The sequence below is a fragment of the Gordonia sp. ABSL11-1 genome, from assembly GCF_030315685.1.
Taxonomy (GTDB): domain Bacteria; phylum Actinomycetota; class Actinomycetes; order Mycobacteriales; family Mycobacteriaceae; genus Gordonia.
Genome location: NZ_JASXSI010000006.1, coordinates 170,786 through 228,456 on the forward strand (window position 1 = coordinate 170,786; position 57,671 = coordinate 228,456).

Sequence of the window (57,671 nt, forward strand, 5' to 3'; positions counted from 1 at the left end):
AGAAAGCGGATCTGTTCCTGCAGATCAAGCCCGGCACCGACCTCGCCCTGCTCAACGGCCTGCTGCATCTGCTCGTCTCCGGGGGTCACACCGACGACGACTTCATCGCCGCCCACACCGACGGCTTCGAGCAGATGCCGGAGTTCGCGGCGCAATACCCACCCGAGCTCGTCGCGGAGATCACCGGCATCCCGGTCGACGACATCCGACGCGCCGCCGATCTCATCGGGACGGCCGGCAACTGGATGAGCTGCTGGACCATGGGACTCAACCAGTCGACACACGGCACCTGGAACACCAACGCGCTGATCAATCTTCACCTGGCGACCGGCGCCATCTGCCGTACCGGCAGCGGACCGTTCTCGCTGACCGGGCAGCCCAATGCCATGGGCGGACGCGAGATGGGATACATGGGTCCCGGTCTCCCGGGACAGCGTGCGGTGGTCGCCGACGACGATCGCGCGTTCGTCGAGGAGAGGTGGGGTGTCGAACCGGGAACGCTGCGCACCGACGTCGGGGGCGGCACGATCGACATGTTCCGCCGAATGGCCGACGGCGAGATCCGCGCGTGCTGGATCATCTGCACCAATCCGGTTGCCTCGGTGGCCAATCGTTCGACCGTCATCGAGGGACTGGAACGGGCCGATCTGGTCATCACCCAGGACGCGTTCGCGGACACCGAGACCAACGCCTACGCCGACGTCGCCCTGCCCGCCGCGCTGTGGACCGAGTCGAGCGGCACGATGGTGAACTCCGAACGCAACGTGACCCTGTTCGAACCCGCAGTCGAAGCACCGGGTCAGGCGTTGCCGGACTGGGAGATCATCGCGAAGATCGCCTGCGCGATGGGTTACGCCGACGCCTTCACCTTCTCGAGCGCCGAGGAGATCTTCGACGAGATCCGCGAGTTCGCCAATCCACGAACGGGATACGACCTGCGCGGGATCAGCTACGAGGGTCTGCGTCGCACGCCGATGCAGTGGCCGTGCCCACCGGACATGCAGGCCACCGACGGCCGGCACCCCATCCGCTACCTCAACGACGGCGTGAGCCAGACCCTGTTCCGCCGAGAGGACGGCACCGTCCCCGACCTCGCCTTCGCGACGCCGACTCGACGGGCACAGTTCTTCGCCCGCCCACACGTCGAACCGGCGGAGATGCCGGACGACGACTACCCCATCCTCCTGAACACCGGACGACTCCCCCACCAATGGCACACGATGACCAAGACGGGCCGGGTTGCCAAGCTGAACAAACTCAACCCGGGACCGTTCGTCGAGATCCACCCGGCCGACGCCGAACGGCTCGGCATCGGCGAGGGAGACAGTGTCGAGGTGGCATCGCGACGCGGCCGCGCCGTCCTACCGGCGTCGGTGAGCGACCGTGTGCGCCCGGGCAATTGCTTCGTCCCGTTCCACTGGAACGACGTGTTCGGCGAGCATCTCACCATCAACGCCGTCACCTCCGACGCCGTCGACCCGCTGTCGCAGCAGCCCGAGTTCAAGGTGTGTGCCGTCACCCTGACGCGCGTCGCCGCCGCCACGGAAACTCCTGCGGCGGCCGAGAAGCCCACGACGACATCACCGTCCACGTCGTCGACGCCCGTCGGAGCCGAGATGGACGTCCTCGCTGGGATGCTCGGCGTCGGCGATGTCGCGGCACCGATTCCGACCGACGACGAGAAGCTCTATCTCGCGGGGCTGGTCGCCGGCCTCCGTGCCCATCCCCCGGCCGACTCCGCGCCGACCGTGCCCGCAGACGCACCGCTGTCGGCGCCGACCCGGCTGTGGGTGACGGGCCTCCTGCACGGGATGTACGCCCGTCTCCCGGTGGCCGCGGACGCCACCGGCGACGGCGGGTCGTCGGTGCCCGGGTCCGTGACCGTGCTGTGGGCGTCACAGATGGGCAACGCCGAGGATGTCGCGGCGCAGTGCGTCGAACGTGTCGCCGGAACCGGTCTGCGGGTCACCGCCGCGCCGATGGACGATTCGCATCCCGGCACACTCGGGGATCACGACGCGGTCCTGTTCGTCACCTCGACGACCGGTGACGGCGATCCCCCGGACAACGGCACCGCATTCTGGGACGCCCTCAACTCCGACGACGCCCCGGACCTGTCGGGCGTGCGTTTCGCCGTGCTGGCGTTGGGTGATTCGAGCTACGACGATTTCTGCGGCCACGGCCGCAAGCTCGACACGAGGATCGGTGAGCTCGGCGGCGAGCGCCTCCTCGACCGGGTCGACTGCGAACCGGAGTTCGAGGACGCGGCGGGCAGCTGGCTCGAGTCGGTCGTCGGTGCCCTCAGCAGTGTCGAGACACCGACGGATCCGGTCGGCGGCACCCGCTCACCGGTGTCCGTCGTCGAGCGATCCGCTCCCGCACCGTCGGCCAGTCCGACCTACTCGCGCAAGAAACCGTTCGTCACCTCGCTGGCACGGAATGTGCGACTGAACGGTTCAGGCTCGCAGAAGGACGTCCGCAACGTCGGTTTCCATCTGCCCGCGGAGTCGTTGAGCTACAAGACCGGAGATGCCCTGGGGGTGTGGCCGCGCAACAACCCGGCGCTCATCGACGAATGGTTGTCGGTGACCGGACTCCGGGGCGACGAGGTCGTCGACCTCCCCGACGCCGGCGAAATGACGCTGCGGCGAGCCCTCCGCGAGCGACTCGAGTTCTCCAAGGTGGGCACGGATCTGGTGCGTTTCGTCGCCGACCGCACCGGCGACGACGCGTTGCGGGGCATGACCGCGGCCGGCAACAAGGAGCAGTTCGCGAAGTGGTGTTGGGGACGGCAATCCGTTGATCTCCTGGCAGAGCACCCCGTCCGGGCATCGGCCGACGACTGGGTCGATGTGATGAAACCGCTTGCTCCGCGGTCGTATTCGATCTCGTCGAGCCCACTGTCGAGCCCCGACGAGATCCACCTCACGGTGTCCACGGTGCGCTACAACGTCCACGGGACCCCGCGAGGCGGTGTGTGCTCGACGTTCCTGGCCGATCACGCCGACGGTGAGGACATCGGCATCTTCGTCAACTCCACCAACCATTTCCGGCCACCCGCCGACCCCGACGCCCCCATGGTCATGATCGGTCCCGGAACCGGTATCGCCCCGTTCCGGGCGTTTCTGCACGAACGTCGGGAGCTCGGCCACACCGGCCCGAACTGGCTGTTCTTCGGTGAGCAGTACGCCGCAACCGATTTCTACTATCGCGACGAACTGACCTCGATGCTCGCCGACGGCCTGCTGACCCGTCTCGACGTCGCCTTCTCCCGCGACCAGGAGTCGAAGATCTATGTGCAGGACCGGATGCGCGAACACGGCGAGGAGCTGTACCGCTGGCTACACGACGGCGCACACATCTACGTATGCGGCGACGCGTCGCGCATGGCCAAGGACGTCGATTCGGCGCTGAAAGGTGTGGTCGCGCAGCACGGAAAGCTCGCACCCAGCAGCGCTGAGGGTTACGTCAAGGCGCTCGCCGCCGACAAGCGGTATGTGCGGGACGTCTACTGACAGAACGGCGAGGTGACGACCTGCATCTCGTGAACCGCCGTGAGTGCGACCTACCCGACAAGCAGCGCTGTCTCAGATGACACCTGAGGGAACTGTCAGCACGCATTTCCCGTCCGGTGTCTCGCTGCGGTGTCATCTGGGACACTGCTCACCTGAGACTTCTCCACAGCGAGAGAATAATCCACAGATGCGCGGTTCGATCGGCTCATCACGTCTCCGACGTCGGCATTCAGGGCACGCTTCAGGCCATGGAAGAACTGGACTACGCAGGGGTCCTCGCAGCAGGATTCGGTGTGGCATCGTGGAAGCAACTCCGGACAGCCGGTATGACCCGGACCGATCTGCGCCACGTCCTCGCCTCCGGAGCTCTCCGATGCATCCGTCGCGGCTGGTATGCCACCGCGCTCGCCAACACCGACGTCGTCGCAGCAGTCGCTGGTGGCGGAGTCCTCAGCTGTCTGTCGGCGCTGCGACTGCACAAGGTGTGGGTGCCGGGAGCCTCTACGCCGGTACACATACGAGCCCGGGCGTCGGCACATCGAGGTGTCCACCGCGCCTTCTGCGAACAGTACGGCCGGCCCGAATCCGAGATCACCTCCGTCGACGAACTCACCGTCGCGTTACGCCACGCACTCAGATGCCTCGACCCCGAGGGCATCGTCGTGGTGTGCGATTCCATCCTGAATCAAGGACTGCTCGAACTCTCCGACCTCGTCACCGTGTTCCGCCCGGCGCCGGCCCGTATCCGCGCTCTGCTGGACAAGTGCGACGGCACAGCGCAATCGGGGACCGAATCGATGACACGTTTCCGTCTTCGTGCTCGCGGTGTCGAACTCCGGTCCCAGGTCGACATCGCCGGCGTCGGCATCGTCGACTTCGTCATCGGTACCAGCCTGATCGTCGAGGTCGACGGCTACGAGACACACAGCAGCAAGGAGCAATTCGAGAAGGATCGGGAGCGGGATCGCAAGGCGGTCGAACTCGGATACATCGTCATCAGGCTGACCTACCATCAGGTTGTCCATGAGTGGGAATCCGCCGAATCCTCGATTCTCGACGTCATTCGACGTCGTGGACACCTCAAGCCCTTGGTGGACCGGAAAGAGCTTGTCTCAGATGACACCTGAGAGGACTGCCGGCGAGCCAGACGACGTGCCCACCCGCTGTGGTGTCATCTGGGACAACTCCTCAGAGCCACACCACGATCTGACCGTCACGGTCCTCCACCCGGTACACACCGACCGATCCGATCTCGCCGGATGCACACCCGCCGTCGGTGAAACGGAATGCGTATTGGTGCAGTGGGCACACGATCTGACCCAGATCGAACTGGCCGTCGGCAAGTGGTCCGCCCTTGTGCGGACAGACCGCGTCGGTCGCACGCAGCGTGCCGTCGGTCATCCGGAACACCGCGATCTGCCTTCCGTCGACCGCGTAGGCGCGTCCCTCGCCGGGCAGGAGATCTTCCATCGGGCCCACGACGACACCTGCGTCGACGCGGGTCATCGAACCGGTACCTTCGGCAGCGGGAGAAGTGGTAGCGACGACGTGAACTGCGCGGGCGACCTCGGCTCCTCGCGGTCGAGCCACGGGTCGGTGTAGTCGGCCACCGCCTCGTCGATCCGCTCCTGGAGCCCGGCGACAAGCCCGTCACGATCGTCCACGAGGATGGCACGCAGTTCCTCGATACCCACCCGCGGCACCCACGCGTAGGTACGCTCGAGCCACTTGGCCTGCTCGCGGTAGTACTGGATGAAGATGCCGCACAGGCGGATCACCTCGGCCGACGAGTCGACGGTGGCCAGCAGATCGCCCTTGCGGATATGTGCGCCGGCCGCACCTCCCACGTAGATCTCCCATCGACTCTCCGTGGATTCTCCCGTCGCCCCGTTCGCCCCGCTCGACCCGACCGCGACCACACCGAAGTCCTTGCACAGCGCCTCGGCGCAGTTGCGCGGACAGCCGGTGACGGCCAGCTTCAGCTTGGCGGGGGACTCCAGACCCTGATATCGCGTCTCGATGGCGATCCCCAGTGAGGTCGAATCCCCCAGACCGAAGCGACAGTAATCGGTTCCGACACAGGTCTTCACGGTTCGGAACGACTTGCCGTAGGCGTATCCCGACGGCATGTCGAGATCCTTCCAGACCTTCGGCAGATCCTCCTTTCGCACACCGAGCAGATCGATCCGCTGGCCGCCGGTCGCCTTGATCATCGGGATGTCGTACTTCTCGGCGACGTCGGCGATCCGACGAAGCTGTTGCGGCGAGGTCACACCGCCCTTCATCTGCGGCACCACCGAGAAGGTCCCGTCGCGCTGGATGTTAGCGTGGACGCGGTCGTTGACGAACAGCGCCCCCGGCTCCCGCTGCCAGTCCTGCCCCCAGATCACGCGCAGCAGCGACGACAGCGGCATCTTGGCCGAGGCGTCCTCACCGTCGGGCGCGAGCGCCGCGAACACGTCCGTGACGGACCGCAGGTCCTGCCGTCGGACGGCGTCGATCAGTTCCGGTTTGGTCAACGGGATCGCCGGAACGTACCACTCGGCAGACCGATCTTCGGTCAGCGCATCCCCGGCAGCGAACCCGACGATGTCGCCGACGAGCTGTTTGCAGGAACCACAACCCTTTCCGGCCCGGGTCGCGGCACACACCTCGCTGACGCTGGTGCACCCGCCCCGCACGCACGCGACGATGTCGCCCTTGGTCACCCCATTGCAGTTGCACACCTGTACGTCGTCGGCGAGCTCGGCTGCTCCCGTCTCCACCGACGGCGTACCCATGTCGAACAGCATCGAGATCCGCTCGTCGGGCAGCGGCACCTTCTCGTCGAATGCCTGAGTGAGGAAGTTGGCCTTGGAGATGTCACCCAGGAGCATCGCGCCGATCAGCTTGTTGTCTCGGACGACGACACTCTTGTAGACCCCGCTCCGGGGTTCGTAGAACTGGACGAACTCGTCGTCGTCCCGCTCGGGACCCTTGACTCCCATGGCGGCGACGTCGACGCCGGCCACCTTCAGCTTCGTCGTGAGACGTGAACCATGGTATTCCGCAGAGGGATTCGCGCCGGTCACCACATCCGCCAGGACGACGGCCTGTTCCCACAGCGGCGCCACGAGACCGTACACCTCGCTGCGATGCTGGGCGCACTCCCCTACGGCGAAGATGAAACCTTCATCTTCGCAACGCATCTGGTCGTCGACGACGATCCCGCGCTCGACGACGAGGCCGGCGCCACGTGCCAACTCGACGTTCGGCCGGATGCCCGCGGTCACGACGATCATGTCCGCGGACAACGACTCGCCGTCGGCGAACCCGACACCGGCCACCGCGCCGTCCTCGTCGCGCACCACCGCGGTCGTCCGCTTCCCGGTGTGCACACCGACCCCGAGCTCTTCTATCTTGTTGCGCAACACCTTCCCGCCGCGCTCGTCGAGTTGCTGGTTCATGAGGTGCCCCGGCGAGTGGACGACGTCGACGTCCACACCCTGGGTCTTCAACCCGTACGCGGCCTCCAGCCCGAGCAGCCCTCCGCCGATCACCACGGCGCGCAGCCCGTCCCGCGCGGTGGCCATCTGCAACATCCCGTTGGTGTCGGCGATGGTGCGGAATCCGAACACCCCGCGCGCGAGCCGACCGTCTGGTTCCCGCAACCCGTCCATGTTGGGGAAGAAGGTGTTCGAACCGGTCGCGATGATGAGGGTGTCGAAGTCGATCGTCCGACCGCTCGCGCAGGTCACCGTCTTGGCGAACCGGTCGATCGCCTCCGCGCTGTCGCCGGCGTAGAGGGTGACGCCGTTCTCCCGGTACCAGGCCATCGGATTCAGCATCAGGTCGTCGTCGTCGAGTGACGACTCACCCGAGAGCACGTGGCTCAGCATGATGCGGTTGTAGTTGCCGTAGGGTTCATCGCCGATCATCGTGACGTCGAACAGATCCGCGCCGCCACGGGCCAGAATCTCCTCGACGGTCCGCGCCCCGGCCATCCCGTTGCCGACGACGACGAGCTTGCGCCGCTCCATCAGAAGACGACCATCCCGAAGTCGATGACGACATCGCCGGTGACACCCTCGGGTGCGGCGAGCACCAGTTCGAGCGTCGAATCGGGGTCGACGTCCTCGACCACCCGCAGCGGCACGTTCACCGAGGCCTTCGCACCCATCGGGAAGATCCGCATCGGCCGGCCGTCGCGGGTCAGCGTGACGTAGATGAGGTCGTCGCAGCTGTTGCCGCCCCGAAAGTAGAGGGGCTGCGCGGTGAGACCGGGCGGGACCACGAAGGTCAACGACGGATCGATCGGTGCCGGCTTGGTGAGGCCGGTACCGGTGAACGCGAAGACGCCTTGCAGGAACCGCGGAGTGCTGGACATGACGCCACTATCCGTGGCGCTCGTGAAATACGACTTGCCTCGGTGTTACGGGCGCGTTGTCATGGCCTCACCGCGTCGACGACGACGCGAGAGCACGCTCCCGGGCCAGGAAGAAGAACGGGATGGCAGTGGCGATCCCGACGCCGAAGGTCAGCATCACCGAGGCAATCCACCACGGCACGATCCGCAGACGCCTCGCCTCGGTGAAGGCCCACACATGGAACCCGAGGACGACATAGGTCAGATCGACCAGTGCGAACCGACCCGGCGTGGTCGTCAGGATGTCCCCGACGAAGAAGTCCGCGGCCGACCGCCACCCGTTCTCGCGGACGTACGGCACGGCGAGGGCGTTCTGATGGACGAGTGCCGACACGAACACGACGAACAGTGCGCGGCGGCGCCACGGTGATTCGGCGGATGACATCGCCACGATCTGCCCTCCCGACGGTGATACAGCCATGTCAACCACCCTATTCGTTGTCCGGTCGCGGCGGGGTGACGCTCGTGTCTGTCCGACCGCTGTACACGGGACCGACACCACTCAGCGCCGACGACGACCCGCCGCTCCGACCATCTCCGACACCTCGGTGTACTTCACGCGGGGACGACCCTGCAGGACGCCGCGACGGCGCTCACTCGCGTCGATCGCACGGACACCGCGGTAGCCGATGACGTGGCGACTCCGCTTGCGCAGCAGGGTGGTGAACTCGCGGGCGGTTCGAGCGGTCCGGGTGAGGCGACCGTCGGCGGCGTCGCGGATGAAGTCCTCGACGGTGGCCTCGGCACAGATCTTGTTGGCGCCGATGCCGCCACTGGGACCGCGTTTCGCCCATCCGAGCACATACGCGCCCGGGACGATCTGTCCGCCCTCGTCGAGCATGCGGCCTTCGACGTTGGGGAACACACCGCGGTCATGGTCGAACGGGAGCCCGCCGATCGGGGTCGAGCGGTAACCGATCGAGCGCACCATCAGGTCGGCGCTGATCGTGTGACGGACCCCGCCGGTGCGCACCGCCACACCGTCGACGTGCTCGCCGCCGATGATCTCTTCGGGAGAACTGTGGAACAAGAACACGATTCGCCGGTTCGTGGGGTCCGCGGGTCCGCCGAGGTCCGGCAGTTCTCCGGACGGATCGTCGTGCACCACGACCTCGACCCCCGGAATCGTCGACAGCGCACGGTACTCAGCAGAGGTGTAGGCGGCGTTCGCTTGATCGCGCCGGCCGAGGAGCACCACCTCGTGGACGTTCTGCTGCTCGAGGATGCGTAGAGCGCGATCGGCGATGTCGGTGGCCGCCAGCATCTCCGGCGGGGAGACGAGGATTCGGGCGACGTCGAGGGCGACGTTTCCGGTACCCACGATGACCGCGCGACCGGTTCCGTCGTTCACGAGCGGCGGCGCCTCGACTCCCGGGACCGCGTTGTACCAGGCCACCAGCTCGGTCGCCGACGTCGACCCGGGGAGGTCCTCGCCCGGAATACCCAGCCGCCGTGACTCACTCGCGCCGACGGCGTAGAACACGGCGTCGAAGTGCTCGGCCAGTTCGGCAGGCGTGATCTGACCCGGTCCGGTACCGACCTCGACGTTGGTGGCCATGGTCACGCGCGGGTCCCGATACAGGAGATCGAACCCGCGCAGCACACCCTTGGTCCCCGGATGATCGGGCGCGACACCGGCCCGGACCAGACCACCAGGCGTCGGCAGCTTGTCGACGACCGTCACGTCGGCCTCGGTGCGATCGAGGATCATCCGTAGGGCGTATCCACCGGACGGACCCGTCCCGACGAGCGCGACGCGCAGTCCCGCGGGGAGTTTCGGGATCTCCGGATACTCGACCTGCTTCCACCCGGAGGTGATGTCGGTGTTGTGCTTGTAGAAGTCCGCGTTGATGTCGATGAACACCTTGTCGCGGGTACCGAGCTTGTCGGCGGGGTAGATCGCGTCCACCGGGCAGGCATCCGCGCACGCGCCGCAGTCGATGCAGGCCTCCGGATCGATGTGCAGGATGTCGGAGGAACCGAATCCCCGCTCTTCGGGGGTCGGGTGGATGCAGTTGACCGGACACACGGACACACATGCCGCGTCGCTGCAGCAGGATTGGGTGATGACGAACATCAGAGCATGTTCGCTTTCCGGTAGTAGTGCATAGCCGGGCGGGTCAGCAGACCGACCTCGTCGAGGAACTCCATGAGGTGCGCGCAGCTGCTACGGATCATCGACTGGAAATGCGAGTTCGTGTTCATCTCGGCGACAGCACGATCGGCGTCCAGACCGGCATCGGCGAAGGCCTTCTTCTGGACCAGGCTGGTGACGATGAAGTAGGCACCGAGCGCCACATACAGGGCACTGAACTGGCGACGTGCCCAGCCGACGCCCTCCATCGACTCACGCACCTCTTCGCGCGCGAACTTCATGTGCCGCGACTCCTCGAGCACGTGGATCTCGTTGACGGTCCGGATGAACGGGAGCACCCGGTCGTCGCGCATGCAGCCGCGCTGGAAGACGTCGAGCACCTCCTCGGCGACGAGGATGCCGGCATAGGCGACCTCGTTCTTCGCGGTGCGCTTGAAGAGCTTGCCCAGACGGCCCACCGCCTTGGTGGGCTTGTAGGACGTGCCGACCATCTTCTGCGACGCCTTCGCGAACATGATCGAATGACGGCACTCGTCGGCGACCTCGGTGAGCGCGAACTGGAACTCCGGGTCGTGATAGGCGCCCAGATACTGGTCGCGGATGACCATCTCCTGCAAGATCATCTCGAACCAGATGCCGATGTTCATGATCGACGCGAACTCGTGCCGTGTCACCGAGATGCGCTGCTCCTCGGTGAGTTCGCTCCAGTACGCCGTTCCGTACAGCGACGACCATTCCGGGCTGCACCCGTACTTGGTCGGGTCCATCGGCTCCGACCAGTCGATCTCGGTCAGCGCGTTGCGGGAGAGCCGTGCGGCCGAGGCGAGCAGACGTTCGGAGACCTCATTGGCCCCCTGATCGCGCATGCTGACGACGTTGTCGCCGTGAGCGACGGCGGCGCTCTCGCGGCCGGTTCCGTCCCCCGGTGTCCGTTCCATCGCTACGGTCATCGCAATCGACCTCCCGGGTCGTCGGTGAACAACTGTTCTTTCATGACAATGGGCACTGTTATGACAATGTGTGTTGTCAAGATAGCATCGCTGCGTGAGGCAGTAAACAGCCTCGGCATATACTGGCCGGTAACTTAACGGGGGAATGCCCCCGAGCTGGGCAAAGGCAGGAGAGCACATGTCATCGATCTTCATTTCCGGCGGCGCGGCGGGCATCGGGCTGGCGACCGCGGAGCGGTTCTCCCGCGAGGGATGGACGGTCGGCGTGTACGACGTGTCGGCAGACGCGCTGTCGAAGGTGAAGGCGGATCACCCTGAGTGGATCGTCGGCGAACTCGACGTCCGTGACGACAAGCAGTGGGCCGATGCGCTCGCCGACTTCACCTCGCAGACCGACGGTCACCTCGATGTGCTCGACAACAACGCCGGCATCCTCGTCGAGGGACCGTTGCACGAGATCTCGGCGGACGCCGTTCGGCGACAGATCGAGATCGACGCCCTCGGCGTGGCGCTGGGTGCGCAGGCCGCCTACCCCTACCTGAAGGCGACACCGGGTGCGCATCTGGTCAACATCGCGTCGGCGTCGGCGATCTACGGGCAACCCGGCATCGCCACCTACAGTGCGACGAAGTTCTTCGTCGGCGGTCTGACCGAGGCCTTGGAGCTCGAATGGGAGCACGACGACATCCGGGTCGTCGGCATCTGGCCGCTCTGGGCCAAGACCGCCCTCGCCGACAACGACGCCAAGTCGACGAAGACGCTCGGCGTGCGGATCACCCCGGACCAGGTCGCGGAGAAGGTCTGGGAGTCGGTTCACCCGACGCGCCAAGACAAACTCCTGCACCGGACCAGCTACTCGGTGGGCGCTCAGACCCTGGTGCTCGGCAACGCGGCGAAGTTCATCCCTAATTTCCTCAACCGGGCGGTCAACAAACTCATCGCCCAGTAAGCCGGGATGCCGGCCCGCGAGGGCCGGTGGCATTCGGGGTCCCGTCGGCGGTCACCGCACGCCGACCCGTTCCTCCACGATGTCGGCGGCGGCGGCGACCGACCGGTTCGGCGGCGTCATCCGCGTGGCGAGGTCGGCAGCCGACGACCGGACCGACATCGTCAGGATCGATCCGAGGCCGACACACGCGCTGTCCTCGGTCAGTGCCGACATCCGTATCGCCGCACCCACTCCCATGGCCCGCACCCGATGCGCCCACAGCGGCTGGTCGGCGGTCACGGCACAGATCATCGTCGGCAGACCCGCCCGCAGGGTTGCCGCAGTCGTACCCGCACCACCGTGGTGCACGGCGGCTGCGCAGTGCGGCAACACCGAGGCGTGGTCGACGGCGCCGACGACGAAGGTGCCGTCATCGGCGGGCTCCGTTCGGTGATCTCCCGCCACCAGGCAGCGCCGTCCGAGCCGACGAGCGGCGCGCGTGACACAGCGCAGTGCCGCATCGTGTGCCGGTGACGCCATGCTGCCGAACGTGATGAACACCGGTGGGTCGCCCGCGCTCAGCCACGCGGCCAGATCCGGACTGTCCGCGTCGATCTCGTCGAGTTGCCGACGGTTCTCCGGTGGCAGGTCGAGGAAACCGACGATCGGCCTGGTCGGTCCCCACTCGGCGGAGAGGCCGTCGAACAGCGTACCGTCGAATGCCTGGATCTGGCAGGTGCCGCGAGCAGCGAGGCGACCTGGCAGCGGGCCCCGTTGGGCGGGTAGACCGATGCGGCGTCGAAAGGCGTTCTCGTTCCATCCGGTTGCGGCCCAGGTGACGCGGTCGGCGATGCGCCACGTGCGGCGCTTCGCGGCAGGCGACCACCGTGCCGTCGCGCGGGGAAGTGCGCCGACGACGCCGTTCTCCGACATCGGACCGTGGCGCAGTACCACCATCTCCACACCGAGTCGGTCGGCGAGGGCAAGTCCACGGTCCTGACACAGCGGCGCCACCACCAGACAGTCGACGTCGGCGAGCGGTGCGTCCTCGGCGAGGAATGCACCGATGAGGTCGTCGTCGAATGCCGCGAACCCGGAGCGGATGGTCGAGATCGCGAAGCGCCACCGCGACAGCGGGTTACGCCGACTCGCAGCGATCGCCTCATCCGACGACCACGCGCCGCGCTCATCGAGTCCGATCGGCATGACGTGATCGACGCCCACCTCGTCGGCGAGGGTGGTCAAGTTGGGCGGCGCGAGGACAGTCACCCGCCGGCCACGGCGCTGCAGCTCCAAGGCCAGACAGACGCCCGGTTGAATGTCACCGCGGCTGCCGTACAGCACGATCGCGACGTGCATGCATTCGGGCGCCGTCGGTCCGTCGGGCGCGGGACCGGACGGCGAGGACGAGGACCACAAGGGGTCGGACACCGTCATCTCTCACCAGAATCCGTGGTCGAGGTCCCAGCCGGTCAGTTCGTCGTCGACCAGCTTGCGGAGTATCTCGTTGTCGCCGAAATGATCCGGATGGATACCGAAGAACGTCAGGGTGATCTTGTCGCCGTACTCCACCGCCCACGCGGCGAGCGCCGGTCCCTGTCGACGCCGACGGTCCGCCGGCATGCCCTGCATGATCGCGCGGATGGCGAACGACGACGCCGTGACACCGCCGATCTCCAACGATTCCCGCGGTGCGACGCCGAGATTCGAGACGGTGGTGTCCGGCCCCGGTATCGATGACATCATCTTCGCGACGAGTCTCCGTGGGAGCAGCCGCACGATCGGCGCCAGGTTGTCCGCTGTCTGGTCGGCACCCGACTCCGCGTAGTCGATGAAGGCACGCTTGCTGAGTGCCCGTATCCCGTCGAGACGTGTCGCCGGTTCGACCGGCTCGGACAACCGGATCCACACACCTCCGGACGCGTTGGCCGCCCCCTCATCCGGATCGCCTGTCCGCTTGTCGACCGCGATGCAGACCCGGAGGTCCCCCGGGATGGGCAGTCCCGATCGGTGCACGACCCCGGCAAGGAGTGCGGTGAACAGACTGTTCGCGGTACCGTTGTGCTCACGCGCCCGCGCGTGCCAGGCCTGTCGGTCGATGTCGACGATCGCGAGCGTGGTGTCGGGGCCGCCGCGAGGAGCGGCAATCGGGTTCGGTGGAGCCGACGCCTGGGCGGGAGGCCGCGACGCGGTGCCACGCCCCCGACCGGCATGTCGTGCCTGCCGCGCCTGGCGGACGAGTTTTCGCAGCGACGAACCGGCGGCGGACAGTTGACGCCCTCCGTCGACGACGTCCTCGCGGACCGCCCGAGCGCTGCCCACCGCGTGGGCCGCGGGCAACGACGTCTCGACCCCGGCGTGGGCCGCCGCCAACGCGCGGTACACACCCTGACCGTCGGCGATCATGTGCGACAACAACAACGAGACAACCCGTCGGCCGTCGGTGGTGGTGGCCGACTCCAGCCGCCAGCCGGCACCGTCGGCCGGTCGCAGATCCGCCGCACGCAGTCGCTCGTCGGCCCACGACCCGACCTCGTCGTCGCCGATCCGGCCGGACTCGATCGCCGACAGCGGCATGCTCGACCGCACCCAGCGATGCCTGGCGGCCGGAATCCGCGTTCGTCGGACAGCACGATGGAGTGACCCGATACTCAAGGCGCCACGCAGTGAGTCCACGGCCTGCTCGCCGGGGTCATCGTCGAAGACCCAGAGGAACTGGATCGGTGCACTCATCCCGAGCAGGTCCTCGGCCAGCAGGTAGGACTCGTCGGCACCGCTCACCCGCGGCGGTGCGAGCGGCGCTCGCCCGGTCGTCGTCGTCATCGTTCTCCTCACCAGATCTCGTGTGGAAGACCCCAACCGGACAGTTCCTCGCCGAGCAAGGTCGCCAGTGTGCGGTCGGAATCGAATCGGGTCTCGTCACAACCGAACACGGACATCGTGACGGTGTCGTCGGTCCGTACCAGCCAGGACTGCACGCCGTCGCCGAAGCGATAGGGCGCGGCGGGGTCGACACCCTGCGCGATCCCGCGGAAGGCGAATCGCGATGCGGGGACCCCACCGAGTTCCATGACCTGTGATGGGACGTCGCCCACGTTGGACACCATCGCATCGGGCATTCCGGATCCGGCGGTCGCGGCGCTCACCAGCCACGTCGACGGAAGGAGCCACACCATCGGCTGCAGGTGCGCGACGGCGGGCCGACGACCCGATGCGAGCCGGGAGTAGGCCGCCTTGCACGACGCGCGGATCCCGGCGAGGTCGCCCCCGGGTGATGGTCCGTCGGAGATCATGATCGACACGCCCGCAGTGGCATTCGATCGCGGATCCTCCGCTCCCCGGCGCCGGTCGACGGGTACACCGACCTTGATCGTCTCGCCAGGAGGCGCGTATCCGCTCGACCTCAGCAGACCGGTGACCACCGCGATGAAGAGGCTGTTGGACGTTCCGTCGCTCTCGGTCGCGACACGATCCCACGCCTGGACCGGGACGGCGGCCGTCGCGCGTCGCCACGTCGCCGCGGGCGACCGCTCCGACATCGACGTGCGCACGGGACGGTCGTCGGGGGCGTCTCCGGCGGTCGCCGGCCGAACCACTGTGTACAGGGCCTTCGCCACCCCGCGGCTGGCCGCCAGTACCTGTCTGCACCCGTCGGCCGCATCCGATGACCACCGGGTCTCGTTGCGTCCCTGTATCTCTCGTGGCTGCTCTGCGCCGACTCGGAGGTCCGGGGTCATGGCATCGGCGGCCGCCTGTACGAGGGTCCGCCCGTCGGTCACCAGGTGCAACGCACAAAGGGACACCACCGTGCGATTCGAGTCGCTCCGGCCCGCTCGGAGTCGCCAGCATCTCCCCTGCTCTGGGTCGAGCCGAACCGAGTGCATCTCGGCCGCCGCCCAGGTGTCCATCTCCTCGTCAGGGATCGACCGGTCGTCCCAGTCGAGGTCGGGAGAGTCCACGGCGCGCTCCCAGCGAGGTCGCGCACCGGGGATGCGGGGCACCACGACCCGCCGGTGCAACCGACCGCGGGAGAGTTCTCGGTTCATCGTCGTCAGCGCCTCGCGCGACACCGGTCCGTCGAGGACCCAGACGAGTTGCAGGACCACGGTCCATCCGAGTGCTCGGTGCAGGAACCAGTAGGTGGCGTCCTCGTCCGAGAGCCGCACGACCGCCCGGCCTGAACCTCTGCGGATCGGGTCGGCCTCGGCCCGCGACTGGGCATGACGCGTCGTCGCCATCGGTGTCGTGGTCATCGGTCCTCTCGAGTTCTGTTGCCCAGGAACATCTTTGTTGGATACACCGGCTTCTCCTTGCCGAGAATGTCTCGATCACCTCGCCTACACTGGGCGCCACACTCGACGAGGGGACGATGATGATATTGGTGATGGCTGTCAACGGCAGTCGTGGCGATGTCCAGCCGGCAGTGGCCCTCGGCGGCGAACTGGAGTCGCGCGGTCACGACGTCACGATGCTGGTTCCCCCGGACCTGGTCGATTTCAGCGCGACGACCGGTCTGACGACCGAGTCCTACGGAGGAAGTACGCGCGAGGTGCTCGATTCGGATCTCGTGCGTGAGCGGATGAGATCGCGTGATCCGCGCATCCGCCTGCGAGCGGTCACCGAACTCACCGTCCGCGGCGGTCGGCTGATGCAGCAGCAGCTGCTCGACACCACCGAGGGCGCCGACGCGATCATCGCCGGAAGCGCCGGCCAGGAACGGGCGCACAACGTAGCCCAGGTGCGAGGGCTGCCGCACATCCCCGTGCACCTGTGTCCCCTGCGTCGCAACGGATCCACGTCTCTGCTGACCCATGTGGGGCTCGATGTCCCGGCGCCGATCGCACGCGCCAGCTGGTCGGTGGCCGAGCGGATTCTGTGGTGGGCCGGCCGATCCGCGGAGAACGCGCTGCGTGACGATCTCGGCCTGGACGCGCTGCGCGAGCCGTTCGCGGCACAGATCGCCGCCACCGGAGTACCCGAGATACAGGCCTATGACCCGGCGCTGTTCCCTTCCCTGTCCCATGAATGGGGCGCGCACCGACCCCTGGTGGGCTTCTTCACCCTCTCTCCCGAGCATCGAGAGGGCGTCGGCGACCAGGCGACAGCCGACCTGCTCCCCTGGATCGACGCCGGAATCCCACCCGTCTATGTCGGTTTCGGCAGCATGATGCCCGCCGATCCGGATCACCTCGCCGAGGTGTTCCGCACCGTCGCAGCCGAACTCGGCATCCGCCTGCTCGTGTCGGGCGGCTGGAGCGACTTCATGTCCGGAATCACCGACGACCGGATCCGTGCGGTCGGTCATGTCGACCACGACACGATTCTTCCGCTCTGCGCCGCGGCCGTCCACCATGGTGGTGCCGGCACGGTGGCAGCGGGATTGCGTGCCGGGATACCGACGGTGGTCACCTGGGTGGGCGCGGATCAACCTATTTGGGGCGCAGCGATCGCGAAGGCGGGTGTGGGTGCGAGTCTTCCGATGTCGCGCCTCGACCGGACGCGTCTCCTCGACGCGCTCCGCTCCGCGTTGGCGGGCGAGACGGCCGAGCACGCCCGCGCGCTCGGCAACGACCTCGTCGAACCGAAGCGAGCAGTCGCGACCGCCGCCGACGTGATCGAACGGGCGGCATCCAGACATCGCTAGCAGCGAGATCACGGGAGGACGCGATCTGCCAGGCGCGTCCGCGCACGGCGCAGCGACCATCGTCCCGTATCAGCGTCATAAAGGCGGATCGCGGTGAGTCGGAGCGCGTGGAGAACCGTCAATGCGGGCACATAGATGAGCGCGGACCCGGCCGTCAGGGCGAGGCGACGATGCAGCGCGAACGTCCGCGGCAGGAAGCTCATGTAGGTCACGAACGACGGCAGTGCCGACTCCATACGGCGCGCCGAGACGCCGACCGTGAGCGAGGCGAGAAACGCGTTGCGACCGCCGTCCTCGCCGATGCACAGACCCAGGTCGACGTCCTCGAAGATGTCGCGACGCATGCTGACGCGAGAGCGTATGCGCTCCCACGCATCTCGGCGCACGATCATGTTCGATCCGTAGAGCACGGGGATCTCGGTGACCGCGCGGTGCGCCCGGTGCCGCCCGAGAGGATGGATCTTGATCTTCCACCGGTCGAACCGTCCCGCGAGCGGCACACCATAGGCTTCGCCTCGTCCACACAGTGCCGACCAGTGAGCGTCCACGTCGGCGCCGAAGAAGTCCACGATGGTCTGTGCCCAGTCCGGGCCGACTCGCGTGTCGGCGTCGATCCGGGCGATCAATTCACCCGTGGCCGCGTCCATCCCCGCGTTGCGTGCGAAGACCAGTCCCTGCTGCGGCTCGTGCACGACCCGCACCTCCGGATGGTCTGCCGACACCGCGCTCACGACCGCCATCGAGTCGTCGGTGGAGTTGTTGTCGACGACGATGATCTCGGCGAGGTGCTCGATCTGACCGACGAGTCGGGCCAGACAGTCGCCGATGGTGTCCTCCTCGTCGTACACCGGCACGACGACCGACAGTTTCGGGAGACCGTTGACGGGGATGTCGCCGACCTCGACCCGGGTTGCATTCGGTGGTTCCACGTCAGGTCCTTCGCAGGTAGGTTCGCAGGGTCAGTGGGACGAAGATCGCCAGGACCGCGACGGCCCCGATCACCGTGTAGACGATCTGGTGCCCGACGGTTCCGTCCGCGGCGAGTGAGCGGGCGGCGGACACGAGGTGGGACAACGGGTTCGCGGTGGCGCACGTCTGCATCCATGCAGGCATGGTGTCGATGGGCACGAGTGCGTTCGACACGAGTGTCAGCGGCATGAGAATCAGCATCGACACCCCCTGAACCGTGGATGCACTGTCGAGCAGCACGCCCATGAGAGCGAAGATCCAGCTCAGGGTGAATGCGACGACGACGATCAGGACACAGGCCGCCACCAGTCCGGGCACACTGCCGGGCCGGTAACCCATGGCCACTCCCACCACGACGGTGATCGCCGTGGCCACGATGTAACGGACCGCGTTGGCGAGCAGCGCGCCGGCCAGTGGCGCGATCCGTGCTATCGGCAACGACTTGAATCGGTCGAAGACACCCTTGTCGAGATCCTCACGCAGACCCACGCCGGTGGTGACGGAGGCGGCGATGGCCACCTGCACGAGAACGCCGGGGATCAGCAACGGCAGATAGCTCTGGACGTCGCCGACGATGGCGCCGCCGAAGATGGTGGAGAACATCACGGTGAAGACGATCGGCAGGACGATGACGTCGAACAGTTGCGCCGGGTTGTGCCGGATCTTGAGCAGCCCTCGCCGCGTCATGGTCAGGGACTGGGAAATCGTGGACCGCAGAGCAACCCGATCCCGCACGAGTTCATGGCCGTCCGCGCCGCTCCCGGCCATGCCGATCCTGCCGACCTGGGCCGTCACGCGGCAGCCTCGTTGCCCGCACCGCCGGTGAGCGCGAAGAACACCTCGTCGAGGGTCGGGCGCACCACGTTGACCGACTGCAGGCCGACACCACGGTCACGCAGCGCGATGAGCAACTCGGGTAGGTGCTCGAGGTCGGCCATCGGGACCGTCACCCGGCCGGGCTCGTCGATCACGGCAGGCTGCCGGGTGAACGGCCGGCAGGCGTCGGTGGCCGTCGACTCGAGTCCCGGATCGCTGAGTCGGAGCAGTACGCAACTGTCACCCACCCGGGTCTTCAGTTCGTCCGGCGTCCCGTCCGCCACGATCCGTCCACGATCCATCACGGCGATGTGATCGGCCAGTTGGTCGGCCTCGTCGAGATACTGGGTCGTGAGCAGCACAGTGGAGCCGTCGGCGACCATCGCGCGGACGATGTTCCACATCTGAAGTCTGGTCCGCGGGTCCAGACCGGTGGTGGGCTCGTCGAGGAACAACAGCCGCGGCGCCGTGACCAGGGAGGCGGACAGATCGAGACGTCGACGCATACCTCCCGAGAACTGCCGGACCGGACGGCCGGCCACGTCGGAGAGTCCGAACGCGACCAGCAGTTCCTCGGCACGGTCACGCGCCTGTCGCCCCGAGGCACCGACGAGTCGCGCGAAGATCGTGAGATTCTCTGCGGCGGTGAGATCCTCGTCGACGGAGGCGTATTGTCCGGTCACGCCGATCAGGGACCGGACGGTACCGCCGCGGCGGACGACGTCGTGCCCGAATATCCGGGCCGTGCCGGAATCGGGCCTCGTCAACGTCGACAGCATGCGCACGGTGGTGGTCTTCCCCGCGCCGTTCGTCCCCAGGAGGGAATACACACGACCGGCGGGTACACACAGGTCGACTCCATCGACCGCACAGAAGCGACCGTAGGTCTTGGTCAGCCCCTCTGCGTCGATCGCCAACGCAGCTTCGGTCATCGCACACTCCAGAGATCACTACTTACGTGGACAGCGAAAGATGCGTCAGAACACGGACTTTCACCATGATCCTCAGCGCGGAAACCCCCGGGCAGCATCGCCCGCGCGTCGATCGGTGACAGGTGCAGACCACTCCCCGGTGACACCGGCCCCGACAGCCGCTGAGGTCAGGCTATAGCCGCCATCGACGGGCGTGCAAGGCGCCGCAGTGGGACTGACCGGCGTCGACAACGCGCTCCCGCGACCGATCGCAGCGCGGTTCGTTACATCGAGCCACATGACGGAATCCTCGCTGACGTCGTATTCTTCTGTCGCGAGGCACTTTTCACCGGGCCGCGATTTTCGCGGGGTTAACCAACCCGAAACACTTCGGGCATCTGTTGGCCGAAACCGACTGTGAACACGAAAACCGCTGCCCTGTCGCTAAATTCGCATATTCGCGCTCGTGCATCAGATCGTTAGTGTGACGAAGCACACCTGCCGTCGTCGATGTGCACCGCTGCCGCATCCGGCTATGGTCGAACCGGAAACCCTTGAAGCGCGCATCGTCGCGCATCCGACTCCCCACTCCCCACCGAACGCAGCGATGCGTGATGGAAAGCATGGCTGCGTCCACGACGCTCAGCGATGCGCGTACGGAGCTCGGCGAACTCCCGGGACACCAGTCCGGGAATCGTCACCACCAGTCGACCAGTAACACCGCATCACCGAAAGCGGACCCACATCAATGAAATTCACGGAACTGTCGGACTACGACCTGCCCGGCGGCACGGTCACCGAATGGACTCCGGTCGCTGACGTCGACCCCTCGCACTGGGATGCCGACGCTCGCCCACTGACCTATGAGCATGAGGACCACATCATCCGCGCGGCGAGGGCCCGAGATCGAGGCGATGCCGAGAGTAGTTGGTTGGGAGCGGTATTCGCCATCGATCGGAACCTCGATCCGACAGCCATGGAACGCGCGCTGCTCTCCTGGGTCCGCCGCCATGAGGCATTCCGGACGACGGTGTCGCTGGTCGATGCGGCCTCCGGCGTCGGGGTCATCCGCCGCACCTGCGGTGCCGAGTCGATCTCGATACGACGTCGTCCTGCTCGTATCGTCGGCGCAGACAGCATCCACGCCCATCTCGTGGACACCTTCGATGGTCGGCTGTCACCTCTGGTCTGGCCGCCCTGCATGGTGATGACGATCTCCGATACCGACCGATCACCCGCCGACGACGGATTCCTGCTCGTCTTCGCAGCAGACCACTCGGTGATGGACGCATATTCGATGTTTCTGTCCATCAACGAATTACGCACCCTGTACGACGCGGAGCTGGACGGATGCGAGGACGGTCTGCCGCCGACCGGGAGTCATGTGGACTTCAGCTCGGGCAACCGGAGATCCGGCGAGGAGCTGACAGAGAACCATCCCGGCGTCGAGAGATGGCGCCGACTCCTCGACGCCACCGGCGGTCGATTGCCCACCCTTGGCCTGCCGCTGAGGGAGCCTCTCACGGCGATCAGCCCGCCCGCCGACATCGTCCGGGAGTCCGATGACCGGCAACACGGATGGGCTGACGTCGTCGCGACCGCCGGTCAGATGGACGCGCTCGGCACGATGTGCCGCGCGAACGGGCACTCGACTCAGACGGCGGTGATCGCCACGCTCGCCCTGGCGAACCAGGAACTGACCGGCAACGCGCGTCTGCGTGCGGTGATGCCCATGCACACCCGCCACGAGGCACAGTTCGTCGAGTCGGTCGGCTGGTACGTCGGACTGGGACCCCTGGAGGTGGATCTGACGGGCGCCGAGACCATCTCGGATGCGCTGTCGGCTGCGGCAGCCGGGATCGCCGAGGCCAAACGCACATCGCGTCTTCCCTACCCACGGATCGCGCAATTGCTGGGTACGTCTGCCGAACCGGAGTTCGTCGTCTCCTACCTCGACCTCCGCTTCGTTCCAGGGGCATCGAACTGGCCGCGCTGGCGGGCGCAGACACTGCGGGGCACCTCACGGTCGACTACCGAGGTGTATCTCTGGATCGCTCGGACGCCCACCGGCCTGACGGTGTCGACGCGTCATCCCGGCACCGCCACCGCTGCAGCCAATGTGCGCCTGCTCATCGACACCGCCGCGGCGATCGTGGCGTCCGTCCTGACCGGACCACCCGGCCGCTCCGGTGCGATGTTCGACCCCGATTCCCTGACCGCCGGCGCCCAACGACAGCCGGCCTGACGACGAAGGACCGATCGAGTGAAGATCACCGCACTCCAACGCTGGACCCCCGAACCCGGCACGGCATTTCGCTGGCAACCCACACCGAGCTGCCGGGCAGCGGCGGCCGATGCACCCGTGGCGTCCGGGCCCATGACGTTTCTCGCCGAGAACCACGTCCGCAGTGCCCATCGGGCGCACAGCCGCGGCGTCCCGCACCGCGCGTATCTTGGGTCCGGCACCGACCTCGACGGTGCTGTCGACCTCGATGCGGTGACCACGGCGCTGACGATCTTCGTCCGCCGACACCCGATCCTGCGCAGCTGGTTCGAGTGCGACGGCCAGACCGTCCTGCGCCATGTCGTCGACGTCGACGATGTCGCCTTCGAGGTCGAGGAACTGGGACCGCTCGACACCCCGGAGGCCATCGATCGCCACCTCCGCACCCGCTTCGAGGCCGAGACCCGCAGTGACGACTTCCCCGGCCTGGCATTCGGCGTGATCGCCCGTCCCGACGGCTTCGCGATGTTCCTCGGCTGCGATCACGCACTCAGCGACGGCGCATCGCAGGCCCTTGCACTGGCCGAGCTCGCCGAACTCTACGAGAGCCCGGATGCAACCGACCCGGGTCCCGGCGACTACCTCGATTACGCCATCGCAGAGACAGAGGTCGCGCGAGATCACGGCACCGATTCGCCGGAGTTCCTGGAGTGGCGGGACACCTTCGCGCGCAACGGCCTGCGCATGCCGATGTTTCCGTTGGATCTCGGGTTGGCACCCGGGGACACCGCACCGGTGGCGCCGCTGGAGATGGACATCCTGGACCGGGTCGGCATCGACGCCTTCGACAAGGTGTGCAAATCCGCCGGCGGCAGCTTTCTCTCCGGAATCTACGCCGCCATGGCGATCACCGGCCACGAACTGGGTTGTGGTCCACACCATTACGGGATGACAGTGCTCAATACACGAGCACAGCTCCCACAGTTCGCACGGTCCCAGGGCTGGTTCTGTGCCTTCGCCCCTGTCGAGATCGACCTCGGCGCGAGTGCGACTTTCACCGAACTCGTGCCGACTGCTCGTGAGGCCCAGCAGCGGACCAAGCGGCTCGCGACCCTCCCGGTCCAGTCGGCGCTGGCCGCCATGATCGCAGCCGGGGCCACCGCCGACGATGTGGTGTCGGCACCGAATCTCTTGTCCTATATCGATTTCCGATGGTTCCCCGGCGAAGGCACCCCGGCCTACGACCGGGGCGTCATCTTCACCGGCGAAGGCCGCACGGCCAATGCATCGGTGTGGATCAATCGCGATCACGAACGGTTGTATCTCGGCAGCCAGACGCCGGGTACCCCGTTCGCACAGCGCCAGGTCCACCGCTACTTCACTCACCTGTGCGAGGTCATCGGCGACGTCGCGATCCACGGCGACCATCGCATCGTCGAGCCGACAAGCGCCGTGGATCTCGCCGACGACCCCGCCCCATCGCGCCTCGAGGAGCGTCCCCTTGCACGTCACGACCATTGACCACTATCGGCCTGCGCCCGGCGAGTTCCTGTCGTGGTCGGTCGATGCCTCTCGCAGCGTGACGCAGCCGTCGCGGGTGCCGCCGTCGTTCAATCAGAGCGTCCATCTCGCGGGAGCCGACGACCACAGCACGTGGCTTGCCGCATCGTTCCGTGTCCGCGGGCGGATCGACCGGGATGCGCTCGCCCGCGCGTACCATGCCCTCGTCACCCGGCACGGGACCCTGCACAGTTCGTTCACCAAGCGCGACGGCGTGGTGACGCGCGAGGAACACAATCCCCGGAGTTTGATGCTGACCGAGAATCCCGGTGTCCGGGCGACCAGTGCGGCGGCGCTGCAGCAGGCCGTCTGGGCGACGCTCGACGCGGCATGCCACCCGTTCGGATTCCCGGCCTACCTCCTCGCCGCGATCGACCGGCGCGACCGCTCGACGATCCTGTGTGGTTTCGACCACGCCCACGTCGACGCCTACTCGATGTCGATCATCATCGACGACCTGCACACCCTGTACGAGGGCTATCGGGGTGCCGCTGACGGCCGCCCAGAGTGTCTCCCGATGAGCGGCAACTTCGTCGACTACTGCGCGGCGGAGGCGGAGATGACCGAGGTCGGCCCGTCCGATCCGCGACTGCTGTCGTGGCTGCGCTTCTTCGATGACCATGGTGGCGGCCCACCGACGTTTCCCCTCGACCTCGGGCTGGCCGTGGGCGAGCATGCGCCCCAGGGGGCCGACGTGCGCCAGCTTCTCGACGCCTCATCGACCGAGCGACTGGCAACACTGTGTAGACGCGCCGGATCCAGCCTCTACGGCGGTGTCCTCTCGGCCATGGCCCACGCGGTTCGCCACCTCGGCGGGGGAACCGAACTGGCACTGCTGTTCCCGATGCACACCCGTCGCACCGAGCCCTGGCACAACGCCGTCGGATGGTTCACCACCAACGCACCGATCAGCGTCGTCGGCACCGACGACCACCTGTGCGACACCCTTCGGCGAACCGGCCCGGAACTACGACGCGCAATGCGGCTCGGCGGGGTCCCGATCCCCCAGGTGATCAATGCCCTCGGCGGCCTTTCTCAGGTGCGCGACGACATCTTCATGGTGTCCTACGTCGACTACCGCACGTTGCCGGGTGCTGCGATCCACGATGAGATCGACGCCCAGCACATCTCCAATGTGACCACCGCCGACGACGCCCAGTTCTGGATCTCGAGGACGATCCGGGGATTGTCCATCCGCAGCCGCTATCCGGACACCGCTGTCGGCCGAACGACAATCACAGAGTTTCTCGCCGAGGTCCGACGCATCCTCGCCGAGGCCGTCGATGCCCGGCCGACCCCGGCGTCGGACCTGGAGCGTCTCGCCGCGGACGACCTCGGTCAACCGCCGTTGAACGCCCTCGCATAGGGACGGCACGGCTGACCACGCAGACCGTCGCAGGCGCCCAAGGGAACCGCGGACCGCAGACCGGGCACGATCGGCAGGGCCAGAGTCGACCCGCCCGCACCGAGGGCCACGGTGTCGACCACGCGTCCCCGGGTCGCCGGGGTGTCGAAACGCCATGACGTACGGTCGCCTCCAGGCGCGGTGACGGTCACGCGGATCCGCGAACCGGCACGGAACGGATACGCGATCGGGTTCAACGCGATCCGGACGGTCTGGAATCCCGGTTCCAAGGGGCGCGGCCCGACCCAATCACGCGTCGGATTCAGCAGTGTCGCATCGCCGTCGACGGCTCGTAGAGAGGCTCGCAGATAGCCGGACGTCACGTACGTCTCCCGTCCGTCCGGTCGCACCTCCGAGATCGTCGCCTGCAGATCGGTGTCCGGCGCCGACGACCGCAGCCGCAGATCGAGACTCGCCGGGCCCACTGCGACGACATCCGACGTCTGTGGCGCGGTGATGAATCCGACGCCCGATCGTCCCGGGATGGGTGCCCAGTTGTACGGCGGCAACGCCTTCCACGGCAGCTGCGAGGGCCCCACCACGTCGAGCGTCCCGCCGGGGCGCAGCCGGGGATCGGGCCGGAACTCCACACGGGAGGCCGGGCCGGGGCGGCTCGTGAGGCGCCCGTCGGAATCCAGGGCCCATCGCTGTCCGGCACCCACTCCGCTCGGCGGCCAACTCGTGAAGCCGGCCGACCACGGCGCGGAGAGGTTGCCGGCGCCGACCCCTGGGATCGTGCTGTCGGTGCCGGAGCCGAAGAAGACCTGTATCCGGGGATCACGTCCGAACGCGGCCCGGGCCGCCGACCACGATCTCGCGTCCGGAAAGCGTGAGGCCACCAACGGTCGGCCGGGGGTGCCCGTCGTCGCCTCGTACAGCACGGGCGCCAGAGCCCGCAACGCCGGGTTGTCACGCGGAACACGGTGTGCCACGAAGAGATTCAGGAACTCGTTCCACGGCCCGAGGATCTGGGGATCCGCCGAGTCGAAGTGCGCACCGTTGACCGCCTTGATCCAGACATCGGGATTGTCACGGAACCGGTCGATCACCGAGGTCCACTGCGGACCCGTCTGTTCGTCCTGCAGCGCTCCCGCCAGGAACACCGGGACGGTGATCTTCGACGCCCAGGTGGCCGGCGCACGGTGATCGAACAACGCCGGTGTGCGGGTCGGGTTCTGCTCGATCAGCTGCTCGATGTCCTGGGTCTGCAATCGGAGCCGTTGGTTGGTGGCGCATCTGCGGTCGCCACGTCGCACCAGTTCCCGGGCATACGGCTGCCCACCACCCGGCGCCGGACGGGCGTGATCCTGTCTCTCACGCAGCCAGGAGTCGGCGAATCCCGTGTTGAAGATCCCGCCCGGGAAGCCGGTCGAGTACAGATCGTCGGTGATGCTCATCGGCGCGATGGCTGCCAGGCCCGGCGGCCGTGTGCCCGCGACGGCGATCTGGGAGATCCCCGAGAAAGACACTCCGACCATGCCGACCTTGTGGCGGGACACCCAGGGTTGGCGGGCCACCGTCTCGATGGCGTCGTACCCGTCATAGACGGTGGGTAAGTCGAACAGGTCGAAAGCCCCTCCGGAGCAGCCACTTCCACGCATCTGCACATTGACGGTCGCGAAACCGGCCGTGGGGGCGACGATCCCGCCGAACATGGTGCTGATCGCAGGCGCCAGAGGATCGGGTCGCTGCGCCAAGGTCCCCAGTGCCCCGAGGAGGAAGTCGTGCGGCGCCGCGATCTGGTACCCCGAGTACTCGATGACGGTGGGGAACGGACCGTCGGCCATCGTCTTTCCGACCGGCAGTCGGACCGTGGCGGCGAGGGTGATGCCATCGCGTACCCGGATGTAGTTCAGCCCCGGCGACAACGTCTGACGGTACAACTGCTCCGGGGGTGGTGTGGTGCCGTCGAGCACGGCGAACACGTTGCCCGGACGGCCGGACACGTCGAAGCGGTAACCGCCCCCGGGGGCCAGGTCACGTACGAGGAAGGACCCGAGCGGATCCACCGTCCCCGAGCCGACGACCGCTCCGGCGGCGTCGCGCAACGCGACGCGCGCACCCGGTGTCGCGTCGACGAGGTAAGCCTGGGTCACGCTGCCGGCACCGCGGCCGGCGTCCGGCGCCGCCACCGGCGTGGCGTCCACGGTCCCGGGAGACGACAGCGCGCACAGGACGACGACCACCGACAATCCGATCGCCCGCCCCCACCGACGAGTCCCTGCGTTCCCCCACACGCGACGAACATAAGCGACGGGCCGTCGCCGGAGCGCCGAATACGTCGATTGCGATCAGTCGGGGGACAACTCGTCGCGGCGTCGACCCATCAGGCGTTGCGGTCACGTCGTCGGATACCGGTGGGCGCCGTGGGCAGTCGCCACCGGAAGGCGAGCCCCGCCAATCTGAGGCCGGTGGCGACGATCGTCCCGGTCACCAGCCAGATCCAGATCGGTACCGCGCTGTACGTACCACCGACCGCGACGACCCCTGCGCCCAACAACGCCGGCACCGCATAGAGATCGGCCGGTTGGAGGAGCAGGGGGATGTCGTTGGTGATGACGTCACGGAGAATGCCGCCGCCGACGGCCGTGAGCAGTCCGACCAGGGTCGCGGCGAATGCGCTCACGTGCTCGTCGATCGCGATCGCAGCGCCGCTGGTGGCGAAGACGCCCATGCCGATCGCGTCGAACAGCAGGACGCTGCGCCGCAATTCCGCGAAGGTCGGATGGAAGAAGAACACCACCACACTCGTCACCGCGCCGATGACGATCGGCGGCCAGTTCTGTATGGACGACGGTGGCGTGACGCCGAGCAGGACATCACGGAGGATGCCGCCACCCACCCCGGTGAGCGCGCCGACGGTGACGATGCCCCAGAGGTCGAAATCCTTGCGTACGCCGAGGAGTGCCCCCGACGCAGCGAAGACGGCGATACCGACGTCGTTCAGGATCTCTTGCAGCACCTGATCATCGTGTCAGTCGGGAGAGAGCACAACAACGACCGCCCCGGGTGTCCAAGGCGGTCGTCGGTCAAGATGTGTCGCGACCCGTGCAGGGTCAGCGAGATGCGCTCAGCGGCGGTCCAGGTCGATGATGCCGGCCTTGGCGGCCTTCACCAGACGGCGCGGGATGCGCTGTGCGACGCCGTTCACCTTCACCTCTTGCAGTGCCGGGTTGTCCGCTTTCCACTGCGAACGGCGGCTGCGGGTGTTGGCCCGCGACATCCGGCGCTTCGGTACAGCCATGATTGAGCCCTTCTCCTACGTGTAAGTCTTCTACGGTGTGTCGTGGCCTGTCTCAGCCCCACGGCGATGGCATTGAAGCCGGTCAGGCGCGACACACAACCTCACCAGACTACCGGGCCGATCCCTTTTGCTCCAAAACGAGCTGCCCGACCGCCCGCTCGCAGCCTCACGTCGAGGAGGCGAACGCACCGGCGATCATCAGTATCAACGCCAGGAGCAGGAACAACACGACGATCGCGATGGACACCCAGCCCAGGATCACCCCGGCCTTGGCCATCCCCTCGCCGTCTTGGGTACCGGCGGATGCGGCGATCTCGTCGCGCGCCGAATTCCCCAGGATCACCGCGACCACACCGAGGACACCCGGGCACACCGCGAACGATCCGATACCGCAGATCAGCGCAGCGATCGACTTCCCGTTCGTCTGCCGTACCACCGGATAACCCATCCCGCCATACGGGGAGCCATAGGCGGCGGCTCCGTACTGCGGTCCCCCCGGCTGTGCCCCGTACCCAGGCTGTGCCCCGAAACCTGGTTGTGCCCCGTACCCGTAGCCCGTGGGGCCGTAGCCCGGCTGACCGTACTGCGGGTCGGGCGCCTGTCCGTACTGCCCAGCCCCGTACTGCCCAGCCCCGTACTGCTCGTTCATGTACTGCTGTGACCCGTGGGGTGCTGCACCGTACGACGGTGCCGGATCGGTCGGTGACGCGGGATCGGTCGGCGTCACCGAATCGGCGGGTGGGGTCGGGTCGGCAGGTGGGGTCGGGTCGCTGCCGCCCGGGGTGTCACCCGGTGCGCCACCGGTCGGATCGGTCATCGCCAACCACCTTCCCCGGGCCATGGCCCGAACTCGCTCGCCGGTCGTTCCCAGCCTAGTGTCCGGGTTCGCCAGATGGGTCGATGTCAGGTGTCCGCCAGGTCGGCGGCGACGCCGAACCCGAGGAACACGAGCACGATCACCATCAAGACCAGGGCGATGGCACCGGTGATGATGCCGGCAAGCGCCATCCCGGAACCCGTACGGAGTCCGCCGGAGTTCGCGATGTCACGGCGCGCGAGGACTCCGAGCACGACGGCGACGATCGGCAGCGGCACGGCCAGGGCACTGCAGAAGAAGATCAGTGGCAGCGACAGCACCCCGCAGATCAACGATGCAGTGGCACGACCGTCCGTCTGCGGCGTCATCGCCCCCGGCACACCGTATGGGTAACCCTGGCCCCCGTAACCCTGCCCCGCGTACGGGTAACCGCCGTTGGCCGGGGACCCGTAGGGCTGCTGCCCGTACTGTTGCTGCCCCGGGTAGGGCGCGCCCGGGTATGGGGAGTTCGGGTACGGCTGCTGCCCGTACGGCTGATCCGGATTCTGCGGGTACTGCTGATTCGGATACTGCTGATTCGGATACTGCGGATTCGCGTACGGCGCATTCGGGTCCGGCACACCCGCGTTCGAGGGCGACTGCCCGAACGGGCTCCGGCCGTACACGGGGTCCGCCGGTGTGTACGGATCGGCCGGCGGGATGCTGCTCCACTCGCCGTCGGACGGCTGCCGCCGATGTGGATCTTCCGGATAGGTCACCGATCCCCCTCATCTCACGCGGCGCGGCGAGTGCACACACCCGGCGGACGCCACTGAATGTCCGCTCCAGCCTAGTGAATACACTCGAGCGGTGTCAGGAGTGGTCTCGGGCTTCACCGTCATCTTCATCGTGGTGGGGATCGGCTGGTTCCTCGGCCGGACACGCGTCCTGGGCGACAGCGCGCACGAGGTGCTGTCGCGGCTGGTGTTCTTCGTCTGCACTCCGGCGCTGCTGTTCCATTCGCTGGTGACGTCGGATCTCTCGGTGATCTTCTCGAAGACCCTCGTGATCGCCGGCGGGAGTGCGTTGGCGATCGGCGCCGTCTACGTCGTCATCGCACGCCTGTGGTTGAGACGCGAGGTCCCCGAGCTCGCGATCGGCGGGTTGGCGTCGTCGTACGTCAACAGCGTCAATCTCGGACTGCCGATCGCCATCTTCGTGCTCGACGACGCGTCCTTCATCGCGCCCCTCCTGCTGTTCCAGATCCTGATCTACTCACCGATGGCATTGATCACCCTTGATCTCAGCGTCACCGACCCCGCACTGGGTCACGCCTCGCCGAAGACGACCCTGCGGGACGCGATCATCGCGCCGCTCACCAACCCGATCGTCCTCGGTGGGGTGACCGGACTCGTGGTCTCCACGATCGGATGGCTACCGCCGACCGCGATCCTCGAGCCGATGAAGATGCTCGGCAATGCCTCGGTCCCGGCCGCGCTGCTCGCGTTCGGCCTGTCGCTGACGGGCGCGTCGATCTTCAAGAAGGGCGAGAGTCCACGCCGCGACATCGCGCTCGCGTCCGTGCTGAAGATCGTCGCCATGCCGGCGCTCGTGTACGTCGTGGCCCGATTCGGTTTCGGCGAGACCGGCCACGAACTCTTCGCCCAAGTCGTGATCGCCGCGCTGCCGACCGCGCAGAATGTCCTCGTCTACGCGACCCGGTATCGGCGTGCTCAGATCATGGCGCGCGACACCGCACTCATCACGACGCTCGGGTCGATCCCGGCCATCGCGGTGATCGCCGCGCTCCTGGCCTGACACCGTCGGCAACGCCGGACTGCCGACGGCAATCCGGGGTTCATCACCGACACGGACACACGACCTCACGTGCCGGGACGGTTGCGGTCCTTCCGCTTGACCTCGACACCACCCATCAGGGCGAAGCCCACGACCCGCACCGTCGGCGCGCCGGGTACTCCCGGCCCACCCGCGCGGCCACCGAAGCCACCCATCACCGCCCAGCCCCCGATCTCGACCGTCACGTCCGGGGGCACGGTGATGTCGATGCCACCCATGACAGCGGTGCACCGGATCGTGAGAACCGGTGCAGTCCATTCGACCTCGCGCAGGTCGATCTCCACCCCGCCCATGACGGCGGTCGCGGTGAGTGTGTCCGCGACGACGGCGTTCCCGCGGACCTCGGTACCGGACATCAGTGCGAGGCGGTGCAGCACCGGTCGTCTGCCTGCGGCCGGGGCGACCCGACTCACCGACGTCTCGCCGACGAACGGCATCGGCACTCCGAGTTGACCCACCGGCAGATCGTCAGTCAGGTCGTCGAGCTCGCCGAACGTGGTGGCGACGGCCGCTTTCCCGGCTCTTTCCTCGTACTCGACCGGAGTGAGACTGCCGCGCGCCATGGCAGCGGAGAGGATCTGGTGCACGAGCTCACGGTCGGCGTCTGCAGCGCGCAGTCGCGCGCGGCGATCGTGGGGAGCGGGTAGGTCTTCGGGCGACGTCACGCTTTCCGAGCCTAGTGGCCGCTGATCGGCCAGACCACCGGGGAAATGCGTGTCCGACCCCCATCTCGCTCCGGGAGAACCCCGACACCGACCCTGAGGTCAGCGCCGACGCCCCCGCCGTGAGCGGAGATAGTCGCCGACGACGGCAGCGCCGAGCCCGTCGATGTCGGGGGCCACGACGCGTCCCCCGATCCGGCGGGCGATCTGGTCCATGAAGTGCGCGAGTCCGGGATCCTCGCCGAGCCGGAAGAACGTCACCTGCGCGCCGAATCGCGCCACATGGTCGAGTTCGCGGACGGTCAGCGCGATCGTCTGCGGGTGCGGCGGGTAGAAGAAGAACGGCTCACCGCTCGGGTCGAGGTGCGCTGTCGGTTCACCGTCGGTGACGACCAGGACCACCGGTTGGGCGTTGGGAAACCGCCGTAGGTGCCGTTGGGCGAGCAGGAGTGCATGGTGCAGGTTGGTGCCTTGTTCCATCCGTGGCTGTAACCCGGTCAGCTCGGCGATGTCGATGGACCGCGCATACCTGCCGAAGGCGATCAGATGAAGTTCGTCGCTGCGGAACCGGGTCGAGATCAGGTGGTTCAGTGCGATGGCGGTGCGCTTCATCGGCGTCCAGCGACCCTCCATCTCCATGGAGAACGAGGTGTCGACGAGCAGGACGACCGCGGCCTGGGTGCGCGCCTCGGTCTCGGCGATCTCGACGTCACGCACGTCGATCCGCACTCCGGCCCGGGCCATCTCACTCGACATGAGCGATGGTTCGTCACTTTCGGAAATGGTGCGCAGCACGGCATTCGACACGGTCCGCGTGACGTCCCAGGGATCGGTGTCGCCGAACTCCCACTCGCGTGACGCGCCGGTCGGTTCGCCCAGGGCACCGGATCTGCGGGTCTGTCGATCACCGCGCCCGGACAACTGCTCGGCGATGTCACGGAAGACGGACTGCCCCAACTGACGCATCGCCTTCGGACTCAGCCGTAGTTGACCGTCGGATGTGCGGTCGAAGAACCCTTCCTCCGACAGCGCCTTCTCCAGTTCCGCGAGCCGCCGCGCGTCGACCGCGGCCTCGTCGCCGAGTTGCCGTGCGAGAGCGTCGAGATCGATGTCGTCCATCTGCGCGCCCGCGTACTGCTGGGAGAGTTGCTCACTGAGCGCCTCGAGTTCGGAGATGTCACGGAGCGCGCCGGCGCCCTCCCCGAGCCCCATCGGCTGATCACCCGAGAACGACTGGGCGTCATCCCAGTTCAAGCCGGGTCGGGCCTGGCGCAGCGACGAATCCATCTGCGCCAGTTGACTCATCAGCTCGGGCGACCCGAATGCCTGTTGGGCCAGCTGATCGAGCTCGGCGCGTTGCTCGGGGGTCAGCGAGTTGTAGAACTGTTGCGCGGCGGCCGCACGCTGAGCCAGCGAATCGATGAGTTCCTCGGTGTTGCGCGGGTTCTCGGGAAAGAAGTCGCCGTGCTCGTCCATGAACTTCTCGAACTTCTCGCTCGTGTCCTCACCGCGGTTGTGGGCGTCGAGCAACTCGTTGAGGTCTTTCAGCATCTCCGAGACACGCTGGCGGTCACCCTCGTCGGCACCCTCGAGTGCCTCCTTCATCCCGGCGAAGCGCTGATCGAGCAGTTCTCTCCCGAGGAGGTCCTTGATCTTCTCGTAGTCCTCACGGGCCTGCGGACTCCGCCAGTTGTACTCGGAGAGTTCTTCGACGGCCTGCGCCGTCGACGGCGGCAGACTGCCGATCTGCATCTCCGCGAACCGGGCGTCGTCGTCGAGGTCGCGGGCCAGCTGTTTGCGCTCCTCGAGCACGGCCCGGTCGAGCAGTTCACGGATCTCGGCGAACGTCCCGTCGAGATTGCGCTTCTTCAGCATCTCCTGCCGCCGACGGTTGATCTGCTCACGCAACTTGTCGAGGCCGCGCATGTCCTGAGTTCCGCGGCGCAGGAATTCACGCAGCGCCCGTTGCGGCGACGCGCCGGCCATGACGTCGTCGCCGATGTCACGCAACGCCTCACGCAGATCGACCGGCGGCGCGAGCGGATCCGGACCACCTGCGTATCGCTGGTATCGCGAACGGTGAAAGGTCTTGCGGGCCATGATTCGTGCCCCTCAGTCGGTCGTGTCGGGAGTCAGCCGTAGATGGTCTGCCCGGTCTCGTCGGCCTCTTTGCCGATCCGTCGGGCGAGGAACAGACCCTCCAGCGCGAGTTCGACGGCGCTGGCGCGTTCACCGTCGGATTCGGCATCGAGCCGTTCCGCGATCTGGGCCAGCACCTCGGACGTGGTGTCGGGGTCCGGGATCGAACCGAGCAGGTCGACGGCGGTGACGCGGTCACCGGTGACGACGGGCTCACCGTTCTCCAGTGCGTCGACGAGCGGCGCCATGTCGATACCGCCGAGGTGTGCGCGCACGGTGTCGGCCACCGACTTGCGCATCAGATGCTCGAGGATCTCCAGTTCGCGTCCCTCCTCACCGGACTCGAACTCGATCTTGCCCCGCAGGACCTCGATCACCGACTCGAGGTCGACGACACGGGCGACGGGCACCTCCTCACCCATCACGGTGGCGCGGTGGAGTGCGGCGGCGGCCACGGTCTCCGCGCCGGCGATCGAGAATCGAGCCGACACACCCGATCGCTGATCGATCGACGGATGGTCTCGCGCGTACCGGGTGAACCGCGCGAGGATCTCGGTCACGAAGGTCGGCACGGTCGCGGTCAGGTCCGCTTCCTGCTCGATGACGGCGATCTCGTCGTCGAGTTCGAGCGGGTAGTGCGTGCGGATCTCGGCACCGAAGCGGTCCTTGAGTGGGGTGATGATCCGGCCGCGGTTGGTGTAATCTTCCGGGTTTGCGCTCGCCATCACCAGTACGTCCAAGGGGAGGCGCAGCGTGTAGCCGCGGACCTGGATGTCGCGCTCCTCCATGACGTTCAGCATGGACACCTGGATGCGCTCGGCGAGGTCGGGCAACTCGTTGATCGCGACGATGCCCCGGTGCGCTCGAGGGATGAGGCCGAAATGGATGGTCTCGGGGTCCCCGAGGCTGCGTCCTTCGGCGACCTTCATCGGGTCGATGTCTCCGACGAGGTCAGCAACGGACGTGTCCGGTGTCGCGAGCTTCTCGCTGTACCGCTGACTGCGATGACGCCATTCGATCGGCAGGTCGTCGAGCAGATTGGCGGCCTTGCGAATCGACGCGGGCGTTATCGGCTCGTAGGGGTGCTCTCCCAGGTCCGAACCCGCGATGACCGGTGTCCACTCGTCGAGGAGCAGGACGAGCGTCCGCAGGATGCGTGTCTTGCCCTGACCGCGTTCGCCGAGCATCACGACGTCGTGGCCGGCGATCAGCGCCCGCTCGAGCTGCGGGATCACGGTCGCCTCGAACCCGACGATGCCGGGCCACGGATCGCGGCCGTCGCGCAGCGCACCCAGCAGGTTGTTGCGGATCTCGTCGCGCACGCTGCGCTGGATATGACCACTCGCACGCAGCTCACCCAGGGTGCGGGGTGACGGATGGCGGGTTTCGGTGGACTGAGAGGTGTGTGTGGTGAAGTTCTCCTCTGGCACCTTGTCCACGGTACTCGCCTCCGCCCAGAGGCGGATCGCTCTCAGCGGCGGACGGTCCCGCCCGCAGGCCCGGTCCATGCCGGGTCGCGGCCGATGAATCCGGCAAGCCGGGCCACCGCATCCGCGTCGTCGGGAACCGGCACCGCCGCGCCGTACTGCCCCGACGAGCGCAACAGTTCCTCCATGCCGACCATGCCGTCGAGCAGTTGCCCGGCGAACGTCGGGTCGAGGCCCGACGGACGACCGGCGGCAGCAGCGAGGTCCCAGGTGTGCATGAACACGTCGGCGGTGTAGAACCGGTCGACGGCATCGGCGAGGCGGTGCTCTCCCGCCATCGGATGGGTGAAGGTGTCGTCGGCCGACGGGCCGTCGAGCAGGTCCTGCACCGCGGCGGAGTGAGCGCGCCACGCGGCGACGGGGTCGTCGGCGACGGTCGGTCCCGCCGGCAGTGTCACTCCCCCTCCCGCCAGGAAGCCGGGGAACCACTCGACGAGGTGGGCGACGACGTCACGCGCCACCCACCCGTCGACCGGTGTCGGGGACTCCCAATCCGACACGGCAGCAACCTGTTCGGCGAATCCGCCGGCGACGACGCGATGGCGGTCGGCGGGCGGCAGCGCGACGATCGACTCGGGCATCGGCTCAGACCTCGCCCGCACCGAGGAGTTCGTCGAGCGCGGCGTAGCCCTCGTTGACACCGACCTCCATGCCGGACGCGAGCCATCCGTCCCGAGCCTCGAAGCTGTCACACAGCGACTGCGCGTGCAGCCGGGTGTTCCCGTCACCGAGGTCCTCGAACCACAGTGACTCGAGGGCGACCTGGTCGGGCATGCCCTCGAAGGTGAAGGTCTGCACGATCTTGTCCTCGGAGACCGTGTGGAAGCATCCGCGGAAGCCGAATTCCTGACCGTCGTGCTCGCTGACGTAGCGCCAGCTGCCGCCATCGCGGACGTCCCAGTCGACGATGCGACTGCTGATCGCGGACGGGCCCACCCATCGTACGAACAGCTCCGGGTCGGTGTGCGCCTTCAGCAGCTGTGCCGGGGTACCCCGGAAGTCGCGGGTGATGCGGATGATGGGCACGTCCTTGTCGGCCTCGATCGCGGCCTCGGGATAGCGGGTCTGCACTGCACTCATGACGCCTTTCCTTTCGTTCGGGGTTTGTCGTCCTCGCGACGGTGTGCCGCGGGGCCGTCGTTCATCTCCGCGAGCAAGACATCGAGGCGCTGATAGCGCTCTTCCGCCTGCCTGCGGTAACGCTCGATCCACTTGGTCATGAGGTCGAACACCTCCGCTTCCAGATGGACCGGGCGGGTCTGCGCCTCCCGGGTTCGGGTCACCAGGCCGGCATCCTCGAGCACCTTGAGGTGCTTGGACACCGCCTGGAGACTGACGTCGTACGGCTCGGCGAGCTGACCCACCGTCGCGTCGGACACCGCCAACCGGGCGACCATGTCGCGCCGGGTCGGGTCCGCCAGAGCGGCGAACATCCTGGACAGCTCGTCGGCCACGTCGTCCTCCTCAACCGTTCGGTTGAATAAGACTCTGCGCCGTTGCGACCGGTGTTGTCAACCTTTTAGTTGAATACGAGTACCCCGCGTCCCGATGTCGAGTCGCAGACAGATGACGTCAATCGTCACGGCGAGCGTTACGTTCACCGTCATCCGCGACCCGCGGCGACGGACTCACGACGGACTGTGCGGTGACCGGCTCGTACACAGTTTGTCGACGGTCAGCACGTCGGCGTATCCACTGCCTGTCGAAACGACGTGGGGACGGGCAGCCGGCGTCGAGGGGTTCGGCCGTGTCTGCGATCAGGCGGGACCGAGCGGTTCGTCACCGCGCAGCGTGATCCGATGCATGACGCGACGGGTGTCACCGTAATCTCGATTCGCGTAATGCAGGGTGTTCCGGTTGTCCCACATGACGATGTCCCCGAGACGCCACCGATGCCGGACGATGTGTTCGGGCTTCGTGATGTGCGCGTACAGGAGGTCGAGGATGCCCCGGCTCTCCGCCTCCGACACCCCCTCGATGTGCGAGGTGAAGCCCGGGTTCACGAAGAGCGACTTGCGTCCCGTCTCCGGGTGCACCCGCACGACAGGATGGGCGACCGGCACCAGTTCGGTGACTTCCTCACCATCCCAGGTGTTTCCGCGTCCTCCGCGGCGCTGTTTGAGGTAGTACCCGAAGGCACGGTTGCCGTCGTGGACGGCGGTCAGCTCGTCGACGAGACGGCGGATCGGCTCGGAGAGCGAGAGATAGGCGAGCTCGGCGTCGGCCCAGTTGGTGTCACCGCCGTTGCGGGGCAACACGACCGGACGCAGGATCGAGCCCATCGGCGGGCGTGGCATGAACGTGACGTCGGTGTGCCACACGTCGGCGAACCCGTCGTCGGAACTGTCGAGCGCATAGACCTCGGCGGGGACGTCGCCGCTGTTCCACACCGGATGACCGAAGGTGAGATCGCCCAGGCGACGGCCGAACTCGATGTGGGCGGCGTCGTCGATGTGCTGACCGCGCAGGACGACCACCTTGTAGTCGACCAGTGCCTGACGGATGGCCCGGACCTCGTCGTCCGACGACGCCGCGACATCGATACCACGGATCTCGGCGCCGAAATGGGGACCGAACTCGTCGACGTCGAGTTCGACGCCGGAGGAGACGATCCCGGAGGAGACGAGGCCGCCACCGGCGGTGAACTCAGGGACGGAGACGGGGTGAGAGGAGATGGTCATGACGGGTCCTTCGTGAATCGATACGAGCAGGGCGGGGTCCGGGCACTGCCGGTGGCGAGCCGTGGTGCGATCCGTCCGACCAGTTCATCGAGTGGGCCGTCATCTGCCGGGTCCGGGTGGGAAGGTGCCCGACCCGACCGACTCCCCCGCCGGCGCGCGCTGCGCACGACGACACGCGGCCGAGGCGCTGAGCAGGCGATGCGGAGGAGGTCACCCGTACTTTGTAACCGGCGGCCGGGACAGCGGACAGGGTTAGCCCCACGGTGAGAAAAACACCACCGGCCCGGCCTCCACGGCACGGCGGCCGTGCAGGACCGTCGACGACTCGGAGCGGAGGACCGTGCCGACCCCGTCAGGCTGCTGCGGCCTCCTTGACCGCCGCACCCACCTCGGCGCGCAACGCCGCGTACTCCGGCGAGCCCCGGAGTTCGTCGGCGCTGACACCGGCACGCGGGAGGGGTGACGGGATGTCGAGAGCCACCCGTCCGGGCCGCCGCGTCAGCACGACGATCCGGCTGCCCAGGAAGGCCGCCTCGTCGGCGCTGTGCGTGACGAAAACGTTGGTGCGCCCCAGATCCGCACTCACCGAGCGCAGATCCTCCTGCAGCCGTTCCCGGGTGAGAGCGTCCAGCGCGGCGAACGGTTCGTCGAGCAGCAGGAGCGAGGTCTCCGCCGCCAGCGCCCGCGCGATGGCCACGCGCTGTTGCTGTCCGCCGGAGATCTCCCAGATACGACGGTCGGCGGTGTCGTCGAGACCCACCCGCGCGAGGAGTTCGTCGCGGCGCGCAGCGCGTCGATCCTTGGGCACCCGTGCATAGCGCAGGGCCAGATCGACGTTGCCGCCCACCGTCTTCCACGGGAACAGCCGCGGCTGCTGGAAGACGACGCCGGAGGTGATGCCGGGCAGCGGCCGGCCCCCGGAGACCTCCACGTCGCCGACCGTCGCCGACTCGAATCCGGCGATGAGGCGCAGCAGCGTGGATTTGCCGCAGCCCGACGCACCCACCAGCACGAGGAACTCCCCCGGCGGGATGTCGAGGTCGACCGGGCCGACCGCGGTCACCGCACCCGCGCCCTGGCCGTAGGTCTGCGACACGTTGCGCAACGCGATGGCACCGCGCCGGTCGGGACCTGCGGCGGAGCGATCGGCCTCGACGATGCGGGCGTCACTGCTGTTCGACGACACCGGGCAATCCCTTGGTGTAGATGGCCTTCTGGAAGGTGTCCAGCGGCGGCGCGGACGGGATCTGCTGCTGCTCGGCGAGGAACTCCGCTGCGCTGTGCAGGTTCTCGGCGACATTGCCGGGATTGCCCTCGGTGCCCAGCCAGGTCGGCGAGGTCAGTTCGGCCACGGTCAGGTAGGTCCCCTGCTTGAGCTGGTTGGCCGCATCCTCCGGGGTGGTCCCGAGTTGCGCGGCGATCGCCTGGGCAGCTGCGTTCGGATCGTCCTTGATGAGGGTGAGGGCCCGGGCCTGGACCTCACGCCACTTGTCCACGGCCTCCGGGTGTTCGGTCGCGAACGACGACGACACGACACCGAGATCCAACGTCGGTTTGCCCGCGGTGGCGAGCTCACGGCTGGCGATGATCGTCTTGCCCGTCTTGCGGAGCTCGTCCAGGGTCGGGAGCCAGGTGTAGACTGCGTCGACATCGCCACGCTGCCAGGCGGCGAGCGATGCCTGCGGCTGCAGGTCGATCAGGTTGACGTCCTTGGGATTCACGCCCGCCTGATTGAGCGCGGCGAGCAGACTGTAGTGCGCGGTGGAGGCGAAGGCCGTGGCGACCCGCTTGCCCTTCAGGTCGGCGACGGTGTTGATCCCGGTGCCGTTACGCGCCACCAACGCCTCGTTGTCGCCCGCGACGTCGAGGACGAAGGCCACTTGGTACGGGATGTTCAGCGGCGCCGAGAGACCGCGCGCGACCGGGCTGGAACCGATGGCCGCGAAGTCGACCTCCTCGGCGACGAAGGCGGTGTTGATGTCGGCGCCCGAGTCGAACTTGGTCCACTTGATGTTGTAGTCCGGCAACGCTTCCTCGAGCCACCGGTTGTTCTTGACGATCAGGTCGCCACTCGGGAAGGACTGGTACGCGAGGCGGATCGTGGGTTTGCTGTCATCGGAACCGGAATTGTCCACCGAGCAGCCGGCGAGGACCAGGACCAGAGCGGCGAGAACGCCGAACACCGCGCTCAGCGAGCGCGCTCTCGAACGGTTGCTCGTACGGTTGATTGTCATTGCGGTTTCAGACCTTTCCGCGCCAGGGCACCACACGGTGCTCGATTACCCGAAGGATGCCGTCGATGATCAGTCCGGACAGACCGATGGCGATGATGCCGACCAGGACGACAGGTGTGTTGTTGTAGTTGCTGGCGTCCTTCACCACGCCACCGATACCGGGGATGCCGTTGAAGAGTTCGGCGGCGACCACCGAGGAATAGGCGATACCCACGGACAGACGGATTCCCGTGAAGGTCTCCGGCAACGCCGACGGGACGACGACGTCGCGGATCACCTCGCGTCGCGACGCACCCAACGCGCGGGCCGCCTCGATCAGGCTGATCGGTGCCGCACTGACCGCGGTCGTGGTGGCGACGGCGGCGGGCGGCAGCGCCGCGAGTGCGAGCAGGGTGATCTTCGGGGCCTCGTCGATCCCGAGCCAGATGACGAGCAGGAAGAAGTACGCCAGTGGGGGCAGCGCCCGCAAGAAGGTCAGCCAGGGCTCCAGGAGACGTCGCAGCCAGCCGATCGTCCCCATCGCGAGGCCGAGCAGAACACCTGCGACAACACCGATCACGACGCCGGCGAACACGCGGCGCAATGTCATGTAGAGGTGTTCCCACCAGTAGTAGTCGGCATAGCCGCGCACACCGTCGTGGGTCGTCGACATGTCGATGAAGGCCTGCCACACGGTACCCAGTCGGGGCACGAAGGTCTCACTCCAGATGCCGCTGATCGCGATCAGCTGCCACACGAGGAGGAAGACGACCACCGACAGGAGCGGGAGGCCCACCCGCGTCGCCAGCGAACGCAGACGCGAGTCCCCCGTCACACGCGGGTCGCCGGGCTGCCCGCCACGGGCTTCCTCTGGGGTGATGTCGACGAACAAAGTCACCAGCAATGTCTAGCGGTCGCCCGACTGTGCAGCCAGACTTTTCCTCAGCGTGACGCGAAGGCTGTCGTCTCTGTGCGTTTCGGCACATACCGTGCGAGGAAGAGCACACCGGCCGCCGACATCCCGATCGCATCCACCCCGAAACGGTCAATCCACCTTGGTTGTGAACCAAGGTGGATTGACCAATAGCGGGTATCCGTCGCGATACCCTGGCGGCGCGGATGCCGTGACGACCCCCCGGCGGACCGAATCCGATTGTGCGGGAGCTGCGATCAACGCAGGGCGAGCCAGACCGCGAGACCCAGGCCACCGATGCCGACGACGATGCGCAGCGGTTCCGCGGGCAGACGTTTGACCACGGGAGGTCCGCACCACCCGCCGAGCAGGCAGCCGATCGCCATCGCCAACGCGGCCCACCAGTCGACGTCCGCCGAGATGATGAAGATGACGGCCGCGACAGTGTTCGCGACGCCGAGGAACAGCGACTTCGACAGCGCGGCACGCCAGAGTGGCTCGTTGGTCAGCACCAGCATCAGCGCGAGCACCATGATGCCCGCGCCGGCCCCGAAGTAGCCGCCGTACACCGAGATGACGACCAGACTGACCAGCCACGCCCATGGCCGGTCCTCGTGGCTCGTCGCCCACCGCCGCAACATCGGCTGGATGAGCAGGGCGACCGCGGCGAGCGCCACGAGATACGGCACGATCGCCTCGAATGCGTTCGGCGGCGTGAGCAACAACGTGACGGCACCGATCGTGCCGCCGATGAGAGACGCGATCACGCCGCCGATCAGTCGACGACGATCACCGTCGAGGAGAACGCGTCCGGACTGGGCGGTGCTCCCGATCCCCACCGCGACGAGTGACACGGTGTTCGTGACGTTCGCGATCACCGGGTTGAGACCGACGGCGAGGAGTGCCGGATAGCTCACCACAGACGCCAGTCCGGTGATGTAACCGATCAACCCGGCGCCGAACCCCGCGGCGACCAGGAAGGCGAACTCCGCCGGGTTCACCGACGAGCGGCGCCGGCGCAGCCGGCGCGGGTCAGGGTGTCAGTGCGCAAAGTGCCGTGCGCCGGTGAGGTAGAGCGTCACCCCTGCCTCGGATGCCGCCTCGATGACCTCGTTGTCGCGGATCGAACCGCCCGGCTGCACAACCGCCCGCACACCTCCGGCGATCAGCACCTGCAGCCCGTCCGGGAACGGGAAGAACGCGTCAGACGCGGCGACGCTCCCCCTCGCCCGCTCACCGGCACGAGTGACCGCCAGGTGCGCGGAGTCGACACGGTTGACCTGACCCATGCCGACACCGACGGACGCGCCGTCGTGGGCGAGGAGAATCGCATTGGACTTGACCGAACGGCAAGCACGCCAGGCGAACTCGAGATCCGCGAGGACGTCGGGCTCGGCCGGGGCGCCGGCCGCGAGGGTCCAGTTGGCCGGCAAGTCTCCGTCGGCGTCGAGGACGTCGCGCTGCTGGACGAGGAGCCCGCCCGAGATCGGCTTCGTCTCGGCTCCACCGCGCGGGGGCGCCGGGGCGGTCAGCACGCGGACGTTCTTCTTGCGGGTGAGGACGGAGAGCGCACCGTCGGCGAAACCCGGCGCGATGATGACCTCGGTGAAGATCTCGGCCACCTGCTCGGCCATCTCCACGGTGATCTCACGATTCGCCGCGATGACGCCACCGTAGGCGCTGACCGGGTCGCACGCGTGCGCCTTGCGATGGGCTTCGGCGATGTCGGCGCCGACCGCGATCCCGCACGGGTTGGCATGCTTGATGATCGCGACGGCGGGCGCGTCGAAGTCGTGCGCGCTGCGCCAGGCGGCGTCGGCGTCGGTGTAGTTGTTGTAGCTCATCTCCTTGCCGTGGAGCTGTTCGGCCGAGGCGAGCCCGCCACCGTTCTCGCTGACGTAGAGGGCCGCGGACTGATGCGGGTTCTCGCCGTAACGCAGTACCGACGACCGGTTCCAGGTCGCACCGATCCAGTCCGGGAAGTTCTCCGAATCCGTCGGGGGCGCCACCACACTCGACATCCAGGAGGCCACGGCGACATCGTAGTCGGCGGTGTGGCGGAACGCTTTGGCCGCCAGCGCCTTACGCTCGACCAGCGTGAACCCCTCCGCTGACAGGGCTTCTCGGACGGTGCGGTAGTCGTCGGGATCGACGACGACAGCCACCGACGGATGGTTCTTGGCCGCACCGCGGACCATCGACGGCCCGCCGATGTCGATCTGTTCGACACACTCGTCCGGCGACGCGCCCGACGCGACCGTCTCGGTGAACGGGTAGAGGTTGACGATCACGAGATCGAAGGCGTCGATGCCCAGTTCGGCGAGCTGCTCCACATGGCTCGGCTTGCGACTGTCGGCGAGGATGCCCGCGTGGACCTTCGGGTGCAGGGTCTTGACGCGCCCGTCCAGGCACTCCGGGAATCCGGTCAGAGAGGACACCTCGATCACCGGAACACCGGAATCGGCAATGGTTTTCGCGGTGGATCCGGTGGAGACGATCTCCACCCCGGCGGCATGCAGCGCCGTCGCGAGGTCCGCGAGGCCGGTCTTGTCGTACACGCTGACAAGTGCGCGCCGGATCGGTCGGCGCTCACTGCCGGAGGTCTGTGCGTTCACGGGATGTCGGCCTTTCGTCCGTCTGTCACTACACCTTTGGTGACGAGGGCCGTCACCACATCGGCGAGCAGGACACGCTCGACCGATTTGATTCGTTCATGGAGGGAGGCCTCCGTGTCATCGGCGAGGACCGCGACCGGCTCCTGCGCGAGGATCGGCCCCGTGTCCACGCCGGCATCGACGAGATGGATCGTCGTACCGGTGATCTTCACACCGTGGTCGAGCGCGTCGGCGACGCCGTGCGCACCTGGGAACGACGGAAGAAGTGCGGGGTGGGAGTTGACGATCCGACCGCCGAATCGCGAGAGAAAGTCCTGCCCAAGGATTTTCATGTATCCGGCGGTGACCACCCAGGCCGGTTCGACGGCGGCCACTGCCGCGGTGAGCGCCGAGTCCCATGCCGCGCGGTCCGGATGGTCGGCGACCCGGCAATCGATGAGCGCGATGTCGCGGTCCCGGGCGATCTGCGCGGCCCGACAGTCCCGGTCCACCACGATGGCGGCGACCTCGAACGGAGCGCCGTCGTCGGCGCGGTCGAGCAGCGCCTCGAGCAGCGAGCCCGTGCCCGACGCCAGTACCGCGAGGGGTACGCGAACCGCAGGCACGGGAGTTTCGGCCGACACTGCGTTCACACTGCAGAAGCCTAGTGGGCGGTCCCGGTGGCCGGGCCGTCGGGGCCGATCGCCGATCGGGATTCAGTGACGACCGAGGGGCCGGTCGACATCGTCGCGCTCGACGCGGGGACCTGTCGGATCGGCGACATCACCGGCGAACGACACCGCAGATGTGTCGAGCGAATCGCCGGCGGCGGTCATCGTCGAATCGTCGTATTGCAGATCCTCGTGGTCGCGGTCCACATATCGGACGCCGCCCCGCCCGGTCCGGCCGCCGGCGTCCTCGTCCGAGGAGGCGTCGGCGGAGGGGGCGTCGGCGGAGGGGGCGTCGTCGTCGGAAAGGTCGTCGGAGTACTCGCCGTCGGAGTATTGGTACTCCCAGTCGTCGTCCTCGCCGTATTCGGATTCGTACTCGTCGGTGACGTAGTCGTCGTCGGTGACGTAGTCGTCGTCGTAGCCGTATCCGTCGTCCTCGAGGTCGTCGTCCACGAGGACACCGACGGTCTGGCGTGCGGCCCGCGTCGACGGCAGCGCCGCGTGGATCAGCGCGACCACCAGCCCGACGACCGCGATCCATCCGAGTGTGAAGACTCCCGCCGTCGGCAGCGTGACGCCGGCGTCGCCGAACTCACCGAGTTCACCGCCGGCCATGGCGCAGAGGATGACCATCACCGATGCGGCGACGGCAGCCGCGACCGTCACGGATCGGACGTTGACGAGCGGGTCGACGGAGCGGCAGCGCAGGGCGACGGCGAGCGCGATCACCAGGGGGACGAGGAAACCGACGATCCCCGGGAGGCCGGCGGCGGTATCGGGCAGAGCACCCAGCACCGGCAGCGGCGGGACAGGCCCGGCGTGCACAGCGGTCAGGTCGACGGTTGTGCCACCGACGTGCGCGTCCGAACCCACCAGCACGGCGGCGGTCGCGACGACGACGTTCGGGAGGTAGAGGATCGACAGCACCGTGAGGCCGAGGTAGCCGTCGAAGTCGTTGCCGCCGGCGATCAGGTCACCGACGAGAGTCCACCGAAGCAGCAGCCGCGCGATCACCAGAACGGTCGCGCATGTGAGGAGCGCGGTGACCGCGACGCCACCGGCGCGCCCGCCACGACGTACGGCGGCGGTGATCGCGAACCGCTCGTACAGGTCGTCGCGCCGTCGCCACGCGATCCCGGCCCCGGCGGCAGCGGCATGGATGCCGAGGGTGTAGCCGAACGCCAGCAGCGCCGGCGGGCTCTGCACCGGCTGCACGGTCATCCCGTCCATCACCACCGCGAGCGACAGCGCGGTCATCAGGAGCGGGCCGCCCAGTGCCGAACAGAGCACCGGGACGAGTTCGGAGCCGGAACGTTCGGGACCGCTCGCCGAAGCGGCCATGCGGCCGGTGCCGACTGCGACGAGGAGCGTGGGCAGCAAGGGCAGCACGCCCACCGACACTCCGCTGATCGTCACCGGGACCTGGTGGATCGCCAGCCAGATCGTCCCGACGGCGGTGGCGAGGCCCTCCAGACCGCTGCCGGCGAACAGCAGCACCGAGAGGACCGCGACCACCAGGACAGCCATCGTGATGACGGGTACGGCGAACGCCACCACCACGAGTTCACGTGCCGAACCGTCGGTCATGGACCGTTGCGCACGGTTCGATCGCCGCACCTGACGGAGACGCGACGCGAGATTCTCAGCAGTTGGCGTGGGCATCGCTACGAGCGTGGCACGACACAACCGTCACATACGGCAGACGCGCCGCACGCACCACAGAAAGCGACAGACGCCTCAGGCGACGGTGTCCCCGGCCCGACAAGTTGGGCCGTCGACGACACGGTGGTGCCGAGGAGGTCAGCCCTGCTCGGGCTTCTTGATCACCGAGGTGGCGTCCGACCCGGCCTCACCGGCCTGCGTGACGCGCTCGGATCCGTAGCCGCCGGGGGCCGTGCCCGCATCGGCGGCACCGGTCGACGGCGTATATCCCGCGGATGAGGTCTGCCCCTGGGACGGGACTTGCGTGTATGCGGACGGGTCGTAGGACGGCTGTCGTCCCAGCGCCGAGGAGCCGTAGCCGCCCGCGTCGCCGTAGGCGCTCGACTGCGCCTCACCGAACGCGGTCGTCGGTGTCTGCGCCTGAGTCTGCGCCTGTGGGACCGCCGCCGCGTTCGCGTCGGTGGACCCTCCGGCCGCGGCTGCGGCAGGCGCCACCTTGACCAGTTCGAGTGCCACGAACAGCCAGAACACCGCGAGCCCGGCGACGATGATCGTCAGTGCCAGCTGCGCATAGTCGACGCCCGAGTTCTTGACGAACTCCGAACCCTGCGACGCGGTGTGGATCACCGCGTAGATGTCGGTGATGACGGTCGAGACCGCCGCTGCGGCGATCACCGGGACGGCATACTTCGCCTCGATCTTCGGGTGCAGCGTGAGCAGGGCCAGGACTGCGATGAACGCGAGGTACGGGAGATAGGACCCGAAGTTCCAGAAGCTCGTGATCGCGTCCACGGCCGCGACGGCTCCGACGGCGATCGCGAGCAGTTGCCCGATGTTGGCGGGCAGTCCCTGGCTCGCGGGTTTCGGTGCCGTGTAGCCGTACTGCTGGCCGGGTTGCTGGCCGTATCCCTGCGGGTACTGCTGGCCGGGCTGACCATAGCCCTGCGGATACTGCTGGCCCGGCTGCTGGCCCGGCTGCTGGCCATAACTCTGCGGGTACTGCTGCCCCGGCTGCTGGCCATAACCCTGCGGGTACTGCTGACCGCCGTATTCCTGCTGGCCGTAGCCCTGCTGACCGTAGCCCTGCTGACCGTATCCCTGCTGACCGTAGCCCTGTGGTCCGGAGCCCTGCGGTTGCCCGGAGCCCGGCTGTTGTGCGGAGCCCGGCAGTTGTGCGGAGCCCTCGGCCCCGAAGTTCTGCTGCCCATATCCGGCACCCTCATGCTGGCCGGACTGTGAGTAGCCGCCGTACTGCCCGTATCCCTGCTGGCCGGAACCCGGTTGGTAGGTCATCGCATCTCCTGCTCAGTCGTCCTTCGCCCCCACGGTGAGCGCTCGTGTCGTCGCCCACGCTAGTACATGTCCCGGACCGTCCCCGGCAGCCTGCGGCGCCGTTGCACCGGAACGGGCCGGTGACCTCGACATTGATCGGTCGACCGGATTTCACGCAGTCAGCGCCAGCGGTGCGCACGCCCCCGTTCGGCGTACCACTCGATGAGACCGTGGTCGTCGACCGATCTCGGGTCGATGCTGACCTCGGATCGTCCCGCGAGGATCCCCGTGACGGGCACCTCGAGCTTCTTGCCCGTTCGGGTGTGCGGAATCCCTGGGGCCTCGATGACCTCGTCGGGCACGTGCCGCGGCGACAGCCGACGACGGACCTCCGCGGCGATCCGGGACCGCAGGTCGTCGTCGAGGGTCGCGTCCGGCACAAGGGTGACGAACAGTGGCATCCAGTACGCGCCGTCGGGGCCGTCGACGCCGAGGACGAAGGCCTCGGCGATCTCGTCGATCCCTTCGACGACCTCGTAGATGTCGGCCGATCCCATCCGGATCCCGTGCCGGTTGAGTGTGGCGTCGCTGCGTCCGTGGATGATCAGCGAACCGCGATCGGTCACGGTCACCCAGTCCCCGTGCCGCCAGACCGGTTCATCCGACGGGACGGCCCATTCATGGTCGAAGTAGGCGGCCCGGTACCGCGCACCATCGGGATCGTCCCAGAACGACACCGGCATCGACGGCATCGGAGCGGTGATCACCATCTCGCCCACCTCTCCGACGAGGGGAGTGCGGTCGGGAGCCCAGCTCTGCAGGGCCACCCCGAGGTAGCGCACCGGCAGTTCGCCCGCCACCACCGGGACTCCGGTCGACCCACCGGCGAAGGCGGTGACCACGTCCGTTCCGCCGCTGATCGACGAGATCGGCAGGCCCCGCTTCACGTTGTCGTCGACCCAGGTGAACAGATCGGCCGCCAGAGTCGAGCCGGTGCTGCCCAGGGTGCGCAGCGCTGACAGGTCGTGCTCACGACCGGGTACGAGACCGGCCTTGCGCGACGCCTGCAACTGTCCGGGACTCGTGCCGAAGTAGGTGACCTTCTCCGATTCCACGATCTGCCACAGCCGATCCGCGTCGGGAGACAGTGGTGACCCGCTGTAACAGACGATTCGGGCTCCGCAGAGCAGTCCGGCCACCTGGTAGTTCCACATCATCCAGCTCAGAGCCGTCTGCCAGAAGAACACATCGTCGGGCCCCAGGTCGCCGTGGAGCCCGCCGGCTTTCAGATGCTCGACGACGACTCCGCCGTGTCCGTGCACGATGCCCTTGGGCCGGCCTGTGGTCCCGGAACTGAACAGCACCCACAACGGGTGGTCGAACGGCACCTGTGCGGGCGCCGTCGCCGACCCGTCAGCGCCGACCGCGTCGGCATAGGAGACGCCGCCTGGCACGGCTCCCTGGTCCGCATCGCCGACGACGACGTGGGCGACGAGGTCGGGCAGCAGATCGGCCAGGGCGGCGCTGTCGGCCGTCTTGTCGACGTCCTTGCCGTTGTACCGGTATCCGGTGGCACTGATCAGGACCTTGGGGTGCAGCTGCGCGAGCCGGCCCGCCGCACCCCCGGGGGCGTAGTCCTGGCCGCATCCCGACCAGATCGCCCCGACGTAGGCGGTGCCGAGGAACGCGACCACGGCTTCGGGGACGTCGGGCAGGTAGGCCGCCACGACGTCGCCCTCACCGACTCCCAGATCGGTGAGGGTGCGGGCGAATCCGGTCACCAGTCCCGGCAGCTCCGACCAACCGATGTCGGTGCGGGTGCCGTCCTCATCGAGTCCGACGACAGCTGTCCCGGGCCGATCGCAGTGACGCAGAATCGCGGAGACATAGTTCAGCCGAACGCCGGGAAACCATCGGGCACCAGGCATCTCGCGGTCGGCGAGTACATCGGCGTCATCGGTGATCGCTGCACTGTCGGCGGTCGACGCGACGTCGCCGAGATCGTAGAAGTCCCAGAGCGCACGCCAGAATCCTGCGGGTTGATCCACCGACCACTGCCACAGCTGTGCGTAGTCGGCGAGATCCTCACCCGACCGGGACCGTGCCGACTCGGTGAACGCCTCGATCTGTGTTGTGGCAGCAGCACTCTGGGCGTCTGTACTCATCGTCCGCCACCCGCCCCGTCCTTGCTGCCCCCGGTGCCACCCTCGTTCCCGATGTCACCGGTGTCGAGACCGAGGATGTCGACGGCCTCGGCACGCATCTGCACCTTGCGGACCTTGCCCGTGACCGTCATGGGGAATTCCTTCACGACGTGCACATAGCGCGGGATCTTGTGGCGCGCGATCTTGCCGGTCGCGAACGCGCGCAGATCCTCATCGGTGAATTCGGTTGCATCGTCGCGTAACCGGACCCATGCCATCAGCTCCTCACCGTACTTCTGGTCGGGCACACCGATCACCTGCGCGTCGAGGATGTCTGGATGGGAGTAGAGGAACTCCTCGATCTCGCGGGGATAGATGTTCTCACCGCCGCGGATCACCATGTCCTTGATCCGGCCGGTGATCCGGACGTATCCGTTGTCGTCCATCACCGCGAGATCACCCGTGCGCATCCATCCCTCGGCATCGAGCACCTCGGCGGTCTTGTCCGGGTTGTCCCAATAGCCCTTCATCACCGAGTAACCCTTGGTGCAGAACTCGCCGGTGTCACCGCGCTGCAACGTCTCTCCGGTGCCCGGGTCGATGACCTTGATCTCGAGGTGGGGACCGACGCGGCCGACGGTGCCCACACGGAGTTCGAGCGGGTCGTCGACGCGGGTCTGCGTGGAGACCGGGGACGTCTCGGTCATGCCGTAACAGATCGACACCTCACCCATGTGCATCCGGTCGACGACCTGCCGCATGACGTGTTCCGGACAAGGTGAACCGGCCATGATCCCGGTACGCAGGGAGGACAGGTCGAAGCCGTGGTCGTCTCCGCGCTCATCGAGCAGGGCCAGCTCGGCGATGAACATCGTCGGCACACCGTAGAGGCTGGTGCACCGGTACTCCGACACGGCCGCCAGCGTCGCTGCGGGGTCGAAGGCAGGCGCCGGGATCACCATGGCCGCACCGTGACTCGTGGCCGCGAGGTTGCCCATCACCATCCCGAAACAGTGATAGAACGGCACCGGCAGGCAGATCCGGTCGGCGGCGGTGTAGTCGAGCAGTTCCCCGACGAGGTAGCCGTTGTTACCGATGTTCCGGTGCGACAGTGTGGCGCCCTTGGGGAATCCGGTCGTCCCCGAGGTGTACTGGATGTTGATGGCATCGTCGGGCGAGAGCGAGGCGGCGATCTCGGCCACCGCCGCCGCCTCCGACTCGGTGGGGTCGGCGAGCAAGGCCGTCCACTCGGGGGATTCGAAGAGGACGACCTCGCGAAGGTCGGGGCAGTCCGGGCGCGCCTGCTCCAGCATCGAGGCGTAGGCGGAGTCCTTGAATCGCTCGGCGGCGAGGACGACGCTCGTCCCCGACTGGGCGAGCGCGTACTGGATCTCGTTCTGGCGATACGCGGGATTCAGGTTGACGAGGACCGCCCCGATCTCGGCGGTGGCGTACTGTGTCAATACCCATTCGAACCGGTTGGGCGACCATAGACCGACACGGTCACCCGGCCGGACACCCAGCCGATACAGACCCGCTGCGAGTGCGCGCACGTCGTGCAGGAACTCGGTGTAGGTCCACTGCCGTCCGGCCGCCGCGTCGATGAGGGCGACGTTGTCGCCGTGGGACGCGACGGTCGCCGCCAGGGTCGCCCCGATCGTCTCGCTGAGCAGGTCGGGGGTGTTCTCACCGTGGGCGTACGCCGGTTCGGTCATGGTCTCGCTCCGGTTTCTCGGTCGGGGGGTCATCTGGGGGCGGTGGTCGCGGATTGCGGGTCGCACAAGGGCGGATGTTCGTGTTCGTGCTCAGGCCTCGGCGGCCGGATCGCCTGCCGGGACGTTCTCCAGGGCCTCGGCGCGGGCCAGGACGACCTCGGCCTGCCGTAGTACCGGCCCGTCGATCATCTGTCCGTCGATGCTGAACACTCCCCCGTTGTGTTCGGCCGAACCGTCGACGACCCGTCGTGCCCAGTCGACCTCGTCGTCGGACGGTCGGTACCCGTCGCGGATGTGGTCGACCTGCGACGGGTGGATACATGCGGTGGCGGTGTATCCCAGCGCGACCGCGTCCCGGACCTCGGCGACGAGGCCGTCGACGTCGTTGATGTCGAGGTGCACCGAATCCACGGCGAATCGGCCGTGGGCGGCGGCAGCGATGCGGACTGTCGATCGCACCCACCGTGCGACATCACGGTATTGCCCGGCGCGTTCCTCGCGCGGCCCGAAGCGGCTGGACTTGCCGCCGAGACCGGCGACGAGGTCCTCCGCGCCCCACATCAGTCCGATGCAGTTCACCGCGGCGGCGATCTCGTTGACGCGGGTGGCGCCGAGCGGCGTCTCGATGAGCGCGACGGTCTGCAGGGCGGTGTCGATGATGGAGTCGACGTCCTCTGCCTTGGCCTGCATCACGACCCGGTAGTTGGTGTCGCCGATCGCGGCCAGGTCACGCCGGTAGTCACCCGTGCCGGCCGGATTGATCCGCACGATCGTCCGATCCGGGTCGAGCGGATTCGCGACGAGGGCCTCGCGCGCGGCGGCCCGGTTCTCCGGCGAAACGGCGTCCTCGAGGTCGAGGATGACGACGTCGGATCGGTCCAGCGCCTTCTGGTAACGCTCGGGCCGGTCGGCCGGACAGAACAGCATGGCGGGACCGGGCGGCGTCCAGGCATTGGCGGGCTGGCTGTCGAAATGCATTGCTAGGTCACTGGCTCCTTACGCACCAGCGTGGCCCGCGCGGCACGCGCTACGACCTCGCCGTGCTGGTTGCGTCCTATGTGGGTCAAGTTCACCACGCCCTCGCCGGGTCGAGACCTCGATTCCCGTTTGCCGGTGCACTCGGTCTCGGCGTAGAGCGTGTCACCGGCGAAGAGCGGTGCCGGGAAGGCGACCTCGCTGAAGCCGAGGTTGGCGACGAGGGTGCCCTGGGTCAACTGTGACACCGACAGTCCGACGATCGTCGACAGGGTGAACATCGAGTTGATCAACCGCTCACCTCCGAAACCCGGTTGCTGCGCCGACCACGCCGCGTCGAGATGCAACGCCTGAGTGTTCATGGTGAGCGTCGTGAACAGCACGTTGTCGGCCTCGGTCACCGTCCGGCCGGGTCGGTGTTCGTAGATCGCGCCCTCGACGAACTCGCCGAACCACAGTCCCCGCTGCACCACCCGGATCGGATCGTGGTCCTTTCCGGAGAGGATGCCCCCGCTCACGAGAATCCGAGCTCTCGCGCGATGAGCATGAGCTGCACCTCGGTGGTGCCCTCGCCGATCTCGAGGATCTTCGAGTCGCGATAGTGGCGGGCCACCGGGTATTCGTTCATGAATCCGTAGCCACCGTGGATCTGGGTGGCCGTGCGCGCGTTGTCCATCGCCGCTTCGCTGGAGATCATCTTCGCGATGGATGCCTCCTTCTTGAACGGCTTGCCCGCGAGCATCTTCGCCGCGGCGTCGTAGTAGGCGGTGCGCGCGACGTGTGCCCGTGCCTCCATCCGCGCGATCGCGAACGACACCGACTGATACTCACCGATCGGCTTGCCGAACGACTGGCGTTCCTTCGCGTACTTCACGCTCTCGTCGACACAGCCCTGTGCGACGCCGGTCGCGAGCGCGGCGATCGCGATGCGTCCCTCGTCCAGGATGGACAGGAAGTTGGCGTATCCACGGCCACGTTCGCCGAGCAGGTTCTCGGCGGGGACACGTGCGTCGACGAAGGACAGCGGATGGGTGTCCGAGGCGTTCCAGCCGACTTTGTTGTAGGCCGGCTCCGCCGTGAATCCCGGGGTGTCGGATGGCACGACGATCGTCGAGATCTCCTTGCGCCCGTTGTCTTTCGTGCCGGTCACCGCCGTGACAGTCACCAGCGAGGTGATGTCGGTTCCCGAGTTGGTGATGAACTGCTTGGCGCCGTTGATGATCCACGAGTCGCCGTCCTGCTTGGCGGTGGTCGCGGTGGCGCCCGCGTCGGAGCCCGCGCCCGGCTCGGTGAGCCCGAACCCGGCCAGCGCACGTCCGGTGGTGAGGTCGGGCAGCCAACGCTGCTTCTGTTCCTCGGAGCCGAAGCGGTAGATCGGCATCGCGCCGAGACCGACACCTGCCTCCAGCGTGATGGCGACCGACTGGTCGACCTTGCCGAGTTCCTCGAGGGCGAGAGCGAGCGCGAAGTAGTCGCCGCCCATTCCGCCGTATTCCTCCGGAAACGGCAGGCCGAAGAGACCCATCTTGCCCATCTGGGACACGACCTCGTACGGGAAGCTGTGCTCCTCATCGTGTTTCGCGGACACCGGCGCGACCACCGACTGGGCGAAGTCGCGGACACTGCCGATGAGATCGGTGTACTCCTGACCGAGTTCCATCAGTCCTCCTTCTGGACGTTCTGTACGTGGGCGAGCGCCTGACCCGCGGCGACCTTGTCGCCGACACCGGCGGAGATCGCGACCACGCCGTCGATCGGCGCGGTCAGGGTGTGCTCCATCTTCATCGCCTCGACCACGATGATCGCGCTGCCGGCGGTCACCGTGTCCCCCGCCTCCGCGGTGACCGCGACGACGGTTCCCGGCATGGGACTGAGGATCTCGCCCGCGTGCTCGTCGGCCTGTTCGTCGAGTTCGGTGCGTGCCAGATCGAGGAGCCAGGTGCCTCGCGGTCCGGAGACCCACCAGGTGTCGCCGGCGCACGTGGTCGACCACGACTGGCTGACCCCGTCGACGATGAGGCGTACGGACACCTCGCCGGCACGGTCGATGCGTCGGTGTTCGACGGCTGCCTGCCACGGTTCGCGATCGGCGTCGTCGACGCCGACGGTCGCGGTCCCGACGACGGTGTCCTCCGAGGCGGACTCGACCAGGACCGACACCGTGAGATGGTGCCCGCCCCAGGTCAATCGCGTCACCACCGGCGACGGCGATCCGATCCGCCAGCCCACGGACGATTCCCAGACGTCGCCGCTGTCGCGCGACCCTATGCGGGCGAGACCGACCAGCGCGGCGGCCTCCGGGATCGGGAAGGGCACCGCGTAGTCGAGCACGAGCCGGTCGAGCAGTTCGGTGTCGAGGTCGGCGGCGAGCACCGTGGGTTGCGCGAGGACGAACCGGCAGAAGTCGACGTTGGTGACGACCCCGAGGACACGGGTGTGGGCCAATGCCTGGTCGAGGCGTTCGATCGCCTCTTCCCGGTCCGATCCGTGGGCGATCACCTTGGCGAGCATCGGATCGTAGTCGCTGCCGACGACGAGCCCTTCGGCCATCGCGGAATCCACGCGCACACCCGTACCCGGCCCCGTGTCCGGGTGTTGGAGGTGGGCGATGCGGCCACCGGTGGGCAGGAACCCGTTGGCCGGGTCCTCGGCGTAGACGCGGGCCTCGATCGCGTGGCCGGTCAGGACGATGTCGTCCTGGGTGAGGGCGAGGTGCTCGCCGCGCGCCACGCGGATCTGCTGCTCCACCAGGTCGACGCCGGTGACGAGTTCGGTCACCGGATGTTCCACCTGCAGACGGGTGTTCATCTCCATGAAGAAGAACTCGTCGTGACGATGCGCGGAGACGATGAACTCGACGGTTCCGGCGCCGGTGTAGCCGACGCTGCGTGCCGCGTCGCAGGCGGCCGCACCGATCCGCGCCCGGGTCTGGTCGTCGAGCAGGGCCGACGGCGCCTCCTCGATCACTTTCTGATGCCGGCGCTGCAGAGAACACTCCCGCTCACCCAGGTGGATCACCGAGCCGTGTTCGTCGGCGAGGACCTGGACCTCGATGTGGCGTGGGGTGTCGACGAAATGCTCGAGGAAGAGAGTGTCGTCGCCGAACGCCGATCCTGCCTCGCGGCGGGCGCGCTGCAGAGCGGCGGGCAGGTCGTCGGCGTGTTCCACCCGGTGCATGCCCTTGCCACCGCCGCCGGCACTGGGCTTGATCAGGACCGGGAACCCGATGTCGGGGGCGGCGGCGATGAGATCGTCGTCGGAGAGACCTGGACGGGAGAGCCCCGGAACGACCGGGACGTCCCGTTCGGTGACGGCGGCACGTGCGGTGATCTTGTCACCCATCGTCGCGATGGCCTCGGCCGGCGGACCGATGAAGATGATGCCGGCGTCGGCGAGTGCCGCGGCGAACTTCTGGTTCTCGGAGAGGAATCCGTAGCCGGGGTGGACCGCATCGGCTCCGGTCTGCTGCGCGGCGCGAACGACGGCGGCGATGTCCAGATAGCTGTGCGTCGCGGCGGCGGGGCCGATCCGTACGGCGACGTCTGCGAGCCGTACATGGCGGGCGTCGGCATCGGCGTCGGAGTACACGGCGATGCTGCGAATCCCCATGCGCCGCAGGGTGTCGATGACGCGGCAGGCGATCTCGCCGCGGTTGGCGATCAGGACGCTGCGGATGGGGCAGGTGTTGGTCGTGTTCATTCAGATCACATCCGGAAGACGCCGTAGCGCGGGTCGGTGAGCGGGGCGTGGCGGCAGGTCTCGAGCGCGAGGCCGAGGATGGTGCGGGTCTGTGCCGGGTCGATGATGCCGTCGTCCCAGAGTCGTGCGGTCGAGTAGTAGGCGTCGGACTGGCGCTCGAACTGCTCGCGGATCGGCTCCTTGAAGGCTTCCTCGTCGTCGGTTTCCCACTGTTTGCCGGATCGTTCGATCTGGTTGCGCCGCACCGTGGCCAGGGTGTCGGCGGCCTGCGGTCCACCCATCACCGAGATACGCGCGTTGGGCCACATCCACAGGAAGCGGGGTGAGTAGGCGCGGCCACACATCGAGTAGTTCCCGGCCCCGAACGACCCGCCGACCATCACGGTCAGCTTCGGGACGCGCGCGCAGGCGACGGCATTGACCATCTTGGCACCGTTCTTCGCGATGCCACCCTCCTCGTACGCGCGGCCCACCATGAACCCGGTGATGTTCTGCAGGAACACCAGCGGTATCCGACGCTGATCGCACAGTTCGATGAAATGCGCTCCCTTGAGCGCGGATTCACTGAACAGGACTCCGTTGTTGCCGATGAATCCGACCGGATGTCCGTGCACGTGGGCGAAGGCGGTGACCAGGGTGGTGCCGTAGTTGGCCTTGAACTCCGTGTATTCCCCTGCATCGCTGATGATCTCGATGACCTGCCGGACATCGTAGGGGGTGCGGGAGTCGGTGGGCACCACGTCGTACAGGTCGGTCTGCGGCCGCAGCGGAGCCCGTGAACCGACGGTCTCCCACTGGGGTTCGTCACGGGGTCCGAGGGTCCCGACGATCTCACGCACCTTGGCGAGGGCCTGTTCGTCGTTGTCGACGAGGTGATCGGTCACCCCGGACACCGATGAGTGCATCGCGCCGCCGCCCAGTTCCTCGGCGGTGACATCCTCACCGGTCGCCGCCTTCACCAGCGGCGGACCGGCGAGGAAGATCGTCCCCTGATTGCGCACGATGACCGTCTCGTCGCTCATCGCCGGCACGTACGCACCACCCGCGGTCGACGACCCGAGGACCGCCGCGATCTGAGGTATGCCCGCGGCACTCATCGTCGCCTGGTTGTAGAAGATCCGCCCGAAGTGGTCGCGGTCGGGGAACACCTCGTCCTGCTGCAGCAGCATCGCACCACCGGAGTCGACGAGGTAGATGCAGGGCAGCCGGTTGGCCGCAGCGATCTCCTGCGCCCGCAGGTGCTTCTTCACCGTCATCGGATAGTAGGTGCCGCCGGAGACGGTCGCGTCGTTCGCGATGATCATGCACTCGCGTCCCGCGACCCGACCGACGCCGGCGACGACACCCGCCGACGGGACGCGGTCGTCATACATGCCGATCGCGGCGAGCGGCGACACCTCGAGGAACGGCGAACCCACATCGAGAAGCCGGTCGACGCGGTCCCGGGGCAGCAGCTTGCCCCGGGAGATGTGGCGCTCACGGGCTGTGTCCCCGCCCCCGCGCCCGGCCGTGGCCAGGTGTGCAC

Annotated in this window: 46 protein-coding genes and 1 pseudogene (2 of these 47 running past the window's edge); 8 read left to right on the forward strand and 39 right to left on the reverse strand. The window is 67.5% G+C overall.

Features of this window, described 5'->3' with window-relative positions; genetic code table 11:
- Positions 1–3,515 carry the 3' portion of a bifunctional nitrate reductase/sulfite reductase flavoprotein subunit alpha gene (locus QSJ19_RS09505; protein ID WP_502876127.1) on the forward strand. Its footprint begins 571 nt before the window's first position, so 3,515 of the gene's 4,086 nt are visible here — the last part of the coding sequence; its start codon lies beyond the left edge, outside the window; its stop codon occupies positions 3,513–3,515.
- 248 nt (positions 3,516–3,763) lie between these two features.
- Positions 3,764–4,642 carry an endonuclease domain-containing protein gene (locus tag QSJ19_RS09510; protein ID WP_286319917.1) on the forward strand — a complete coding sequence of 293 codons (879 nt, stop codon included), beginning with the start codon at positions 3,764–3,766 and terminating at the stop codon, positions 4,640–4,642.
- A gap of 61 nt (positions 4,643–4,703) precedes the next feature.
- On the opposite strand, the gene QSJ19_RS09515 is transcribed toward QSJ19_RS09510, so the two are convergent.
- From QSJ19_RS09515 to QSJ19_RS09540, 6 genes are all read right to left on the reverse strand, one after another.
- Positions 4,704–5,021, reverse strand: coding sequence for a Rieske (2Fe-2S) protein (locus tag QSJ19_RS09515; protein ID WP_286319919.1), 318 nt, complete (start codon positions 5,019–5,021; stop codon positions 4,704–4,706).
- Positions 5,018–7,534: a nitrite reductase large subunit NirB gene (gene nirB / locus QSJ19_RS09520; RefSeq protein ID WP_286319921.1), complete on the reverse strand. Its 2,517-nt coding sequence runs from the start codon at positions 7,532–7,534 to the stop codon at positions 5,018–5,020. Before nirB ends, QSJ19_RS09515 begins: the two co-directional genes overlap by 4 nt.
- The gene (locus tag QSJ19_RS09525) at positions 7,534–7,881 is read right to left on the reverse strand and encodes a molybdopterin oxidoreductase (RefSeq protein WP_286319924.1); all 348 of its coding nucleotides are present in this window, start codon (positions 7,879–7,881) and stop codon (positions 7,534–7,536) included. The genes nirB and QSJ19_RS09525 overlap by 1 nt, the downstream gene beginning before the upstream one ends.
- Before the next feature lie 67 nt (positions 7,882–7,948).
- A complete protein-coding gene (locus QSJ19_RS09530; protein WP_286319925.1) occupies positions 7,949–8,341 on the reverse strand; it encodes a DUF2834 domain-containing protein in 393 nt (130 codons plus the stop codon).
- 81 nt (positions 8,342–8,422) lie between these two features.
- Positions 8,423–9,997 carry a 4Fe-4S binding protein gene (locus QSJ19_RS09535; RefSeq protein ID WP_286319927.1) on the reverse strand — a complete coding sequence of 525 codons (1,575 nt, stop codon included), beginning with the start codon at positions 9,995–9,997 and terminating at the stop codon, positions 8,423–8,425.
- A complete protein-coding gene (locus QSJ19_RS09540; protein ID WP_286319928.1) occupies positions 9,997–10,965 on the reverse strand; it encodes an AurF N-oxygenase family protein in 969 nt (322 codons plus the stop codon). Before QSJ19_RS09540 ends, QSJ19_RS09535 begins: the two co-directional genes overlap by 1 nt.
- Before the next feature lie 178 nt (positions 10,966–11,143).
- On the opposite strand from QSJ19_RS09540, the gene QSJ19_RS09545 reads away from it, so the two are divergent.
- Positions 11,144–11,914 carry an SDR family oxidoreductase gene (locus tag QSJ19_RS09545; protein ID WP_286319930.1) on the forward strand — a complete coding sequence of 257 codons (771 nt, stop codon included), beginning with the start codon at positions 11,144–11,146 and terminating at the stop codon, positions 11,912–11,914.
- A gap of 51 nt (positions 11,915–11,965) precedes the next feature.
- On the opposite strand, the gene QSJ19_RS09550 is transcribed toward QSJ19_RS09545, so the two are convergent.
- The 3 genes from QSJ19_RS09550 to QSJ19_RS09560 are packed head-to-tail and all read right to left on the reverse strand — an operon-like array spanning position 11,966 to position 16,146.
- Positions 11,966–13,330 (reverse strand): glycosyltransferase, encoded by a 1,365-nt coding sequence (locus QSJ19_RS09550; RefSeq protein ID WP_286319932.1) that lies wholly within the window; start codon positions 13,328–13,330, stop codon positions 11,966–11,968.
- A gap of 3 nt (positions 13,331–13,333) precedes the next feature.
- Entirely contained in the window at positions 13,334–14,716 is a 1,383-nt protein-coding gene (locus tag QSJ19_RS09555; protein ID WP_286319934.1) for an amino acid adenylation domain-containing protein, read from the reverse strand.
- An 8-nt stretch (positions 14,717–14,724) separates the two neighbouring features.
- Complete coding sequence (locus QSJ19_RS09560) at positions 14,725–16,146, reverse strand: hypothetical protein (protein WP_286319935.1); 1,422 nt, start codon at positions 16,144–16,146, stop codon at positions 14,725–14,727.
- Between the two features lie 131 nt (positions 16,147–16,277).
- On the opposite strand from QSJ19_RS09560, the gene QSJ19_RS09565 reads away from it, so the two are divergent.
- Entirely contained in the window at positions 16,278–17,537 is a 1,260-nt protein-coding gene (locus QSJ19_RS09565; protein ID WP_286319936.1) for a glycosyltransferase, read from the forward strand.
- A gap of 8 nt (positions 17,538–17,545) precedes the next feature.
- Here QSJ19_RS09565 and QSJ19_RS09570 read toward each other — a convergent pair whose 3' ends face one another.
- The 3 genes from QSJ19_RS09570 to QSJ19_RS09580 are packed head-to-tail and all read right to left on the reverse strand — an operon-like array spanning position 17,546 to position 20,254.
- The gene (locus tag QSJ19_RS09570; RefSeq protein WP_502876124.1) at positions 17,546–18,466 is read right to left on the reverse strand and encodes a glycosyltransferase family 2 protein; all 921 of its coding nucleotides are present in this window, start codon (positions 18,464–18,466) and stop codon (positions 17,546–17,548) included.
- Position 18,467: 1 nt separating this feature from the next.
- Positions 18,468–19,274 carry an ABC transporter permease gene (locus QSJ19_RS09575; protein WP_286320032.1) on the reverse strand — a complete coding sequence of 269 codons (807 nt, stop codon included), beginning with the start codon at positions 19,272–19,274 and terminating at the stop codon, positions 18,468–18,470.
- Between the two features lie 23 nt (positions 19,275–19,297).
- The gene (locus tag QSJ19_RS09580) at positions 19,298–20,254 is read right to left on the reverse strand and encodes an ATP-binding cassette domain-containing protein (protein WP_286319938.1); all 957 of its coding nucleotides are present in this window, start codon (positions 20,252–20,254) and stop codon (positions 19,298–19,300) included.
- Between the two features lie 727 nt (positions 20,255–20,981).
- Here QSJ19_RS09580 and QSJ19_RS09585 point away from each other — a divergent pair.
- From QSJ19_RS09585 to QSJ19_RS09595, 3 genes are read left to right on the forward strand one after another with little or no spacing between them, the layout of a single operon-like run.
- Positions 20,982–22,478 (forward strand): condensation domain-containing protein, encoded by a 1,497-nt coding sequence (locus QSJ19_RS09585; RefSeq protein ID WP_286319940.1) that lies wholly within the window; start codon positions 20,982–20,984, stop codon positions 22,476–22,478.
- 18 nt (positions 22,479–22,496) lie between these two features.
- Positions 22,497–23,978 carry a condensation domain-containing protein gene (locus QSJ19_RS09590; RefSeq protein ID WP_286319942.1) on the forward strand — a complete coding sequence of 494 codons (1,482 nt, stop codon included), beginning with the start codon at positions 22,497–22,499 and terminating at the stop codon, positions 23,976–23,978.
- The gene (locus tag QSJ19_RS09595; protein ID WP_286319944.1) at positions 23,959–25,383 is read left to right on the forward strand and encodes a condensation domain-containing protein; all 1,425 of its coding nucleotides are present in this window, start codon (positions 23,959–23,961) and stop codon (positions 25,381–25,383) included. Before QSJ19_RS09590 ends, QSJ19_RS09595 begins: the two co-directional genes overlap by 20 nt.
- Here the strand turns inward: QSJ19_RS09595 and QSJ19_RS09600 are convergent.
- The 5 genes from QSJ19_RS09600 to QSJ19_RS09620 form a co-directional block, all read right to left on the reverse strand.
- Positions 25,356–27,659: a CocE/NonD family hydrolase gene (locus QSJ19_RS09600; RefSeq protein WP_286319945.1), complete on the reverse strand. Its 2,304-nt coding sequence runs from the start codon at positions 27,657–27,659 to the stop codon at positions 25,356–25,358. The genes QSJ19_RS09595 and QSJ19_RS09600 overlap by 28 nt on opposite strands.
- 89 nt (positions 27,660–27,748) lie before the next feature.
- Entirely contained in the window at positions 27,749–28,384 is a 636-nt protein-coding gene (locus tag QSJ19_RS09605; RefSeq protein WP_286319947.1) for a trimeric intracellular cation channel family protein, read from the reverse strand.
- A gap of 108 nt (positions 28,385–28,492) precedes the next feature.
- Complete coding sequence (rpmF, locus tag QSJ19_RS09610) at positions 28,493–28,666, reverse strand: 50S ribosomal protein L32 (protein WP_124707982.1); 174 nt, start codon at positions 28,664–28,666, stop codon at positions 28,493–28,495.
- A gap of 166 nt (positions 28,667–28,832) precedes the next feature.
- Entirely contained in the window at positions 28,833–29,483 is a 651-nt protein-coding gene (locus tag QSJ19_RS09615) for a DUF4190 domain-containing protein (protein WP_286319949.1), read from the reverse strand.
- A gap of 86 nt (positions 29,484–29,569) precedes the next feature.
- Positions 29,570–30,241: a DUF4190 domain-containing protein gene (locus QSJ19_RS09620; RefSeq protein WP_286319952.1), complete on the reverse strand. Its 672-nt coding sequence runs from the start codon at positions 30,239–30,241 to the stop codon at positions 29,570–29,572.
- Positions 30,242–30,332: 91 nt separating this feature from the next.
- Here QSJ19_RS09620 and QSJ19_RS09625 point away from each other — a divergent pair, with 91 nt between their 5' ends.
- Positions 30,333–31,280 (forward strand): AEC family transporter, encoded by a 948-nt coding sequence (locus tag QSJ19_RS09625; RefSeq protein WP_286319953.1) that lies wholly within the window; start codon positions 30,333–30,335, stop codon positions 31,278–31,280.
- Between the two features lie 65 nt (positions 31,281–31,345).
- On the opposite strand, the gene QSJ19_RS09630 is transcribed toward QSJ19_RS09625, so the two are convergent.
- From QSJ19_RS09630 to QSJ19_RS09735, 22 genes and pseudogenes are all read right to left on the reverse strand, one after another.
- Positions 31,346–31,984 carry a DUF1707 SHOCT-like domain-containing protein gene (locus tag QSJ19_RS09630; RefSeq protein ID WP_286319955.1) on the reverse strand — a complete coding sequence of 213 codons (639 nt, stop codon included), beginning with the start codon at positions 31,982–31,984 and terminating at the stop codon, positions 31,346–31,348.
- A gap of 99 nt (positions 31,985–32,083) precedes the next feature.
- Positions 32,084–34,081, reverse strand: a complete 1,998-nt coding sequence (locus QSJ19_RS09635) for a vWA domain-containing protein (protein ID WP_286319957.1) — start codon at positions 34,079–34,081, stop codon at positions 32,084–32,086.
- 32 nt (positions 34,082–34,113) lie between these two features.
- Positions 34,114–35,559 (reverse strand): sigma 54-interacting transcriptional regulator, encoded by a 1,446-nt coding sequence (locus QSJ19_RS09640; protein WP_286319960.1) that lies wholly within the window; start codon positions 35,557–35,559, stop codon positions 34,114–34,116.
- A 32-nt stretch (positions 35,560–35,591) separates the two neighbouring features.
- Entirely contained in the window at positions 35,592–36,188 is a 597-nt protein-coding gene (locus QSJ19_RS09645; protein ID WP_286319962.1) for a maleylpyruvate isomerase family mycothiol-dependent enzyme, read from the reverse strand.
- A gap of 4 nt (positions 36,189–36,192) precedes the next feature.
- Positions 36,193–36,687, reverse strand: a complete 495-nt coding sequence (locus QSJ19_RS09650; RefSeq protein WP_286319965.1) for an SRPBCC family protein — start codon at positions 36,685–36,687, stop codon at positions 36,193–36,195.
- Complete coding sequence (locus QSJ19_RS09655; RefSeq protein WP_286319967.1) at positions 36,684–37,061, reverse strand: ArsR/SmtB family transcription factor; 378 nt, start codon at positions 37,059–37,061, stop codon at positions 36,684–36,686. The genes QSJ19_RS09650 and QSJ19_RS09655 overlap by 4 nt, the downstream gene beginning before the upstream one ends.
- A 303-nt stretch (positions 37,062–37,364) precedes the next feature.
- Positions 37,365–38,288: a TauD/TfdA dioxygenase family protein gene (locus QSJ19_RS09660; protein WP_286319968.1), complete on the reverse strand. Its 924-nt coding sequence runs from the start codon at positions 38,286–38,288 to the stop codon at positions 37,365–37,367.
- Between the two features lie 352 nt (positions 38,289–38,640).
- On the reverse strand, positions 38,641–39,474 hold the full coding sequence (locus QSJ19_RS09665; RefSeq protein WP_286319970.1) for an ABC transporter ATP-binding protein: 834 nt from the start codon (positions 39,472–39,474) through the stop codon (positions 38,641–38,643).
- Positions 39,455–40,522 carry a taurine ABC transporter substrate-binding protein gene (locus QSJ19_RS09670; protein ID WP_286319972.1) on the reverse strand — a complete coding sequence of 356 codons (1,068 nt, stop codon included), beginning with the start codon at positions 40,520–40,522 and terminating at the stop codon, positions 39,455–39,457. Before QSJ19_RS09670 ends, QSJ19_RS09665 begins: the two co-directional genes overlap by 20 nt.
- 7 nt (positions 40,523–40,529) lie before the next feature.
- Positions 40,530–41,399 (reverse strand): ABC transporter permease, encoded by an 870-nt coding sequence (locus QSJ19_RS09675; RefSeq protein ID WP_286319974.1) that lies wholly within the window; start codon positions 41,397–41,399, stop codon positions 40,530–40,532.
- Between the two features lie 272 nt (positions 41,400–41,671).
- Positions 41,672–42,415, reverse strand: a complete 744-nt coding sequence (locus tag QSJ19_RS09680; protein ID WP_286319976.1) for a sulfite exporter TauE/SafE family protein — start codon at positions 42,413–42,415, stop codon at positions 41,672–41,674.
- A 39-nt stretch (positions 42,416–42,454) separates the two neighbouring features.
- Complete coding sequence (purH, locus tag QSJ19_RS09685; protein WP_286319978.1) at positions 42,455–44,029, reverse strand: bifunctional phosphoribosylaminoimidazolecarboxamide formyltransferase/IMP cyclohydrolase; 1,575 nt, start codon at positions 44,027–44,029, stop codon at positions 42,455–42,457.
- Positions 44,026–44,661 carry a phosphoribosylglycinamide formyltransferase gene (gene purN / locus QSJ19_RS09690; RefSeq protein ID WP_286319980.1) on the reverse strand — a complete coding sequence of 212 codons (636 nt, stop codon included), beginning with the start codon at positions 44,659–44,661 and terminating at the stop codon, positions 44,026–44,028. Before purN ends, purH begins: the two co-directional genes overlap by 4 nt.
- 63 nt (positions 44,662–44,724) lie before the next feature.
- A complete protein-coding gene (locus QSJ19_RS09695; protein WP_286319982.1) occupies positions 44,725–46,266 on the reverse strand; it encodes a cell division protein PerM in 1,542 nt (513 codons plus the stop codon).
- A 213-nt stretch (positions 46,267–46,479) separates the two neighbouring features.
- The gene (locus QSJ19_RS09700; RefSeq protein ID WP_286319985.1) at positions 46,480–47,634 is read right to left on the reverse strand and encodes a hypothetical protein; all 1,155 of its coding nucleotides are present in this window, start codon (positions 47,632–47,634) and stop codon (positions 46,480–46,482) included.
- Between the two features lie 158 nt (positions 47,635–47,792).
- Positions 47,793–49,778, reverse strand: coding sequence for an acetoacetate--CoA ligase (locus QSJ19_RS09705; protein ID WP_286319986.1), 1,986 nt, complete (start codon positions 49,776–49,778; stop codon positions 47,793–47,795).
- 71 nt (positions 49,779–49,849) lie between these two features.
- A pseudogene (locus tag QSJ19_RS09710) lies at positions 49,850–51,472 on the reverse strand (AMP-binding protein); the annotation flags it as partial.
- A 90-nt stretch (positions 51,473–51,562) separates the two neighbouring features.
- Positions 51,563–52,450 carry an HpcH/HpaI aldolase/citrate lyase family protein gene (locus QSJ19_RS09715; RefSeq protein ID WP_286319988.1) on the reverse strand — a complete coding sequence of 296 codons (888 nt, stop codon included), beginning with the start codon at positions 52,448–52,450 and terminating at the stop codon, positions 51,563–51,565.
- A gap of 2 nt (positions 52,451–52,452) precedes the next feature.
- Entirely contained in the window at positions 52,453–52,965 is a 513-nt protein-coding gene (locus QSJ19_RS09720; protein ID WP_286319989.1) for a MaoC family dehydratase, read from the reverse strand.
- Positions 52,962–54,107 (reverse strand): acyl-CoA dehydrogenase family protein, encoded by a 1,146-nt coding sequence (locus QSJ19_RS09725; protein ID WP_187585057.1) that lies wholly within the window; start codon positions 54,105–54,107, stop codon positions 52,962–52,964. The genes QSJ19_RS09720 and QSJ19_RS09725 overlap by 4 nt, the downstream gene beginning before the upstream one ends.
- Positions 54,107–56,146: an acetyl/propionyl/methylcrotonyl-CoA carboxylase subunit alpha gene (locus QSJ19_RS09730; RefSeq protein ID WP_286319990.1), complete on the reverse strand. Its 2,040-nt coding sequence runs from the start codon at positions 56,144–56,146 to the stop codon at positions 54,107–54,109. The genes QSJ19_RS09725 and QSJ19_RS09730 overlap by 1 nt, the downstream gene beginning before the upstream one ends.
- Positions 56,147–56,151: 5 nt before the next feature.
- Positions 56,152–57,671, reverse strand: partial view of a carboxyl transferase domain-containing protein gene (locus QSJ19_RS09735; protein ID WP_286319991.1) — the 3' portion only. It continues 94 nt past the right edge of the window; the window shows 1,520 of its 1,614 coding nt (coding positions 95–1,614); its start codon lies beyond the right edge, outside the window; the stop codon is at positions 56,152–56,154.

Bases quoted from the DNA above. Each gene is read 5' to 3' on its own strand.
- QSJ19_RS09510 (WP_286319917.1), top strand. From the start codon at position 3,764: ATGGAAGAACTGGACTACGCAGGGGTCCTCGCAGCAGGATTCGGTGTG.
- QSJ19_RS09515 (WP_286319919.1), bottom strand. From the start codon at position 5,021: ATGACCCGCGTCGACGCAGGTGTCGTCGTGGGCCCGATGGAAGATCTC.
- nirB (WP_286319921.1), bottom strand. From the start codon at position 7,534: ATGGAGCGGCGCAAGCTCGTCGTCGTCGGCAACGGGATGGCCGGGGCG.
- QSJ19_RS09525 (WP_286319924.1), bottom strand. From the start codon at position 7,881: ATGTCCAGCACTCCGCGGTTCCTGCAAGGCGTCTTCGCGTTCACCGGT.
- QSJ19_RS09530 (WP_286319925.1), bottom strand. From the start codon at position 8,341: ATGGCTGTATCACCGTCGGGAGGGCAGATCGTGGCGATGTCATCCGCC.
- QSJ19_RS09535 (WP_286319927.1), bottom strand. From the start codon at position 9,997: ATGTTCGTCATCACCCAATCCTGCTGCAGCGACGCGGCATGTGTGTCC.
- QSJ19_RS09540 (WP_286319928.1), bottom strand. From the start codon at position 10,965: ATGACCGTAGCGATGGAACGGACACCGGGGGACGGAACCGGCCGCGAG.
- QSJ19_RS09545 (WP_286319930.1), top strand. From the start codon at position 11,144: ATGTCATCGATCTTCATTTCCGGCGGCGCGGCGGGCATCGGGCTGGCG.
- QSJ19_RS09550 (WP_286319932.1), bottom strand. From the start codon at position 13,330: ATGACGGTGTCCGACCCCTTGTGGTCCTCGTCCTCGCCGTCCGGTCCC.
- QSJ19_RS09555 (WP_286319934.1), bottom strand. From the start codon at position 14,716: ATGACGACGACGACCGGGCGAGCGCCGCTCGCACCGCCGCGGGTGAGC.
- QSJ19_RS09560 (WP_286319935.1), bottom strand. From the start codon at position 16,146: ATGACCACGACACCGATGGCGACGACGCGTCATGCCCAGTCGCGGGCC.
- QSJ19_RS09565 (WP_286319936.1), top strand. From the start codon at position 16,278: ATGGCTGTCAACGGCAGTCGTGGCGATGTCCAGCCGGCAGTGGCCCTC.
- QSJ19_RS09575 (WP_286320032.1), bottom strand. From the start codon at position 19,274: ATGGCCGGGAGCGGCGCGGACGGCCATGAACTCGTGCGGGATCGGGTT.
- QSJ19_RS09580 (WP_286319938.1), bottom strand. From the start codon at position 20,254: ATGACCGAAGCTGCGTTGGCGATCGACGCAGAGGGGCTGACCAAGACC.
- QSJ19_RS09585 (WP_286319940.1), top strand. From the start codon at position 20,982: ATGAAATTCACGGAACTGTCGGACTACGACCTGCCCGGCGGCACGGTC.
- rpmF (WP_124707982.1), bottom strand. From the start codon at position 28,666: ATGGCTGTACCGAAGCGCCGGATGTCGCGGGCCAACACCCGCAGCCGC.
- QSJ19_RS09615 (WP_286319949.1), bottom strand. From the start codon at position 29,483: ATGACCGATCCGACCGGTGGCGCACCGGGTGACACCCCGGGCGGCAGC.
- QSJ19_RS09635 (WP_286319957.1), bottom strand. From the start codon at position 34,081: ATGGCCCGCAAGACCTTTCACCGTTCGCGATACCAGCGATACGCAGGT.
- QSJ19_RS09645 (WP_286319962.1), bottom strand. From the start codon at position 36,188: ATGCCCGAGTCGATCGTCGCGCTGCCGCCCGCCGACCGCCATCGCGTC.
- QSJ19_RS09650 (WP_286319965.1), bottom strand. From the start codon at position 36,687: ATGAGTGCAGTGCAGACCCGCTATCCCGAGGCCGCGATCGAGGCCGAC.
- QSJ19_RS09660 (WP_286319968.1), bottom strand. From the start codon at position 38,288: ATGACCATCTCCTCTCACCCCGTCTCCGTCCCTGAGTTCACCGCCGGT.
- QSJ19_RS09670 (WP_286319972.1), bottom strand. From the start codon at position 40,522: ATGACAATCAACCGTACGAGCAACCGTTCGAGAGCGCGCTCGCTGAGC.
- QSJ19_RS09695 (WP_286319982.1), bottom strand. From the start codon at position 46,266: ATGACCGACGGTTCGGCACGTGAACTCGTGGTGGTGGCGTTCGCCGTA.
- QSJ19_RS09700 (WP_286319985.1), bottom strand. From the start codon at position 47,634: ATGACCTACCAACCGGGTTCCGGCCAGCAGGGATACGGGCAGTACGGC.
- QSJ19_RS09705 (WP_286319986.1), bottom strand. From the start codon at position 49,778: ATGAGTACAGACGCCCAGAGTGCTGCTGCCACAACACAGATCGAGGCG.
- QSJ19_RS09715 (WP_286319988.1), bottom strand. From the start codon at position 52,450: ATGCATTTCGACAGCCAGCCCGCCAATGCCTGGACGCCGCCCGGTCCC.
- QSJ19_RS09725 (WP_187585057.1), bottom strand. From the start codon at position 54,107: ATGGAACTCGGTCAGGAGTACACCGATCTCATCGGCAGTGTCCGCGAC.
- QSJ19_RS09730 (WP_286319990.1), bottom strand. From the start codon at position 56,146: ATGAACACGACCAACACCTGCCCCATCCGCAGCGTCCTGATCGCCAAC.